Genomic DNA, 55,017 nt, shown 5'->3' on the forward strand with positions numbered 1-55,017 from the left:
GACGCCGGCAATGCGCTGGAGATCGCCAACGCCATTCGTTTCCTCACCGGCCGGGGGCGCGACGCGCGGCTGCAGGCAGTGACGCTGGCGCTGGCCGGCGAGGTCCTCGCGGCCGGCGGGCTCATTGGAACGGCGACGGACGGTGAGGCCATGGCGCGCGCAGCTCTGGAAGACGGGCGGGCGGCGGAGCGCTTCGCCCGGATGGTGGCCTTGCTCGGAGGGCCGTCCGACATCGTCGAGAACCCTTCGCGATCGCTTGCCAAGGCACCTGTCCTACGAGAAGTGCGGGCGACGCGAGCGGGCACAGTCGCCGCGATCGATACGCGTGCCCTCGGCCTGGCCGTGGTGGAACTCGGTGGCGGGCGCACGCGCCCCGGCGATCCGGTCGACCCGTCCGTCGGTCTCGCCGCGCTCGCACCGCTCGGCACGACGCTCGTCCACGGCGATCCGTTGTGCGTCGTCCACGCGCGGGACGAGGCATCGGCCGACAGGGCAGCTGCGCGCGTCGAGGCCGCCGTCAGCCTGGCCGAAACGGGCGCCTCGTCGGCCGCCGTGATCGAGCGCTTCGGCTGACGCCTAGTTCAGGACACGTCGGTCCGCCGGCGCATCCAGTGAAAAGGCGGGGATTTCGACCTCGAACAAGCTGCCGTCGATCGACTGCATCCGGTAGTGCCCGCGCATGATGCCGGACGGGGTCGAGAGAGGGCATCCCGACGTGTAGGTGAAGCTGTCGCCGGGTTCGAGGATCGGCTCCTCGCCGACGACGCCCGGCCCTTCCACCACCTCGACCCGGCCAAGACCGTCTGTGATCTGCCAGCGGCGCGCACGCAGCTGCACCGTCTCCCGCGAGCCGTTCTCGATCTCGACGCGGTAGGCAAAGACCCAGTGTCCCTCCGACGGATCGGACTGGTCGCCGAGGTAGGACGGGGTCACCCTGACGGTGATGTGGCGTGTGGTCGCCTGATACATGGCCTTCGAGTTCGTTGCAGGCGCCGTCAGCGCGAGAAAGGTCCTGCCGCAATCCGCAGACGATTGCGGCAAAACCGGGTCGGTGCAGCCGGAAGGCCGCTCATGGTCAGACGCTGGCGAGCGCCCGCTCGACGTCCTCGACGAGATCGGCGCCGTCCTCGATGCCGGCCGACAGACGCAGAAGTCCCGGTCCGATGCCGAGCTCGGCGCGCGCCTCATCGGTCAGGCTCTTGTGGGTGGTCGTCGCGGGATGCGTGATCAGGCTCTTGGCGTCGCCGAGGTTGTTGGAGATCTTGATGATCTCCAGTGCATTCGAGAAGCGGAACGCCGCCTCCTTGCCGCCCTTCAAGTCCAGCGCCAGAAGCGTCGAGCCGCCCGACATCTGGCGGGCGATGACCTCGGCGTCCGGATGGTCGGCGCGGCCGGGATAGATGACGCGCGAGACCTTCGGCGAGGCGGCCAGCGCAGCGGCGAGGCGAGCGGCGTTGGCCGTCTGCTGAGCGACGCGCAGCGGCAGGGTTTCGAGGCCCTTCAGCAGGCACCAGGCGTTGAACGGCGAGAGCGACGGGCCGGTGTGGCGGAAGAAGTCCTGCAACTCCTCGGCGATCCACTGGGCATCCGACAGGATGACACCGCCGAGGCAGCGGCCCTGGCCGTCGATGTGCTTGGTCGCGGAATAGATCACGACGTCGGCGCCGAGTTCCAGCGGCTTCTGCTGCATCGGCGTGGCGAACACGTTGTCCACGATGAGGCGAGCGCCGGCCTCGTGAGCGATCTCGGCGACGGCCCGGATGTCGATGACCTCCAGCGTCGGATTGGTCGGGCTTTCCAGGAAGAACAGTTTGGTCTCGGGGCGAACCGCCGCCTTCCACTGCGCGAGGTCGCGCCCGTCGACCAGCGTACAAGCGACGCCCGCACGTCCCAGCACCGTCTCGATGATGTAGCGGCAGGAGCCGAAGAGGGCGCGTGCGGCCACGACGTGGTCGCCGGCCTTCACCGAGCACTGCAGCGCGGCCGAGACGGCCGCCATCCCCGACGCCGTGGCCCGTGCGTCCTCGGCGCCCTCCAGCGCCATCATCCGCTCCTCGAACATGCGCGTCGTCGGATTGGCGTAGCGGGAATAGACGAAGCCGGGTTCCTCGCCCTTGAAGCGGGCCTCGGCGGCCTCGGCCGTCGGGTAGACGAACCCTTGCGTCAGGAAGAGGGCTTCCGACGTCTCGCCGAAGCCGGAGCGCATGGTGCCGCCGTGAACCATGGCGGTCGCCGGGCGCAAGGGGCGGGCTGCGTCGTTCTTCTTCAGCATGGACGTCTCCGAGGCCGCCTTGCAAACGGGACAACAGACGCGAAGAAGCCGCTCGGGGGTGAGGCGAAACGGCCTTTAGCGACTTGTTTTACGTGGCTGCAAGCCGGCCGGCAAATCACCACGAACGCGGCGAGCCTTAATCCTGTCCGCAGCCGAAATCAATCCGCCCGTTTCCAAGCCTCGCCGGGCCTGCTAACGCGTGGATCAGCTTGGAGTTGAGTTCATGGCCGGCGGAATCCTTCCCGATCGCGATATCGCGCAACTGTCCGCGGACGGGCGCATCGCATCCGAGCGTCCCTTCGACGCCGATCAGATCCAGCCCGCCAGCCTCGACCTCCGGCTCGGCGCGAAGGCCTATCGCGTTCGCGCGAGCTTCCTGCCGGGCCGTGGCAATCTGGTGGAGGCCAAGCTCAGCCGTCTGTCGATGCACGAGATCGACCTGTCGGGCGGTGCGGTCCTCGAGACGGGCTGCGTCTACATCGTGCCTCTGCAGGAAGCGCTCGATCTTCCGCCCGAGATCCGCGCCGCGACCAATCCAAAGAGTTCCACCGGCCGCCTCGATATCTTCACCCGCGTCCTGTCGGACGGGGCGCAGGAGTTCGACAAGATCCCGGCCGGCTACCGGGGTCCACTCTTCCTCGAGATCAGCCCCCGCACGTTCCCGATCGTGGTGCGCCCGGGCTCGCGGCTCACCCAGATCCGCTTCCGCACCGGCGACGCGCAGCTTCTCGAAGCGGAGCTTTCCGCCCTCCACGAGACCGAGCGACTGACCAGTGCGGCGGATGCCAACATCTCCGGCGGCGGTATCGCGCTGTCGATCGATCTGGCCGGCGACCAGACGGGCCTCGTCGGCTACCGCGGCAAGCGGCACACCGGCGTCGTCGATGTCGACCGCCGCGCCGCGCTCTCGATGCTCGACTACTGGGAGCCGATCCGGCGTGGGGCGGTGGGCGAGCTCGTTCTCGATCCCGACGAATTCTACATTCTCGTCTCGAAGGAGGCGGTGCACGTGCCGCCCGCCTTTGCCGCCGAGATGACGCCCTTCGACCCGCTGGTCGGCGAGTTCCGCGTCCATTACGCGGGCTTCTTCGATCCGGGCTTCGGCCATTCGGGGGCGGGCGGCTCGGGCTCGCGCGCCGTGCTCGAGGTGCGCAGTCACGACGTGCCCTTCATCCTGGAGGACGGCCAGATCGTCGGGCGGCTCGTCTACGAGCGTATGGCGAGCCCGCCGGACCGCCTCTACGGCGCCGATCTGAAGTCCAACTACCAGGCGCAGGGCCTCAAGCTCTCCAAGCATTTCATCTGAGGGACGCTTGACGCCTCGCAACCTTGCGGGCAGTGTCCCACCTCGAGCGCGGGCGTAGTTCAGCGGTAGAACGCCAGCTTCCCAAGCTGGATGTCGTGGGTTCGATCCCCATCGCCCGCTCCAAATTGAAGTCGCTTCTCCGATGCTTTCCGAGGATATGCCGGGCACGCGTCTTGTTGTCGCGTCACGCCTTCCGCTGCGGTCCCTGGACGATCCCGACTCAGTTGCCGGAGTCTGATCGATGATCTGCAGGTGACGTGGGGGAAGGCCGATCCTGCATCCCATACAATTGTAGAGAACGGTCGGCGCGGCAGCGGGATGACCTGCAAACATCTATTCGTTAACGAGCCTATAACATCGTATTGACTTTCTGGTGAGCGCTACGTCATCGTGCCCTAAGCGTTTGGGGAGAAGAGGCGCATGGCTGCGGTCACGTTCAACTACAGGCTCGACGACTTCATCGGCACGGGGCGGGGACCTGCTCTCCTCGGCCCCTTTACCATCGCCAATGTTCCCCAGGTCGCCGACAGCGATGCTGTCGTCACCCTGCGTTACTACGGCGACTTCTCGCCAGGCGAGCAAACGTACGAGTCCTTCAACGTCCAGATTGAAGGGTTCACTAGCCAGTCCTTTGGGGCGATCCCGCCGAACGACGAATACAATGGGGTGAACGTCGTCAGCTTCACGATCCCGCAGTCGGTTCTGGCCGGCATCGTGGCGGACGGCGCTATCGACATCCGCTATGGGATCGGCCGCGATGTGGATGACTTCAAGTCCATCCGCGAGGAGTATATCGATCTCACGATCGACTATCAGGGCACCTACGTGGTGCGTCCGCCAAGCACCTCGATCGATGGAACGTCCGGACCTGACCCCCTGACCGGCACCGATTTCGGTGATACGATCAATGGATACGCCGGGAACGACACGATCACCGGGTATTCTGGCAACGACCTGATCAACGGTAACCAGGGGGCGGACGTCATCTTCGCCAACCAGGGCAACGATACGATCTTCGCGGGCCAAGACGATGACGTCGCCTATGGCGGTCGCGACAACGACGCCGTGTTCGGAAATCTCGGCAACGATGCTTTGTTCGGTGACAAGGGCAACGACACGGTCGGCGGCGGCCAGGGCAACGACTACGTCCGCGGCGGCCAAGGCGACGATCTCGTGTTCGGCGGAGCCGGCAACGATCAGATCTGGGGCGATCTCGGCAACGACACCCTGTCCGGCGGAACGGAAGCGGACGTCTTCTTCTTCGCGGCGGGATCGGGCAACGACGTGATCGTCGACTTCAACCGGGCACAGGGGGACAGCCTCAACTTTCAGGGCCAGACCTACACCGTCTCCGACGTCAATGGATCGGCGGTCATCGCGCTGTCTGGTGGCGGCACGGTGATCTTGACCGGTGTGTCGTCGGCCAGTCTGGACGCCGGCGCTTTCGCCTGACGCGTATCGACCGCTAGACTTGTAGAAGCCCGCCCGGTCTGCCGGAGCGGGCTTTCCCGTGCCTCGGATGCAGGGCGAATGGGAGACCCGCTCGGTCGTGATGCGTCGTTTCGACCGAGCGGGTCGCCGCGGCATCGTCTGCGAGGGCAGGGCGCGGTGCCTGAGAATGTTGCGCTGCGATTTCCCATGTCAACTGCGCTGCAGCATCACATCTGCTCACCGCCGGATTTTGGGATGGTTTTCGCCGGACCAGTCGCATGCCCGTGATCCTGAAGCGTCCGACCGCCAGCTTGGTTGGCCGACATGCCCTTCCCATACCTGCGGCGCAACGGGATGGTCGTGACCAGGGCTCGGTTCAACCGGTCCGGTTCGCGGTTCGGCCAGTGGGAACCATTCGTTGAAGCATGGCCTCCGGGTTTTCTACGTGTCTCTTACGGCAACCGGTCGCTTCGGCGCCGCCTTGGGTCGGCGAGCGGGACACGCCGAAATGCCAAGCTCGCGTCCGCTCCGGCAGCCTTCCCCATTCTTTAAGGAGATGTCGTCAAACTGTTGGATGGCAAAGGAGACGGGGCGGCAGTCCTGGAACTCCCGCTGCGTTCCATCCTCTAGATCGAGGCGCCTTCGTGAGCATCCGGGCTCTTTTCATCGCGTTCAGTCTGGCCACCGCGAGCCTTCTGGCGGCGTTCTTCGCGTCGTTCTATTTATATCAGAAGGCGGGGAGCGACATTGTGCGCACCTATGACCGGCGATACGCGGCCTATCAGCTCGCCGACGGATTTCGGCAGACCTCGTCCGAACTGACGCGCATGGTGCGCACGTTCGTGGCCACCGGCGACCGCATGTACAAGGAGCAGTACTTCAAGGCCCTCGAGATTCGCGACGGCAAGGCGCCGACGCCGATCGACTACTACACGCGGCCCTACTGGGAACTCGTCACCACGCGCGGCGCGCAGCCGCGCCCCGATAGCGATACGATGTCCTTGCGGGACCGGATGGTCCAGGCCGGCATCCAGGGCGACGAATTTCAGCTCCTCGACACGGCCATTGAGCGCTCGAATGCACTCGTCAAGCTCGAGACCGATGCGATGGACACGCTGGCGCGCCCCGGCCTGACGGCCAGCCAGCGCCAGCAGGCAAACGGCAATCTCGTGTCGAAATCGTACCATGCGGCGGTGGCAAGTGCGATGGAGCCGGTGGACGCCTTCTTCGCCAAGCTGAACGAGCGGTCCAGCGCGGAAGTGGCGGCGGCGACGGCGCGCCAGACGACGCAGTTCTGGCTGATGCTTGCAAGCTCCTTCGCACTCCTCGTCGATCTCGGTCTCTTCGGTTGGCTGATGATGACCCGCGTCGTGCGCGGGGTCGGCGGACTCGAAACGGCCATGGGACGGGTCGCGGCCGGCGATCTCGATACGGCGATCGGTGGGCTCGACCGGCGAGACGAGGTCGGCGCGATGGCGAGAGCGCTCGAGGTCTTCCGCAGCGCCGCGACCGAAAAGCTGCGCCTGACGGCCGAGGCCGATGCCGCCCGGCGTTCGCAGGCTGCGAGCGCCGAGCGCCAGCATGCCCTCGACAACGCGAAGGCGGACGATCTTCGCGCCTTCGTGCATGCGGTGGAGGCGGGCTTTGCGCGCCTGTCGGCGGGCGACCTGACGGTGCGCATGGGCGAGGCCGTGGCGCCAGAGTTCGAGCCGATCCGCGCCCAGTTCAACCAGTCGGTGGCCAAGCTCGAGGCCACCATCGGTCAGGTGGTCTCGGCGGTCGGCGCGATGCGCTCGGGCCTGTCGGAGATCACGGTCGCGGCGGGCGACCTCTCCCAGCGCACCGAGCAGCAGGCGGCCAATCTGGAGCAGACGGTCGCGGCGCTTGGTCAGGTGACGCGCGGCGTCGGCGAGACGGCGGCGCGCGCCGACGCCGCCCGCCAGTCGGCCTCCACCGCCTGCCGCGAGGCCGAGCGGGGCGGCGAGATCGTCGGCCGCGCGGTCTCGGCGATGGCTGAGATCGAACAGTCCTCGGCGCGCATCGGCAACATCATCGGCGTCATCGACGAGATCGCCTTCCAGACGAACCTTCTGGCGCTCAACGCGGGCGTCGAGGCCGCGCGCGCCGGGGAGGCCGGCCGGGGCTTTGCCGTCGTCGCACAGGAAGTGCGCGGTCTTGCCCAGCGCTCGGCGGAGGCGGCAAAGGAGATCAAGGCGCTGATCGAGGCGTCCGGCCATCAGGTGGGCTCGGGCGTCGAGCTCGTCTCGGCGTCGGGCCGCTCGCTGGAGGCGATCGTCGCGCAGGTCGGCGGCGTCGCGCAGTCGATCGCGGAGATGGCGGATGCGGCACGCGAGCAGGCGGTGGCGCTTCGCGAGGTGTCGGTCGCGGCCGACCAGATGGACAAGGTCACGCAGCAGAACGCGGCGATGGTGGAGGAGACGACGGCGGCGGCGCAGGCGCTGTCGGGCGAGACGGAGGGTCTGGCGGGCTTGGTGTCGGGGTTTGCGACGGGGGCGGGGCACCGTGTGGCTGCGATGCGCCCGGCGGCGTCGGCGGCCATGAAGCGCGCCGCGATCCAGCCGGCTCGACCGGCGGGGACCCGCGCACACGCTGGTCCCGCTTCGCACGCCGCACACGCGACGTCACGTCCGGTTGCGCAGATGCGCACCGCGGGTCATGGCGGCGCGGCTCCCAAGGCCGCGGCCGTGGAGGAGGGGTGGGAGGAGTTCTAAGGGTTCCCGCCGGAGCGACGATCCGACTGTTCTGAGACCGCCGCACTTCCAGAAGGGACGCGGCGATTTGGTGTCGGCGCTTCAGTGATCTTCGCTGTCGAAGCCAAGACCCGCGTCGACCGCCGGCTGGTGGGTGAAGCCCTCAAGGCCGCCCCGCGGCTGGAGATCGCGCTCGATCTCGAGCGGCGACACCGCATAGGCCGTCAGGAGTTCGGCCAGCGAGCGAAGGGCGTGGATGTGGATGCGCTCCCATCCGTGGGAGGCATCGACGCCGAAGGTAACGAGCGCGGTGCGGACGTCGTGGCCTGCGACCACCGCCGAGGCGGAGTCGGAGCGGTAGTAGCGGAACACGTCCTTCTGGAACCGGATGTCCTCGTCGCGGCAGAGCCGCACGAGCTTGCGGGTGAGGTGATAGTCGAACGGGCCCGTCTGGTCGGCCATCGCGATGGTGACGCCGAACTCGGCCGAGTTCTGGCCGGGCGCCGACGTCCCGTTGTCCACCGCCACCATCGAGGCGACCTCGGGCGTCAGGATCGAGGCGGCCCCGACGCCGACTTCCTCGGCGATGGTGAAGAGCCAGTGCGTATCGACGGGCGTCGCGGATTTCTCTCGCTCCAGTGCCTCGATCGAGGCAAGCATCACGGCGACGCCCGCCTTGTCGTCGAGGTGACGCGAAACGATGAAGCCGTTGTCGAGGAATTCCGGTTGCGGATCGATCGCCACCGTATCGCCGACGTCGATGCCGAGCTTCAGCGTATCGTCGCGGCCACGCGTGTGGTCGTCGATGCGCAACTCGACATGCGGCCAGCCGACCGGTGCCGTGTCCACCTCCTCGTTGAACGTATGGCCCGAGGCCTTGAGCGGCAGGATCGTGCCGCGAAACGTCTTGTCCTCCGCCATGATCGTGGCGCGCGCGCCCTCGGCGAAGCGGGCCGACCAGTGGCCGATCGGCACGAGTTCCAGCCGGCCGTTGTCCTTGACCCGCTTCACCTGCGCGCCGAGCGTGTCGACATGGGAGACGATCGCGCGCGCTGCCGCCCTCCGGCTGCCCTGGCGCACGGCCCGGATCGCGCCGCGCCGCGTCAGTTCGACCTCCAGCCCCAGCCGCTGCAGCTCCTCGCTGACGTGGCGCACGACCGAATCGGTGTAGCCGGTCGGGCTCGGGATGTGCAGCAGCTCATGGAGCTGGGCGAGGAGGTACTCGGTGTCGATCGTGTGCCGGGCCATGGGTCGTCAGCCGGAAATGCGCCGCTTGGCGCGAAGGGTGCGCACCGACGCCGGGATGGAAAGCGGAAACAGGAGATCGACGAAGCGCTCGGCCGTCGGCTGCGGCTCGTGATTGGCAAGGCCGGGCCGCTCGTTCGCCTCGATGAAGACGTAGGCCTCCTCGCGGGCGTCCTTCACCATGAAGTCGATGCCGCAGACCGGAATGTCGATCGCACGGGCCGCCGCGATCGCCGCTTCGACGAGGCGGGGATGGACGATGTCGGTGACGTCATGGATCGTGCCGCCCGTGTGGAGATTGGCCGTCCGCCGGACGGTGACGGTCTCGCCTTCCGGGATCACGTCGTCCCAACCGTAGCCAGCACCCGCCAAGGTGCGCTCGGTCTCGGCATCCATCGGCACCTTGGACTCGCCGCCGGTCGCCGCGGCCCGGCGTCGCGACAGCCGCTCGATCAGCTCGCGCGCCGTCGAGCGCCCGTCGCCGACGACGCAGGGCGGGCGACGGATCGCGGCGGCGACCAGCCGAAAGTCGATTACCACGAGGCGCAGGTCCTCGCCGGTGAAGCAGGCCTCGATCAGGACCCGCTCGCACTCGCGCTTCGCCACGTCGATCGCGGCGCGCACCGCCTCGATCGTCTCTAGCCCCACCGCGATCCCGCGCCCCTGCTCGCCGCGCGCCGGCTTGACGACGACCGAGCCGTGGCGCGTGAGAAAGTCGGCGATCGTCGCCTCGTCCTCCCCGGCCACGATCTGCTCGGGGACCGCGACGCCGGCGTCCTCGACAAGGCGACGGGTCACGCTCTTGTCGTCGCAAATCGACAGCGCCACGGCGGAGGTCAGCTCCGACAGACTCTCGCGGCAGCGCAGCGTGCGGCCGCCATAGGTCAGCCGGAAGAAGCCGCCCTTGGCATCGAGGATCTCCACATGGATGCCACGTCGGCGCGCCTCGTCGATGATGATGCGGGCATAGGGGTTGAGGTCCTCCTCGACCGCCGCGGAGCCCGTGAACAGGCGCTCGTTGATCGAGTTGCGCCGCTTCACCGCGAACATTGGCAAGCGCTCGAACCCGAGCCGCTCGTAGAGCGAGATCGCCAGCTCGTTGTCGTGCATGACCGAGAGGTCCATCGTGGCGCAGCCGGCGGCGCGGTGATGCTCGGCGAGCGCGCGCACGAGAGCCTCGCCGATGCCGGGCGGCGCCGCCTGTGGGTCGATCGCGAGGCACCAGAGCGAGGATCCCCGTTCCGGATCGCCGAACGCCTCGCCGTGATGGACGCCCGTCACGGTTCCGAGGATCGCACCCGTCGCCTCGTTCTCGGCCACGAGATAGGTCAGCACCGCATCCTGCCGGTGGCGCCAGAGGAAGTCCGGATCGATCGGCACCATGTTGCGCGAACGGTAGATGCGGTTGACGGCGCTCGTCTCCGCGGCTGCGGCGAGCGGGCGGACGGAGAAGCCGTGCGGCTCGCGCTCGGCCGGGGGCAGACGCGACAGGTCGAGGCGGTAGGTGTGCGAGGGATCGAGGAAGAGATCCTGCGGGGCCTGCGCCAGAAGAACATGCGGGTCGCAGACATAGAAGGCGATGTCGCGCCGGTCGGGCCCTTCCTCCTCGAGGTTGCGTGCGAGATCACCGGCTTCCGCGAAAGTCTGCGCGAAGACGATGCGGCCCCAGCCGCAGTCGACGACGGCGTTGGCGTCCGGAGCGCTCACAGGCCCTGCTCCTGCAGCCACAGCTCGAGAAGCGCCGCCTGCCAGAGTTCGGACCCCTGGAGCGGCGTGATATGGCCGGCGGGGTCGGCGAACAGCGTGTCGAGCCAAGCCGGCTCGAACAGGCCGCGCTCGCGGGCGCGCTGCGAGCCCATCGCGTCCCGGACCATGTCGAGGGTTGGTCCGGCGAGGTATTTCAGCTGCGGAACCGGGAAGTAGCCCTTCCGCCGGTCGATCACCTCGTGCGGGATGATGAGCCGAGCGACGTCCTTGAGAATGCCCTTGCCGCCGCCCTTCAGCTTCTCGGCGGACGGCACGCGCGCGGCCAGTTCCGCCAGTTCATGGTCGAGGAAGGGCACGCGCGCCTCGAGGCCCCAGGCCATGGTCATGTTGTCGACGCGCTTGACCGGGTCGTCCACCAGCATGACCTGGCTGTCGATGCGCAGCGCCTTGGCGACGGGGTCGCCCGCGCCGGGCAGCGCGAAGTGGTCGCGCACGAACGCGCCGCTCGCATCATAGCCCGCATGCCACTGCGGCCGGAGCTGGCCCGACAATGTCTCGTGGCTGCGATCGAAGAAGGCTTGTCGGTAGGTCGCGACCGGATCGGCAGCGTCCGCCATCGGCGGATACCAGTGGTAGCCCGCGAAGATCTCGTCGGCGCCCTGACCCGACTGCACCACCTTGATGTGCTTCGAGACCTCGCGCGACAGGAGGTAGAAACCGATATTGTCGTAGGAGACCATCGGTTCCGACATGGCGCGGATCGCGCCCGGCAGTTCGGTCAGGAGTTCATGGCCGGGCACGAAGATCTGGTGGTGCCGCGTGCAGTAGTGCCTGGCGATGAGATCGGAATACTCGAACTCGTTGCCGACCTCGCCGTTGGCGTCCTCGAAACCGATCGAGAAGGTGGCGAGGCCGGTCTGTCCGGCTTCCGCCAGAAGACCGACGATGAGCGAGGAATCGACGCCACCGGACAGGAGGACGCCCACCGGCACGTCCGACACCATGCGTCGCTCGACGGCGCGGCGCAGGGCATCGAGTACCATGTCGCGCCATTCCTCGGACGATCGTCCTTCGTCGCCCGCGGCCGGTCCGAAGGGCGGTGCCCAGAAGGTCTCGTCGTCGAAGCGCCCGTCCGGTTCGATCATTCGCGTCGTCGCCGGCGGCAGCTTCCTGACACCTTTGAGGATCGTGAGCGGGGCCGGCACCACGGCGTGAAAGGTCATGTAGTGGTGGAGCGCGACCGGATCGATCGCGGTGTCGACCTCGCCCGTCGCGACCAGGGCCGGCAGCGAGGAGGCGAGGAGCAGGCGTTCGGGCGTCTGCGAGAGATACATCGGCTTGATGCCGAACCGGTCGCGCGCCAGCATGACACGGCCGCTCTCGCGCTCATGGATGGCGAAGGCGAACATGCCGTGGAAGCGCTTCACGCAGTCCCGTCCCCAGGCATGGTACGCCTTGAGAATGACCTCCGTGTCGCCGTGCGAGAAGAAGCGGTAGCCGAGCCCCTGCAATTCCTCGCGCAGTTCGGGATAGTTGTAGATGCAGCCGTTGAAGGCGAGGGTGAGCCCGAGATCCGGGTCCTCCATCGGCTGCGCGGCCTTCTCCGACAGATCGATGATCTTGAGGCGCCGATGGCCGAAGCCGACGCGGCCGCGCAGCACCATTCCCGAGCCATCGGGGCCGCGCGGCGAAAGGCACGCGCCCATGGCCGCGATGCGCTCTGGAGAGGCGAAACCGCCGTCGAAGCGGATTTCACCGCAGATGCCGCACATGGGCTCTATCCTCGCTGGATCGGATGGTTCGTCCGTCTGGAGATAGGCCACGCTGCGATGCGGCAACCCCGGAACGCCCCTTGGCGGTTCGTGGCCGGGCGACTAAGACCAGCCGTAAATGGGATTTGGGGTGCGCGACAGGTGAGCCGGGACGACGAAAACGCGCTGCGGCAGCGGCTGGTGCCGATGGACGTCTACCGCACCTATCTTGGTGGCGACCCCTTCGTGTCCGGCTGGCTCACCGTCGATCAAAGCATGATCGACCGCTTCGCCGACGCCACCAACGACCACCAGTTCATTCACGTCGATCCCGCGCGCGCCAAGGCCGAAACGCCTTTCGGCGGCACCATCGCCCACGGCTTCCTATCGCTCTCGCTTCTGTCGACGCTCGCCTACGATGCCATGCCCGGCGTCGACCGCACGCGCATGGGCGTCAACTACGGCTTCGACGAGGTGCGCTTCCTGACACCGGTCAAGAGCGGCGCGCGCGTGCGCGGCAGCTTCCAACTCGTGGCAGTGAAGGAGCGGGCTGTCAGCCTGCAATCCACCTGGAACGCCAGCATCGAGATCGAGGGTGCGCCCAAACCTGCGCTCGTTGCCCGCTGGATCACGCTGGCGGTGCTCGAGCCGCCGGCCGACGACGAAGGGACATAAAGCATGAGCGAAGCGCCCGCCTGGCCCCGTGCCGTCCTGTTCGATCTCGACGGGACGCTGGTCGATTCCCTGCCGGACATCCACGCCGCCCTCAACGAGACGCTCGAGAGCCTCGGCGAGCCGCCGTTCACGATCGAGGCCGTCGGGCGCATGGTGGGGCAGGGCGTCCAGATCCTGATCGGCCGCGCCTACGAAGCGCTCGACAAGGAGATCGATCCGGCGACGCGCGACAAGATCGCCGAGCGCTACCTCGCGATCTACGCCGCGCGCTCGACGGAGCTGACAACGCTGAACGCCGGGGCGACGGACTGCGTGCGGATTCTTGCCGAGCGCTGCATTCCGCTCGGCGTCGTGACCAACAAGCCGGGCGCCGAGACCGCCGACATCCTCGCCCATTTCGGCCTTGCCGACCGCATGGCGGTGGTGGTCGGCGGCGATGCCGGCCCGCGCAAGAAGCCGGCGCCCGACCTCGTCGTCTTCGCCTGCCGCCAGCTCGGGATCGAGCCGGGCGAGGCGCTCTTCGTCGGTGATTCCGAGAACGACGTCGAAGCCGCGCAGGCCGCGGGGATGGCGGTGGTCGCGATGCGCGGTGGCTATACCGCCATCGACGTCGAGACGATGGGCGCCGACCTCGTGCTGGATCGTCTCGACGACATCCCCAACCGCCTCCCAGAGATCGCCGCGCGCCGCGCCTGATTTCTGCCGCAATTTCGTCGGCCCGTGGTCGCCATCGCGCAATCCGAGGTTATCTATCCTCGTCCCGGACAGTGTGTTTGCGAGAGGGCGGGACGGCGGCATGGCGAAGGAACGAGCGGACGAACCGGGACTGAAGCGCTCGGTCGGGTTGTTTCAGGTGACCCTGCTCGGGCTCGGCTCGATGCTTGGGGCCGGCGTCTACGGTCTCATCGGCGAGGCGGCCAGCGAACTCGGCAGCGCGGTCTGGGGCGCCTTCATGGTCTCGATGGCGGCCGCGCTCCTGACCGGCCTGTCCTATGCCTCGATCGCCTCGCGCTACCCGCGCGCCGGCGGCGCTGCCTATGTCACGCAGCGCGCCTACCGCTATCCGCTCCTGTCCTACACGGTGGGGCTCGCGGTCGTCTGCTCGGGGCTGACGTCGATCGCCACGCAGAGCAACGTCGTGGCGCGGAACTTTGCGAGCGTCACCGGCATCGACGCGCCGCAGAGTGTTCTGGCCATCGGCTTCCTCGTCATCCTCGCCGGCATCCTGTTTCGTGGGATCACCGAATCGCTCTGGCTCAATGCCGTCTGCACGATCGTCGAGGCGTTCGGCCTGATCCTCGTCATCGCGGTCGGCATTTCGTGGTGGGGCAGCGCCGATCTTCTGGAGTTTCCGCCGCCCGGCGAAGGCGCTGTCGAGGGCTCGGTGATGCTTCTCGTGGCGCAAGGCGCGGTGCTGACCTTCTTCTCCTTCATCGGCTTCGAGGATATGCTGAACGTCTCCGAGGAGGTGAAGAACCCGGAACGCACCATGCCGATCGCGATGATCTCGGCGATGCTCATGGCAACGGTCATCTACATCTGCATCGCGATCACGGCGGTCTCGGTCGTCCCGTGGCGGGAACTTGCCGAAGCCGCGGGCCCCCTGACGCTCGTGGTCGAGCGTGCCGCGCCGTGGTTCCCGACCGGCATCTATGCCGGCATCACGATCTTCGCCGTCGCCAACACGGCGCTCGTCAACTACGTGATGGCCTCGCGTCTGCTCTACGGCATGTCGCGACAGGGACTGATGCCGGCAGCGCTCGGCCGCGTCCACACTACCCGCCGCACCCCTTACGTCGCAATCGCGGCGCTGCTGGCGATCGTCGTCCTGCTCTCGCTCGTCGGCGACATCGGCGCGCTGGCTGCCTCGACCGTCCTCCTGCTCCTCATCGTCTTTACGGTCGTCAACGTCGCGCTCCTCATCCTGCAGCGTCGTCCGGGAGAGGCGAAGGGCCAGTTCGAGGTGCCCTCGATCGTGCCGCTCCTGGGGGCGATCATCTGCTCGGTGCTGATCGTGGTGCGCATCGGGCAGGGCGAATGGACGGCCCCGATCATCGCGATCGGGCTGATCGTGGCGATCGTCGTGCTGTACTACCTGACGGGCGTCGGCCGCTCGGGCGGCATCGACCGGTTCATCGAGAGCGAGGCGGGAAGCTGAGGGCGCATCGCGCCGTCAAAACACGATCTTGCGCGGCACGTAGCCCCCGCGCTGGACAATCGAGGCGATGGCAAGCTGTTCGCGGATCGGCTTGGACAGGATCGGCAGGACGCGGCGCTCGAACGTGTCGCGTTCCACCGCAGTCAAAGCGCCCAGTCCCTCGGCGGCCACGTGCTCGGCCACCCGCTTTTCCTCGGAACCGGCTTTGAGAAGTTTGGCGTCGATCACCTCTCCGATCAGGGCACTCAATTCGGGGTCTACGGTACTGCTCATTCTCGACGTCCTGCACGTGTCGAGGCTCGAAGTAGGCGGACAGTGAGGCCGTGTCGAGACGCGCCGCGCGATGGATCGCAGTCCTGTGAAACAGTGCCGCAACAGGGAGCCGAACCGCGCTTCGCGTGTTGACGCCAGTATCGTGAATGCCACCAAGGAGTTCCCCGTGAGCCAGACCACCATGTCCGATGGCGCCCTCTCCATCCTCGTCTTCGCCGCCTACCATTCGCTCGTCAGTGGCGAGGCCGTGACCCGCGTCGTGCTCGACGACGGCAAGGGCCACAAGGCGGATGCCGAGGGCGTGCGGGAGATGGAACAGGCGGGTCTGCTCGAGCCCGAAGGCGAGCGCGGCGTCCTGACGGAGGCCGGCCGCGACCGTCTCGCCAAGCTCCTCGAGACGCTGCGCCACTCCGCCTGAGGGCGAAGCGGCGTGTTCTGCCGGCATGCTTCGTCGGGGCTTCAGCCCTCGGCGAAGTCCCGCCGGCTGATGCCGTGACGCTGCAGCTTGTCGTAGAACGTCTTGCGGGGGATGCCGAGCGCCTCCACCGTGCTCTTCACGTCTCCGCCATGGTCGGCCAGCGTCTGGCGGATGGTGTCGGCCTCGAACCGATCGACGCGCTCTGGCAGCGTCAGCGGCGTGTCTGGGCTCTCGTCCCCGTCCATCTCCGGATCGAGTCCGAGCGCTACCCGTTCGGCGAAGTGCGTGAGTTCGCGCACGTTCCCTGGCCAGGGATGCGACGCCAGCCGTTGCAGGAGCCGGGGCGACACGTCGGGCGCCTCGCGGCGGAAGCGCTCCGCCGCCCGCCGCAGGAAGTGCGAGAAGAGAAGCGGAATGTCGGAACCGCGCTCGCGCAGGGGCGGGATGCGGACCGTCACGACGTTGAGTCGGTAGAAGAGGTCCTCGCGGAAGTAGGCCCGCGCCTCGGCTGAACCGAGATCGATCTTGGCCGCCGCGACGACGCGAAGGTCCAGCGCCCGGCGCTCGTTGGTGCCGAGCGGCTCCACCTCGCGCGTCTCCAGGACGCGCAGAAGCTTCACCTGCAGGGCGGCCGGCATCGATTCGATTTCATCGAGGAACAGCGTGCCGCCGCTCGAATATTCGATGCGGCCGACCCGGCGCTTCGCGGCCCCCGTGAAGGCGCCGGCCTCGTGGCCGAAGAGCTCGCTTTCGATCACGGTCTCGGGCAGCGCGCCGCAGTTGAGCGCCACGAAGGGCTTGGCCGCACGGCGGCTCCAGCGGTGAAGCGCGCTGGCGACGACCTCCTTGCCCGACCCCGTCTCGCCTTCCACCAGCACGTCGACGTCCGCATCCGCGATCTGCCGGAGCGTCCGGCGCAAGCGCTCCATCGCGGGGCTCTCGCCGATGAGCGACAGGTCGTCGCCGCCTTTCTCGGCCAGCGCCCGCAGCCGCCGGTTCTCGAGCACCAGCCGCCGCTTCTCGGCCGCCCGCGCGACGCTCTGCACCAGGCGGTCGGTGGCATAGGGTTTGGCGATGAAGTCGTAGGCGCCCTCCCGCAGGGCGTCGACGGCCATCGCGATGTCGCCATGGCCGGTCACGAGGATCACCGGGAGGTCCTGGTCCATCGCCTGCACGGCCCGGAAGAGGTCGAGCCCGTCCATGCCCGGCATGCGGATGTCGGTGACGAGGACGCCCGGAAACTCCGGCGACAGCAACTTCAGCGCCGAGCGGGCGTCGGCGAAGGGGAGGGGCGTCCACCCGGCAAGCGCCAGCGCCTGCGCCCCGGCGTCGCGAAGGTCCGGGTCGTCGTCGACGAAGGCGATGGTACGGCCGGGCTCGGTCATGGGCGGGCGCTCCTCAAGACGGCGGTGAAGGTGGCGCCCTCGCCGGGCCAGCTGGCGGCCTCCAGCGTCCCGCCCCATTCCGACAGGATGTCCTTGACGATCACGAGGCCGAGGCCGAGACCGCGCGGCTTCGATGTGGAAAAGGGCGTGAACAGCGTCGCAAGCCGCTCGGGCGGGATGCCGGGGCCGTTGTCGCGCACGGTCAGTTCCACGATGTCGTCTCGCGCATGCGCCTCGATGGCGATCCGCCCGTCCTCCTGGCCCTCCATCGCGTCGAGGGCATTTTGGAGGAGATTGACGAGCACCTGCTCCAGACGCACGCGCTCGCCCACGACATCGTGGTCCCCGAGGTTCGCGCCGCATTCGATCGGCACGCCGGCGGCGTCCAGCCGGCCTTGCAGCACCATGATCGCGCCATCCACGGCTTCGGCGAGGTTGACGACGCCCGGTCCTGACGAGCCGCGCCGCGCGTGACCCTTGAGCGTGTCGGTGATCCGCCCGATTCGTTCGGTCAGGCCGACGACGTTGCGAAGGTTGCGCTGCGTCGTGTCGAGGTCGCCGCGCTCCAGAAAGCGCTCGGCATTTTCGGCATAGGTGCGGATCGCCGCGACGGGTTGATTGATCTCGTGGGCGACGCCGGCCGTGATCTGGCCGAGCGAGGCCAGGCGGTTGGCCTGGTCGAGGCTGCGTCGAAGGGTTTCGGCGCGCTCCTCGGCGGCCTGCCGCGTCCGGCTTTCCTCGACCAGCTGGCGGTTCGCCTCGCGCAGTTCCCCCGTGCGGGCCTCGACGCGGCGTTCGAGCTCTTCGGCTGCGAGGCGCAAGGCTTCCTGTCGGCGTCTCAGGTAGCGACGACGGCGCGCCACGAGGAACCCGGCGGTGGTGGCGATGGCGAGGCCAGCCAGAGACTGGAGGCGATAGGACAGGCGGGTCTGTGCCATCGCCTCGTCGGTAGGAACCCAGAGATGTAGCGTCCAGTCGAGGATCGGGTCGGGCAGGCGGTCCTCGGCCGAGACGAAGTGCCGGCGATCGGCGGTCGCCGTCGCTTGGATGGTCCCGCGACGCGCCTCGAGGCCGAGGGGCGTCAGCGGCGCTTCGCCGAACTGCAGGCTGTCGCGGATCCGCGCCGCGAGGTCCGGCGGCACCGGAGCGAGCGCCCGGTAGTGCCAGTCGACCTCGGTGGTCGCGAGGACGATGCCATTGCCGTCGGTCACGAAGACGACGTTGCCGCCGGCGGCCCAGTCGCGCTCGATCGCGTCGAACTCCACCTTCAGGACCACGACGCCGAGCGGCTGTCCGCCGACATCGACGCGGCGCGTGATGTAAAGACCCGACCGTCGGCTCTTGGTGCCGAGCGCGAACTGCGCCGCCGCCCCGGTGCGCATCGCCCGCGCGAAGTACGGGCGGAACGAGTAGTCGCTCCCGACGAAGCTGTCGGGCTCGGCGAAGTTGCTGGCGGCGATCGTCAGGCCGGTGGTGTCGAGGAGGTAGAGGACGGTCGCCCCTGTCGTGCGGCGCAGTTCCTCGAGGCGCCGGTTCACTCGATCGACGCCGGCGGGCGACGGGGCGGCCAGAATATCGCGAATGTCCGGATCCTCGGACAGGATCGCCGGAACGGATCGCTGTTTGTCGACCTCGCTGCGCAGCACCGCCATGGCGAGCGGCAGGGACGCGCCGGCTTGCGCGTTCAACCGCGCGAGCATCGCGCGGTCGGCCAGCGCGCCCGCTGCCAGCCACGCCATGACGACGAGCATCGCAAGGCCGGTCGCGACGGCAAGCGCGAACAGGCGACGTCGGGACAACGCGGAGAGGGGAACGTCCATGCTGTGCGGATTATCGCACACTGACGACCAAAGGCGAGCGGAAAACCGCACGTGAGTTTGGGCTGCGGGCTTTAATGACCGTTCGGACCAGCCTTGCGCTGGCGGAATGCCACCCCTGCAACCAACTGGCACGCTCTTTGCTGAGGAGTCACCGAGGCTCCTGTTCGCCGGTCACGGATCGACGGGGGAGGACACGAACACGACAAGGGAGGCAGACATGGCAGCCATGCCGATCGCGCACGTCGAACCTGGGCAGAAGAAGCCCATCTACGCCCAGCTCTATTTCCAGGTGGTGGTGGCGATCATCGCCGGCATCACGCTCGGGCATTTCTATCCGGAATTCGGCGCGAGCCTGAAGCCGCTTGGCGACGCCTTCATCAAGCTTGTGAAGATGATCATCGCCCCGGTGATCTTCCTGACCGTCGTCACCGGCATCGCCGGGATGACCGATCTCGCCAAGGTCGGCCGCGTCGTCGGCAAGGCGATGATCTACTTCCTGACCTTCTCGACGCTCGCCCTCGTCATCGGCATGGTCGTCGCCAACGTCACCCATCCCGGCCACGGCCTGAACATCGATCCGGCCTCGCTCGATGCGGGCGCCGTCGCGACCTACACGCAGAAGGCGCACGATTCGTCGATCGTCGGCTTCCTGATGAACATCATCCCGTCGACGCTGGTCGGTGCCTTCGCCGACGGCGACATTCTCCAGGTCCTGTTCATCGCGGTCCTGTTCGGTATCGCGCTCGCCATGATCGGCGAGGCCGGCCGCCCGGTCACCGACTTCTTCAACGCGCTGACCGCGCCGATCTTCAAGCTCGTGGCGATCCTGATGAAGGCCGCCCCGATCGGTGCCTTCGGCGCCATGGCCTTCACCATCGGCAAGTACGGCATCGGTTCTGTCGCCAACCTCGCCTATCTCATCGGCGTCTTCTACTTCACCTCGTTCCTCTTCGTGGTCGTGGTCCTCGGCGCGGTTGCCCGCTACAACGGCTTCTCGATCTTCGCCCTCCTTCGCTACATCAAGGAAGAACTCCTCCTCGTCCTCGGCACTTCGTCCTCCGAGGCGGCCCTGCCGTCGCTGATGAAGAAGATGGAGAACGCGGGCGCCAAAAAGTCGGTCGTCGGCCTCGTGATCCCGACCGGCTACTCGTTCAACCTCGACGGCACCAACATCTACATGACGCTGGCGGCGCTGTTCATCGCCCAGGCGACCAACATCGACCTGTCCTGGGGCGACCAGATCCTGCTCCTGCTCGTCGCCATGCTGTCGTCGAAGGGCGCGGCCGGCATCACCGGCGCCGGGTTCATCACGCTGGCCGCCACGCTCTCGGTGGTGCCCTCCGTGCCAGTCGCCGGCATGGCGCTGATCCTCGGCGTCGACCGCTTCATGTCGGAGTGCCGCGCGATCACCAATTTCATCGGCAACGCCGTTGCGACGCTGGTCGTCGCTCGCTGGGAAGGTGAGCTCGACGAGGAGCGCCTGCGCGCGGTCCTTGCCGGCGAAAAGGTCGCCGCGCTCGAGGACGACCGCGTGCCGCTGAACGCTGTGCCGGCCGAGTAACTCCGAAGCCCTCCGAATGCGAGAAGGCCCGCCCCGAGGTTTCGGGGCGGGCCTTCTCGTTTGCAACTGTCCGTCGCGCCGGTTCAGACGGCGTAGAACAGGCCTGCGATCTTGTGGCGTTCGGCATCGGAAACGGTCTGCCCGCCGGCCTCGATCGCAAGGCCCATCTCGGCCCCGCGGGCCCAGACGATCCGCGCCGTCCAGCGCCGGGTCTCGACCTCGTCGTAAAGCGTGAGGACTTCCGGCAGCACGCGGTCCACCGGGGCGAAGGCCCGGATGCGCGCACCGCGCGGCGAGCGTTCCACCACGGCACAGTCGCACAGAAAGCCGTCGCGAGCGCCCAGCAGCTTGCCCGGCCGCAGCCGCGTCGTCCGTCTTTGTCCCTGTCGCCGCTCGTTCCGCATGACCGCCTCGTCCGCTTTTACGCTTCCCTAACCCTAGCGGAAGGTCGGCGCGCGGGGAGTCGCGGTCTCATTTCTTCGTTAACGCGAGAGGCGCAAGCTGCAAGCTCCACACAAGGAGTCCTGCGATGTCCGAGGTCGCATCCACGCCGCCCGAGTTTTCATCCGTCCGCCTTCCTTTCACGGGTTCCGGCTTTCGGAATCCCGACCGCGACTGGTCGGTCGTCGACTGGGCGATCGCCTTGTCGTCGGTGACGCTGGCGATCTCGTCGGCCGGGTTCTTCTCCTGGTCCTACGTCGTCTCGACGAAGTCGCCGGACTACTTCCAGCAGGCGGCAATCGCCCGCATGTCCCCCAAGCTCGACCAGATCGAGACCGGATCGGTCGGCGAGGCCGTCCAGACCGATGCCATGCCGGCGCCGACCATCGTGCGGGATCGGGAGCCGACGCCGTCTGACTACCAGATCGTGATGATCTTCCAGGACGAGGCGCTGCTCGCGACGCGCGAGGAACTGATGCGCGTCAAGGTGGGCTCTGTGGTGCCGGGTCTCGGCACGGTTCAGGCGATCGAAGGCGGCTCGCTCGGCGGCACGGTCACGGCCGACAAGGCGACGCTGCGCAGCGTCAGCGCGCCCGACCCCTGAGGGCCGGGAGCCCGGGCGGACTCAGGCCGACTTGTTCTCGAGAAGAATGCGGCCTTCCTTCTGGATCTTGCCCGTCAGCTTGCCGGCAATCGAGGCGAGGAAGCCCGGTAGGTCGAGCTCGACGTGGATGTGGTCGTCCAGGATATCGAGGCGGCCGACAACGGACTGACCCATCATCCGGGCGCGGAAGTCGAGCCGGTCGCCGGTCCATTGGTCCTCGAACTTCAGCATGCCGCCGGTCGCCTCGGAGCGGATGCGCCCGAACCCCTCGGTGACGCGCTGGCGGGCGGCCTCGCGCGTCAGTTTGTGGGGAATGTCGACCTTCACGGTCTCGGCCATGCGTTTTGTCCTCGTCACGAGTTGGGCGTCTGCCGGCATATGGCGAGGAGGACGGCAGCAAGCAACCGCCGGATACGAAAAGGGCGCCCGGTGGGGCGCCCTTCCTTCGTTCATGGATCAGGCCGTGGCCGAGCGCGGCGCACCGCCGCCGCCGCCGCGACGCGGACGCCGGCGCTGCTGGCCGTTCGGCCGGGCGGCGCGATCCTCACCGTTGCGGTTCGCACCACCCGCCGGCGCACCGCCGGGCTGGCCGCGGCGCTCGCCCGGCTTGGCGCCGCGCGGCTGATGACGCGGCGCGCCTTCGGCGCGCGGCTTGTTGCCGCCGGGGCGACCGCCGCGGGGCTGGCGCGGACCACGACTCTCGCGCGGCTCGTCGGCAAAGGCCGACGCGTCGGAGAACTCCGAGGTCTGCACGTCGAAGCGCATGCCGGTCAGCTTCTCGACCTGACGCAACTTGGCGCGCTCGGACGGATCGCACAGCGTCACCGCCATGCCGGACTTGCCGGCGCGGGCCGTGCGGCCGATGCGGTGGACGTAGCTTTCCGGCTCTTCCGGCAGGTCGAAGTTCACGACATGGGTGATGTCGTCGACATGGATGCCGCGCGCCACGATGTCGGTCGCCACCAGCACCTTCAGTTCGCCCGCATGGAACTGGCCGAGCGCCTTCTGGCGCGCGCCCTGGCTCTTGTTGCCGTGGATCGCGAGCGCGGCGATGCCGGCCTTGTCGAGATCCTCGGACAGGCGGTTCGCGCCGTGCTTGGTGCGGGTGAAGATGACGGTCTTGTCGAAGCCCGGCAGGTTCTTGATGAGCCAGTGCTTCTTGGCCTTCTGCGGAACCAGGAAGAAGCTCTGGTCGATCTTCTCGACCGTGACCACCTCGGGCGTCACCTCGACGCGGACGGGATCCTTCAGGATCTTTCCGGCGAGCGAGGCGATGTTCTGCGGCATGGTGGCCGAGAACAGGAGCGACTGACGCTTCTCCGGCACCAGCTTCACGATGCGGTTGATGTCGCGGATGAAGCCCATGTCGAGCATGCGGTCGGCCTCGTCGAGCACGAGGTGCTCGATCGCCGACAGCGTCATCGCCTTCTGGTCGATGAGGTCGAGGAGGCGCCCCGGCGTCGCCACGACGATGTCGACGCCCTTGCGGGCCGTCTCGATCTGCGGGCGGATCGATACGCCGCCGAACACGGTCATGTGGCGGATCGGCGTGCCGGCGGTGAAGCCCTTCACGTTCTCGGCGATCTGGAGCGCCAGCTCGCGCGTCGGCGCCAGCACGAGAACGCGCGGAGCGCCGGGCTTCGCCTTGGCGGGCTTGCCGAGGAGGGCGTCGAGGATCGGCAGCGAGAAGGCGGCCGTCTTGCCGGTGCCCGTCTGCGCGATGCCGAGGACGTCGCGACCCTTCAGGACCGCCGGGATGGCCTGCGCCTGGATCGGGGTCGGGGTGGTGATGTCCATGGCTGCGAGAGCGGACAGAAGCGCGTCGGCAAGGCCGAGCGCCTGGAAATTCGTCTGGGTCAAGGAATGCCTTTGACAGTGGACCGGAACGCCTGGCGTCCCGGAGATCGGTCGGACGCTCCTGCGCGGGAGCGGAACGACACGGACCGCGGCCGGACCCTTGAAAAGGCTCCAGCGGTTGGCGCTCGGCTCAGTGTCCCGATGCGGGATCAAGGCGGGCGCAGCGCAAGCGCGGCATGACGGCTCCTATATCCGCCCTCTTGTGCGCTGCGTCAAGGCGTCTCGCCGGCTGATGTCCTCGATGCCCGGCTATGCATGGTCGGGCACGGAAACAGCGAGGAACGCGGCCGGGCGGAGAAGGTTCACACCGGACCGATCCACCGCGGGGAGTCCCCTTTATGTTCATGCGCGTCGACCAGCTGCAGGCCAACCTGCCAGCGCCCAAGAGGGCCGATCCCAATGCGGCCGCCGCCCTGCAGGAGCTTCTCGGCGGCAAGTACGGCGAGATGTCCACGCTCGGAAACTACATGTTCCAGAGCTTCAACTTCCGCTCCAAGCCGAAGCTTCGGCCCTTCTACAGCCTCGTCGCCGCGATCACCGCCGAGGAGCTCGGCCACGTCGAGCTCGTGTCGAACGGCGTCGCCATGCTCGCCAACGGCCCGGACACCAAGGACGGCGATGCCGGCGACGGAGGCGACATCTCGGGCGCGCCCTTCGAGGACATGAAGGACATGCGCAACGCCGCAGCCTTCCTGTCGGCCGGCGGCGGGTCGATGCCGGTGAACTCCAACGGGGTGTCCTGGAACAACGACTTCATCACCACGACCGGCAACATCGTGGTGGACCTCCTTCATAATTTCCACCTCGAATGCGGCGCGCGCCTCCACAAGCTGCGCGTCTACGAGACCTTGAGCGATCCGACGGGGCGCGAGGTCTGCGGCTACCTTCTGGTGCGCGGCTCGGTGCACGCGCATGCCTATGCGCTGGCGCTGAAGAAGATCACGGGCGTCGAGCTCGACAAATTCCTGCCGACGCCGAACATCCCGCTCTCCAAGATCCCCGAGTGCCAGAAGTACCTCGACGAGGGCTCGCACCGGCGCCTCTACACGTTCAGCCCCAACGACTACAAGGAGATGGCCGGTATCTGGGGCAACGGCGAGGTCGCGCTGCCCGACGATCCTCCGGGTGAGCTCGAGGTCGTCGACGGAATGCCCGAGGGCGGCAAGATCCATCAGCTGACGGGCATCCCGTCCGCCTTCACGCCGGACTACGCGCCGGAAGAAATGTTCGAGATCGCGCAGAAGCTCTACAAGGCTTCGCGCTGACCAGCGAGGCGGGCCGACCTGCTTCGCAGATGGCCCGTCTCCCATCCCACCTGCCAGACAGAGACCGGAGACAGCGACCCATGGTCACCACCGTCGGAACCGAAACCACCTTCGAGAAGCTTGTTCAGAATCTCCTGATCCTTGAGCACGACGCGATCGCCGCCTACCAGTCGACGATCGAGCGCCTCGACGACCCGGCGGCGAAGGCGAAGATCGCCCAGTTCAAGGGAGACCACGAGGCCCATGTGGCCGAACTCACCCGCATGGCCGGGCAACTCGGCGTCGCCGCCCCGCAGGAGGGCGACCTGAAGGAGTACCTGACGACCGGCAAGGTCGCTCTGGCCTCGATCATCGGCGACCGGTCGATCCTGAAGGCGATGTCGACCAACGAGATCGAGACCAAGATGGCCTACGATCATGCCTCGAAGAACACAGCGGCCAGCCCGGAGGCGCAGGCCTACTTCGCCAAGGCCTATGCCGACGAGGATCGGCACAAGACCTGGATGGACGCCGCCGCGGCGGCCTGACGGGCCTTACTGGAAGTAGCTCATCACCTGTTCCTGGACGCGCTGGAGCAATCCGGCGCGTTCGACGTTGGTGGCGGCATAAAGCGGCTCCTCGCGCACCACCTGACCGTCGCGCGTGATGCGCATCTGCGCCACGCGGCGGCCTTCGGGCACCGGGGCCTCGATCGGGCCGACCGGCACGATCTCGGTCTGGTAGGGCGAGCCCGTGCCGCGGGGCTCGATGAAGCGGATCTCGCCCGCCGCCTTGACGGGAACGCTCTTTGCGATGCCGCCCGTCACCGGCACCTCGCCGGCCGTCTCGTCGCCCTTCAGGATCACCACATTCTCGAAACCGCGGAGGCCAAGCGTCATCATGGCGCGCGCCTCGGTGGCGCGCTCGTTGACGCTCTTCATGCCGGTCATCGCGAACACGATGCGGCGCCCCGCGTCGTCCTTGGCCGAAGCTACCAGCCCGTAGCCCGCTTCCGCCGTGTGGCCGGTCTTCAGACCGTCCGCGCCCAGGCTGAGGAGCGGGTTGCGCGAGCGCTGCGTGATGCCGTTGAAAGTGAACTCCTCCTCCGAGAACAGCGGATACTGGTCGGGGTAGGTGCGGATGATGTGGGTGGCGAGCGTCACGAGATCGCGCGCCGAGACGCGCTGGCCGGGATCGGGCAGGCCGTGCGGATTGACGAAGTGGGAATGCGTCAGGCCGAGTTCCTGCGCCTTCTTGTTCATCAGTTCGGCAAAGGCCGGCACCGAGCCGGCGATGCCCTCGGCCGCGACGATCGTCGCGTCGTTGCCGGACTGAATGGCGATGCCCTTGATGAGGTCGCCCACGCTGACCTCGGAATTCAGAGGCAGGAACATCGTCGACCCGCCCGACGCCGCGCCGCCGGTGCGCCAGGCGTTCTCGGATACGGGGAAGGTTTCGTCGAGCCGGATCGCGCCGCGCTTCAACTCGTCGAAGATGATGAGCAGCGTCATCAGCTTCGACAGCGAGGCCGGCGGAATCTCGTCGTCCGGGTTCTTCTCGAACAGCACCGTGTTGGTGTCGAAGTCGAGCAGCACCGCCGAGCGCGCGGCCGTCTCGAACGCATGGGCAGAAGTCGACAGGCTCAGCACAACCAGAAGGGCGGCCAGCGGGCGCTGAAGGGTTCGGACGTTGAGCGCCATCGTTGTCATGCCGTGAAATCCTCATGCCGTGGGCGCGCGCCGGAGGCCGTGCCACATCCTCACCCGGGAGGTTAATGAAATCACAGCAGAACTTGGTGAACGGCGGGTGAACGGCAACCGGGAAGGCCGCGAGCCCCGGTGAAAAGCCTGGGGCTGTGACAAGATCGCATGAGGAGTCGCGGGGGCCCGCGGACCGCCGCGAGCGCCGCCTCGCGCGTTCGGTCAGCCCTCGAGTTCGGCCTTCAGCATTTCCAGTTCCAGCCACTCGTCCTCGGCCTTGGCAAGCGCGGCGCGGTTCGCCTCGCTTTCCTTCGCGAGCCTGGAGAAGCGGTCCGGGTTCTTGGCGAAGAGGGCGGGGTCGGCCATCTCGGCCTCCGCCTTGGCGATCGCCGCTTCCAGCTTGGCGATTTCCTTCGGCAGGTTCTCCAGCGCGAACTTCTGCTTGAACGAGAGCTTGGTGCTCGGCTGTCCGGCGGGTCGTGAGGCGGGAGCCGCTGCGGCGGGCTTGCCGGCGGACTTCTCGGCTTTCCGGGCTTCCGTCTGCGCGCCGCGCTTCTGCGCCGCCATGTCGGTGTAGCCGCCGGCATATTCCAGCCAGCGACCGTTGCCCTCCGGCGAGATGACGCTCGTCACCGTGCGGTCGAGGAAGTCGCGGTCGTGGCTGACGAGGAGCACCGTGCCGGGATAGTTGGCGATGAGCTCCTGCAGAAGGTCCAGCGTCTCCATGTCGAGGTCGTTGGTCGGCTCGTCCAGCACCAGGACGTTGGCGGGCGTCGCCAAGGTCTTCGCCAACAAGAGCCGTGCCCGCTCACCGCCCGACAGGTTGCCGACCGGCGTGCGGATCTGCTCCGGCTGGAACAGGAAGTCCTTGAGATACCCGGCGACGTGCCGCGGCTCGCCGTTCACCATCACCTGATCGCCGCGCCCGTCGGTCAGCGCCTCGGATACGGGCAGATCGTCGCGAAGGCTCGCGCGCTTCTGGTCGAGGAAGGCGAGGTCGAGATTGGTGCCGAGGCGAACCGTGCCCGCGTCGGGCTCCGCCTCGCCGATCAGCATCTTCAGGAGCGTCGTCTTGCCGGCGCCGTTGGGGCCGACGAAGCCGACCCGGTCGCCGCGCTGGATGCGCGTCGAGAAGTTCTCGACGAGAACCCGCTCGTCGTAGGCTTTCGAGATCGCCTTCGCCTCGATGACGAGCTTGCCGCTCTCGCGCGTGTCGCCGACCTGCATCTCGACGACGCCGGTCGCGCGGCGGGCGTTCTTGCGATCGGCACGAAGCTGGTGGAGTCCGGCGAGGCGTCGCTCGTTGCGCGTACGCCGGGCGGTCACGCCATAGCGCAGCCAGTGCTCCTCGCGCACGATCTTGCGGTCGAGCTTCTGGAGATCGCGCTCTTCCTCCTCCAGCACCTTGTCGCGCCACGCCTCGAAGCTGCCGAAGCCCTCCTCGATGCGGCGCACGTGGCTGCGGTCGAGCCAGACGGTAGCCCGCGTCGTCTTCTCCAAGAAGCGGCGGTCGTGGCTGATGATGACGATGGCCGAGCGGATCGAGGCGATCTCGTCCTCGAGCCATTCGATCGTCGGCAGGTCGAGATGGTTGGTCGGCTCGTCGAGAAGCACGATGTCGGGCTCCGGCGCCAGCACCCGCGCGAGCGCCGCGCGGCGGGCTTCGCCGCCCGAAAGATCGCCCGGCCGCGCATCGGGGCGAAGGCCGAGGCCTTCGATCAGGCGCGTGACGCGGTAGGGATCGTCCGCCGGGCCGAGCCCCGCCGCGACATAGGCCTCGACGCTCAGTGCATCGCCGAAATCGGGCTCCTGCGCGAGATAGCGGATCGTCGCGCCCGGCTGGCGGAACACCTCGCCGCCGTCCGGCTCGACGGTGCCCGCCGCGATCTTGAGAAGGGTCGACTTGCCGGAGCCGTTGCGCCCGACCAGCGCGATCCGGTCGCCGGGCGAGACACCGAGCTCGACGTCGGCGAGAAGGGGCGTGCCGCCGAAGGTGAGGCGCACGCCGTCGAGGCGAAGAAGCGGGGGAGGGGCCATGGCCGGCTTCTAGCCGATCAGGCCTTGGCTAGGGAAGATGCCGAAAAATGCGGGAGGATCCAATTCCGGAATGCGCGGATCTTCGGCACGTTCCGCCGCGCCGTGGGATAGACGAGATAGTAGCCGCGTCCGATCGGATAGAGTGGCGCGAAGGGCTGGACGAGGCGGCCGGCCGCGACCTCGTCCCGGTAAAAGAAGGGTGTCAGCAACGAGACGCCCTGACCCGCAATGGCTGCCATCGCCTCGAGGTCCTGGCTGCCGAGCGTCGGGCCGGTGCGCCGATCGCAGCCGGCCTGCGAGACGCTCATCATCGAAAACCAGAGGTCCCACCATTCGTGCGTCGTGTTGACGAGCGGGAAGCGCAGGAGGTCCGACGCGGTTACTGGCATCCCGCCGAGCTTTTCCGCCAACAGTGGGCTCAGCATCGGCGTGTAGTCGACCGCGACGAGAAGATGCGCCGTCAAGCCTGTCCACTGCCCCGCGCCCGCACGGATGGCGAGATCAACGGGCTCACGCTCGAAATCGGTTATGCGTCGGGTGCTCGTCAGTTGGACGGCTGTTTCGGGATGTTCAAGCTGGAAGGAGCCGAGGTTTCGGGCCAGCCAGTAGCTCGCGAAGGTCGGAACGGAACTGATGGACAAAACCCCGGCCGACGAACCGCAGAGATCTGCATAGGCGGCCGACAGGCGCTCGAACGAGGCGGTGCATTCGGCCGAGAAGCGGGCGCCGTCCGCGGTCAAGCTGACCTGCCGCCGCCCACGCAAAAAAAAGCGGCGCACCGACGCGCTCCTCCAAAAGCTTGATCTGATAGCTGATGGCCGCTTGCGTGATCCCGAGCTCTTCCGCCGCGCGGGTGAAGCTGAGGTGGCGGGCCGCCGCCTCGAAGGCGCGCAGGGCGGATAGGGGAGGGAGTGAACGGGCCATGATGCATAAATTTTCCTTATGCATCATGCGCCAGCTTCGATTGGATCGGCAAGGCCAGCCGGGCGCATCCTCGCGGCCAACATCCGAATTGGAGCCCGGCGATGAAACACGCTGCCCCCGAAAACTTTGAGAACTACCGGAGCCTCGGCCCCGCATCGACCGCGGCGCCCACATGGCGGCAGCGCCTGTCCGCCTGGTGGCAAAGGATCGGCTGGGATCAGCCCGCCTTACCGGCGACGCTCCAAGCCGACGTGCAGCCGGATCATCCGTCCGCCCGCCCCGTCCGGGGCCGCGCGGATTGGGAACGTCGGCTCTAGCCGCTACTCCGCCGGGGTCGGCGCGCCCCCTTTGCCGAGCGCTTCGGCGGCCGCGAGGTCGCGCCGCAGCTGCTCCTCGCCCTCAGCTTGCGGTTTGGTAAGGCGGGCCAGCGCGAGGTAGGCAACGGGCGTCAGGAAGAGCGTCGCGATCGTCGCCAGCCCGAGGCCGCCGACGATGACGTAGCCGAGCGAGACGCGCGCCTCGGCGCCGGCGCCCGCCGAGAAGATCAGCGGCACGCCGCCGACGATCGTCGCGATCATCGTCATCATCACCGGGCGCAGGCGGATGATCGAGGCCTCCTCGATCGCCTCGCGCACGGAGCGGCCCTCCTCCCGAAGCTGGTTGGCGAACTCGACGATCAGGATGCCGTTCTTCGCCATGATGCCGACGAGAAGCACCAAGCCGATCTGGGAGTAGAGGTTCAGCGTCTCGCCGAAGAAGTCCATGGCGTAGACCGCGCAGGCGACGCCGAAGGGCACGGTGGCGATGATGATGAGCGCCGACACGAAGCTCTCGAACTGCGCCGCCAGCACCAGGAACACGACGACGATCGCAAAGCCGAAGACGACGGTAAGGCCGCTCGACGTCTCCTCCAGGGTCGCGGCTTCGGCCAAAGGCACGAGACGAACGCTGTCTTGCAGCTTGCCGACCGCGAACGCCTGCGCCTGGTCCCACGCCTGCTGGATCGAGAAGCCGGCCGGCAGGTCGGCCGACATGGCGACCGAGCGCGACTGGTCCTCGCGCGCCAGCGTCGGCGCGACGGCCTCCTCTTTGATGGTCGCGATGGAGGAGAGAGGGACGAAGCGGCCGTCACCGGTCTTCATGAAAATGTTGGCGAGGTCGCCTGGGTCGTTGATCGGCTGCGAGGTCGAGACGACGTGGATGTCCACGGCGCGATCGTCGACATAGGTCGTGCCGATCTCGCGTCCGTCGAGAAGCGACTGGATGGCGGAGGCGAGCCCGTCGATGTCGATGTCGAGATCGGAGGCGCGCGTGCGGTCGATCTCGACCGAGAGCTGCGGCTGCGTCGTGTCGAAGGCGAGCTGGACACGGCCCCACCGACCGTCGGCATTCATCGCCTCCTCCAGCGAGGTCGCCGCGTCCGACAGCATCTGGTAGGTCGGCCCCGCCAGCGCGAACTGGAGACCGCGACCGCCGCCGCGGATGCCCAGCGAATTCGGCTGGATCGCGCGCGCCTGAACACCTGGAATGTCGGCGAAGGCGCGGTTGAGCTCGGCGGCGATCTCCTGCTGCGAGCGCTCACGAGCCTCCCAGGGCGCCAGCGTCAGCACCATGAAGGCGCCGTTGCCTGTGCCCATCCCGATGCGCGCGAGGACGCCGGTCGCCTCGCCGCTCTCGACGTAGGGCAGCACGATCTCCTCAATCCGTCGCATCTGCGTGTCGGTGTAGTCGAGACTGGCGCTTTGCGGCGCCGAGATGCTCATGAGAACGCTGCCGCGGTCCTCGTTTGGGGTCAGCTGCTGCGGCAGGTTCTGGAAGGTGATGATCGCTGCACCGGCGAAGATCGCCGAGACGACAATCACCGCCAGCGGATAGGCCAGGGCCTTTCGCAGCGCAACGGCATAGAGCCTCGCCAACCACTCCCCGGCTCGTCCCGTCGCACGCTTCAGCGCTCCCGGCTGGCGTTCGGTTTCCGCCTCGCCGAGAAGATGGGCGGCCAGCATCGGGCACAGCGTCAGGGCAATGAAGGCCGAGAGCGTGACGGAGATCGCCAGCACAAAGCCGAACTCGCGGAACAGCCCGCCCGCGACACCCGGCAGGAACGAGATCGGAATGAACACGGCCGCCAGCGTCGCGGTGGTCGAGATCACCGCGAAGAACACTTCGCGCGTGCCGACGACGCTCGCGGCGCGGACCGTCAGGCCCATGTTGCGCCAGCGGATGATGTTCTCGAGCACGATGATCGCGTCGTCGACCACCATGCCGGTGGCGAGAACCAGGGCCAGGAGCGTGATGATATTGACGGAGAAGCCGACGAGATAGATGCCCGCCACCACGCCGATCAGCGCGATGGGGATGGTGAGCGTCGGGATCAGGGTCGCGCGGAAGTTCATCAAGAACGCGTAGATCACGGCGACGACGATCACGATGGCGAGCGCCAGCGTCAGCTCGACCTCATGGATCGAGCCGTTGATGAAGGTCGCCTCGTCGGACGTGACGATGACGCGCGTCCCCTCCGGCAGGGATGCGTTGAGTTCGGCGACGGCGGCGTGCACGCCTTCCGAGATCGCCAGCGTGGACGAGCCGGCCTGCCGGATGACGCCGAGGCCGATGCCGGTCTCGCCGTTGACGCGCGTCTTGGAGGCTGCCTCGTCCGGGCCGAAGCGCACGCTCGCGACATCGCGCAGACGGGTCTGTGCGTTCAGGAGAACCGCGCCGAAGGCTTCCGGCGTCGATAGACCGGCATCGGCGCGCACCACGAGGTTCTGCGTTGGTGATTCCAGCTGGCCGGCAGGCTGGTCGAACGAGGCGTTGGCGAGTGCGCTCGACACGTCGCCGAGCGTCAGCCCGCGCGTCGCCAGTTCGTCGGGGCGCACATCGATATAGACGAGGCGCTCGCGCTCGCCGGACAGATCGACGTCGGCCACACCCTCGACGGCCGCGACGCGATCCGCGATGCGGTCGTCGACCAGCGTGGTCAGATCCTCGATCGGCAGCGAGTTCGACAGGACCGCCAGACGCATGATCGCGTCAGCGTCAGCATCGGCTTTGACGATGCGGGACTCGTCGGCGTCGTCCGGCAACTGGTTGGCAATACCCGCAACGGCGTCGCGCACGTCGCTCGCCGCAACGTTGAGGTCGGTGGAGTCGGTGAACTCCACGGTGACGCGGCTCATGCCGAAGCGCGACGACGAGGAGATCGAGGCGATGCCGGCGACGCGCGCCACCGCGCTTTCGATCGTACTCGTCAACTGTCGGTCCACCACCTCGGCCGAGGCACCTTGGAAGCTGGTGGTGACCGTGATGACGGGGCGGTCGACGTTCGGCAGCTCGCGGATTTCGACCGCATTGAAGGCGGCAAGGCCCGCGACGATGATCAGGAGGTTGACGACGATCGTGAAGACCGGTCGGCGAATGAAGAGCGAGGTGAGGGCCGTCAGGCCGTCCGGCTTGGCTGCGCCGCCGCTCATCGGGCGCTCGTTCCGGCCGTCGGCGCGATCGCCGCGCCGGCATCCGCGCGGCGTCCCGGCGCCAGCGTTTCGGCCGTCGGCGAATCCTGGTTCGACGGCAGCGTGTCGATCCCGGTCGTCGGACGCACGCGAACGGTACCGCCATCGCGCAGGAGCTGGACGCCTTCGGTCACCACGGTATCGCCGGCCCTCAGCGTGTCCGAGGCGACGAGGACGGTGTCGACGTTGCGTTCGATGATGGCGATCGGGACCTTGGTGGTCTTGTCGTCCGCCACCATCCAGACGAAGGGGCCGGTGCGCTCCCATTGCACGGCCAGCGGATTGACCGCGAGGTAGGTCTGTCCTTCGAAGCCGATCTCGATCGAGAAGGACAGTCCTGGTCGCAGCCGGTCGCCCGCATTGTCGATCGTGGCCTCGGCGCGCAGGGTGCGGCTTGCCTGATCGAGGCGGCTGTCGAGCGCGGTGATGATGCCTTGGTAGGTATCGCCCGATCGGGTCGCGGGGACCGCCGAGACGGGATGGCCGACCGCGAGCTGTGAGGCGAAGGCTTCCGGCGCGTCGAACAGGATGCGCAGTTCGGATCGATCGTCGACGGTCGCAATCAGGGTTGAGCCGTCGACCAGCGCGCCGACCTCGAGATTGAGGAGGCCGACATGCCCGCCGATCGGCGCCCGGATGCTGCGTTTGGCCAGCGCCACCTCGGCGGCCTGCAGGTCGAGCGCTGCGGCGTCGCGCGCCCGGCGCACCTCTTCCAGCTGGACGGAGGTAATGGAGGCGCCGGTGGTCGACAGGGTCTCGTAGCGACGAAGCTGATCCTCCGCGGTCGCCACCGCAATGCGCGCCCGGTCGACCGCGATGCGTTCGGCATCGTCCTGCAGTTCCGCAAGCACGGCGCCCGCCTCCACTGCATCGCCCGAGCGGAACGACAAAGACTTGATGATACCGGTCACGTCAGGCCGCACGGCCACGGTGCGCAGCGCTTCGCCGGTTCCGATGGCGCGCAGCCGGTCGCGCGTCACCAGCGGCTGCGCCTGTGCCACGGCAACGAGCGGCGCCTGGCGGCCCGCTCCCTGTCGGGCCGGCGTCGCGCCGACCTTGGGCTCGTCGTCAGCAGACGAAATCGCGCTGACGAGCGGTCGCAACGTCTCCGGCAACCTTCCGTCGCTGAGAAGAAAGCGGCCGGGAGCCGGGGACAGATAAAGCCACGCGCAGCCAGCGGCCGCGATCATGAGAAGCGTGACGACGATCTGTCGAAGAACGGCCATGAAAACCCTTGGTTGTCGCGAGGGCGGGATGCCCGAGCGGCTAGATCTTGACTGATCCGCCGGCTTCGCGGCGCGTGCGGGGCATGGAAGATGGTCACGGTCAGCGCCAAAGCGTCGGCGACCGGTCAGCCTTCCGACAAGGAACGATAGACGATCAGGGCGGAGGGGCTCCCATAAATTTTGGTAAGGATGCAGAACGAAAACGTGAGCGGCAACGAAACAAGGCCCGCCATATGGCGGGCCTTGCTGGTCGTGTCGTCAGGTCGGGCGCGGCGGGCTTACTGCGCCGCCGGGGCCGCCGGGATGTCGCCCGGATTGTTCACGCGCATCTGATCGCGGTTCTCGGCATAGGTGTCACGGTTGAACTCGGGCGCGTTGCGCAGCTGGTCCTGCGTGAACTGCGTCGTCAGCGTCAGCGAACCGCCGGAGTCCCGCATGAACTGGAGGTTGTCCATGGCGACCGCCACCGGCTTGGCGCCGATGCCGAGGAAGCCGCCGACATCCACGATCACGGCGTCGACCTGACCGTCCGGCGTCAGCGCGATGTCGCCGATCGAGCCGATCGTCTGGTTGTCCGGACCGTAGACCGAGGTGCCGATCAGGTTGTCGGCCGTAAGGTCAGCGCCCGTCACCGGCGTACCGACGTTGGTGGCCGGCGTGTTGCCGCTGGTCGAGGCAGTGGACTCCATTCCCGACGAAGCCATGCCGCTGGCGGCGGGCGTCGCGGTGTTGGCGGCCGTGTCGGTCGTGCCGGACGCCATGCCCGAAGCCATACCGGCGGTGCCTGCCGCCATACCGGTCGCGGCAGCGCCAGCAGCGCCCATCGTGTTGGCGGCCGTATCGGCAGCCGTGTTCGACGCCATGCGGTCTTCGCCCTTCTGGAACGCCGGAGCGTTGGTCAACTGCTCCTTGCTGGCGGCCAGGACCGCACGCGGCTCGCCCGACGGATCGGCATTCATCGAGATGTTGTCGAACGGAACGCCGACATCCTTCTCGCCGATGCCGAGGAAGCCGCCGACACCCACGATCACGGCCTGCACGCGGCCATCGGAGGCGAGCACCAGATCGTTGATCTCGCCGATGTTGTCGGCGTCAGCCGCCGGGCCCGAATAGACGTTGTCGCCGACGATGTCGTCGGAGAGGAACTGACCGTTGGCGAGCGTGGCGACATACTCGCCCGACGCACCGGACGTCGTGGTGTTGGCGGCCATGTTCGAGGTCGAGGACGGCGCCATGGTCTCGGCTGCCATGCCGCCCGACGCCATCGTGCCGCCCGCCATGTTGCCGTTCAGCGTGTTGGTCGCGCCCGCATTGCCGGCGGCGGTGCTGTTGGCCGCCATGTTGCCCTGGCCGCTCATGTTGGTCGAGCCGGAGTCGTCCGTGGTGTTGCTGGCGACCGTGGAGACCGGCTGGTTGTTGACCGTGAAGGCCGGTGCCGCAGCGAGCTCGTCGCGGGTTGCGGTCAGAACGGCGCGCGGCTGGTTGTTCTCGCCCGTGGTCCATTCGATCTTGTCGTAGGGGACGGCAACGGTCTTCGACTGGTCGCCGAGGAACGAGCCCATGTCGACGACGGCCGCGACCACGGTGCCGTCGGCGCTCACGATGAAGTTCTCGATCTCGCCGGCCGACTCCGCGTCCGCGGCGTTCGAGGCGTAGACAGTCTGGCCGTCGAGATCGGTTACGAGGTGCTGGTCGGCGCCAAGCGACTGGACGTAGGCGATGTCAGCGGTGGCGTTGGCCGTGCCGGATTGCATGCCCGAAGCGGAATTGGCGTTCATTCCGCCCGCGGCCGGAGCCATGGTGCCGGCGGGTGCGGCGTTCATCGCGGGCTGCTCGCCCGTTGTCGTGGTGGTCTGTGCCAGTGCGCCGGTCGCGAGGACGGCGGCCATGGCCGTGGTGGCCAGAAGTGTGCGGACCATCGAAGACTCCCCTTTATCGAATTGATGCGCCCGGTCGTCGGTGGCGATCGGGCTTCGGATGATGGGCGTTCAACCTGTGGCCGTTGCTAAGGTTCCCGGCTCACGAAAAGGAAAACCGGGCGTGAACTTAGGCAAAAGCGATCACGCCGAAGAACAAGAGAAGCAGGAAACCGACGAGAACGATCAGGATCAGCACCTTCGCGATGCCGGCCGAAACGCCCGCGACGCCCCGGAAGCCGAGAAGGCTGGCGATCGCCGCCACCACGAGAAGTATGACGATCCACTCGATCATTGCGAAACTCCACAGACTGAACTTGCTGCGGCGGAGAACGGGAAGCGGTTCTTCGAAGTTCCCAACGCAGGGGCGGTCGGCAGGCATTTTCGGATCGCCGCTCCGCACCATATGGCCGGCGAGCATCGCAACGGAGTTTTGCGCAGGTCATGAAAGTCCACGCCATCCTCAACCGGCACGGCGGCACCCTGCGCACCACGGACCTCGAGCTCCTCAGCTCGGCGATCCGAGGCGAGTTCCAGCTCCACGGCCACGAGGCCGAGGTCGAACTCGTGGACGGACCCGAAGTCGGCGAAAGCATCGAACGGCAGGCCCGACGCGACGACCTCGACGTCCTGATGGTCGGCGGCGGGGATGGGACGGTGTCGTCCGCCGCGGCGGCCGTTGCCGGAACGCAGATCGCACTCGGCATCCTGCCGGCGGGCACGATGAACCTCTTTGCTCGCTCGCTGCAGATTCCGATGGGTCTCGACCCGGCGGTGAAGGCGCTGGCAAACGGACGGATTACGGACGTCGACATCGCCAGCGTGAACGGACGTTACTTCGTCCACCAGTTCGCCGTCGGCATGCATGCGCGCATGGTCAGAACGCGCGAGAAGCTGGACTACAGCTCGCGCATCGGCAAGATGTGGGCGAGTGCACGGGCCGTCGTGACGGCGGCCAGCGCCTTGCCGATGGTCGATCTGCGCTTCGAGATCGACGGCAAGGCACAGGTGGTCCGCACACCAGCCGTCGCCATTTCCAACAACATCTACGGCGACGGGCATCTGCCATATGCGGACGATCCGCAAGGCGGAAAGCTCGGCATCTATATCATGCGGGCGACGAGCCGGCTCGCTGTCCTGAAGACGACGGTGGACATGATGCGCGGCGCCTGGAAGGACACGGACAACCTTACCGTCATCACGGCAGACGAGATCGTCATCGAGCACCGGCGTTCCAAGAGCCGGAACCGTTCCGTGATGGACGGCGAGTTGCGCGCTCTCGATCGGCGGTCCGAGGTCAAGATCCACCCGCGCGGCCTGAAGGTCCTGGTGCCGGAGGAAGCGGCGTTCTGAGTGCGCCGCGCACGACATTCGCGTGCGCTATGTGAGACGGATAGCAGCGATCGGCAATGCGATACGCTTGCCCACAGTCATTCCGACTGCGCTAAACCCCTTGCCTCACCGGCGAAGATCGTTCGTGTCCATGAAAGCATCGGCCGGTTACGGCTTGTCCGGGCGCGAGGATTCTTCGTAGTCGTGCCCGCCCTCGGCAAGGAGGGACAAGGCATCGAAGAAACGTTGTTCCAGAGTTTCGTAGGCCGCTGCGAGCTCGTCGCCACGCTCGCGCTGTAGTTCGTTCAGCGCCTCCTGGATCGCCTGACGCTTGTCACGATCCGGCAGGGCGGGGTCGGCCAGAATGTCGCGGAGCCGGTCGTCATGCCCGGCGAGGTTCGCAGCAATCTCGTCGGGGCTCGAAAGCCTGTCATCGAAGGTGCTGCTCATGACGTTTGGCTCCGCGGATGCTGGTCAGTTCGCGCTGTTGGTCGTTCCGGACACAGGTGCGCTCGGTGAGACGACGCCGGTCTGCGTGCTGGTCGGTGTTGCTGGCGCTGCCGTGGTGTCCGACGCCTCGACGCCGTTGATGTTCTGGTCGGGCTGGCTCGCGTTGTAGAACTGCAGCCCGATGAAGACGACGAGGCAGAGGGCGAGGCCGGCGATCAGCACGTAAAGCACCGGGCGGCCGGTTCGACCCTGGCGGGCTTTGTCGGTTCTGAGTTCAGCCATGAAGACACTCCGTTGCTCGCGCCTGCGCGCCGTCGATGAAATAACTTTGCAGCGGTGGAAACGATCCCGGGACAGGCGAGAATCGCCGAGGATCATGCGCTCGTGATATGACAGCGGCGCGCTCGGCTCGGGCGCGCCGCTGGGATCGGTCCTCGCGGTTCAGCGGCGGTAGCCGCCGTCCCGCCAGTTCTGGAACACACGGAATACGCCCCAGACCGAAGCTGCGGCGACCGGTACGATCAGCAGCGACTTCCTCCGCCGAAGGCTCCGGAACAGGAGCGGCAGATTGGATACCGCCGCAACCGAGGCGATCGAGGCCACATCGCTCTGCATCCGCTCGCGAGCCCTGCGCCGAGGCGGACGCCGGGCGATCGTGAGGAAGATGTAGACGCCGATCAGGATGACGAGGCAGGCAGCGGCGAAGATCAGGGCCGTCGCGACGACGCCGATGCTATGTGCGATCCAGGCAAACAGAGCCAGGAATAGGAAGAACAGCATCGCCAGGGCGAAGATGCCCATCACCACGTAGATCGTGGCGATCGTTCGCAGCCTCGCGAAATAGATCGACGCCTCGCCCGTCAGGAGTCGCGAGATGAGTTGGAACACCATCGCGCGAACGGCTTAGCGGAAGAGGCGGGCGTAGACGTAGCCGACGGCAGCGGCGATCAGGATGCTCTTGATCGGCTCGGCGCGAACGCGCTCGCTGACCTCTTCCTCGAATTCGCTGACGGTCTCCTGCGCCTGACGGAAGTAGCGCTCGCCCTCGTCGCGCAACTGGTAGGCCTGCTGCTTCGCGTTCTCGGCACGGTTTGTCGCCATCGACTTGAGCGTCTCGGTGACGCCGGCCACATCCTCCCGCAGCTTGGAGATCTGCGCCTCGAGTTCGGCGCGATCGGCACCGGTGCTCGCGCCGGTCGAGAACTCGTTGGACGTGGTGTTCGACATGGGTACTGGTCCTCTTACGTTGACGGGTTGGCCGCGGCCGTCCCTGTTTGCGGAAATCGTTTGCCTGCCAAGGAAGTTCCCTGTCAGGCGGCCGGAGCGACCCCAATTATTTGCGACGAGATCGAATCGGGCCCGAACTCTCCGTCGCCCTCGATGCCGAGGAGGTCGGCCATGCGGGTGCGGGCCCGCGAGACGCGGCTCTTGATCGTGCCGACGGCGCATTTGCAGATCTCGGCGGCTTCCTCGTAGGAGGAACCGGACGCGCCGATCAGGATCAGCGCCTCGCGCTGGTCGTCGGGCAGTTGTTCCAACGCCTTGCGGAAGTCCTGAAGGTCGAGATGGCCTTGCTGCTCCGGATGGCCCGCGAGCTGCATGGCGTGGATACCGTCCACGTCCTGGACCTCGCGGCCCTTCTTGCGCATCTGCGTGTAGAACTCGTTGCGCAGGATCGTGAACAGCCAGGCCTTGAGGTTGGTGCCGGGCTGGAACGTGTGCTGCTTGTCCCACGCTTTCACGAGGGTCTCCTGCACGAGATCGTCGGCGCGGTCGAAAGAGCCCGCCAGCGACGCGGCGAAGGCGCGAAGGTTCGGGATGATCGCGATCAGTTCTTTACGGAAGTCGGTGTCCTGCGCCATCTGGCTCAGTTTCCTTCCTTCAACGACTTCGACCGGGCTTCCGCCGCATCGAGAGCGTCGAGCAGCGACATGAAGCGATCGGGCACAGGCTCGCTCGCCACGTCGTCGTAATAAGCCTTCAGACGCCTGCCGATCGCGGAACTCGAACCGAGGTCCGTCGGTTGGCTGTTCGCGGCATCCGAATCCGTCGAGGTGTTCGTGTCCTGGGTCTCGGGCATGACGGTGCCTTTGTTCCTGCGGTCTTCCATTCCACCTCTCGCCCTGCCGGCCTTCGCGTCCGGCTGTCACAATGCATGCTGCGCTAGATGTAGGAGCGCCGTCGGTTCGCAAGTGTCTCGACGGCCCGAGGGAAATGTTGTGCTCGAAGGTCTAGCGTTTCGCGCCTGTTGCCTTAACTAGGGCCGGGTGCGCGAAGTCCACTGGCGGCCGACGTTTCCGTCGCCGCTCCGGCCGGGGCCGACTTTCGTCGCCGCATAGACAAGGTCAGATCCGGGCGCGGAGCCCGGTCAAGCTACGAGGGAATGTTCATGTCGATGTCCTCGCGCATTGCGCCGCACATCCCGTATCTCCGGCGGTATGCTCGCGCATTGAGCGGTTCGCAGTCCTCCGGCGACGCGTATGTGGCGGCGGTCCTCGAGGCTCTGATCGCGGAACCGAGCCTCTTCGACACGCAGGAAAGCCCCCGGATCTCGCTCTACAAGCTGTTCTCCTCGCTGTGGCAGTCGGTGGAAGTGAACGTGCGCGAGGACGCGCCGGTCTCGGCTTGGGAAGAGAAGGCTTCGCGCAACCTGCGCGGCATCTCCCCGCTGCCGCGTCAGGCTTTTCTTCTGGTGGCCGTCGAGGGCTTCACCACCGAGGAGGCCGCCCACATCCTCGGCGTCGGCGAGAGCGACTTCTCCGATCTTATCGGCCAGGCAAGCGCCGATATCGGCCGTCAGGTCTCGACCAACATCATGATCATCGAGGACGAGCCTCTGATCGCGATGGACATCGAGCAGATGGTGGAGAGCCTCGGCCACGGTGTGACCGGCATCGCGCGCACGCACAAGGAGGCCATCGCGCTCTTCGAGCAGCAGAAGCCCGGCATGGTCCTCGCCGACATCCAGCTCGCCGACGGCTCCTCGGGCATCGATGCGGTGAACGACATCCTCGCGAAGGTGTCGGTGCCGGTGATCTTCATCACTGCCTTCCCTGAGCGCCTGCTGACCGGCGAGCGGCCGGAGCCGACCTTCCTCGTCACCAAGCCGTTCAATCCGGACATGGTGAAGGCCCTGATCAGCCAGGCGCTGTTCTTCGAGACCGAGCGCGAAGCGGCCTGACGACGCTTCGACGTCGGCAGGGACCCACCCGGTATCATGCCGGTCCCTGCAGGGCGGGAACCCGTCGCGGTCCCGCTCCGTTGGCGCATATTGACGTGTAAGAGCCTGTGGGAGAGGTCCTCTGGCTTTTGGAAAGGTTCGTCCGACATGACCGCAAGGCTGAACGGTAGACGCTCAGGCGCCCGTTTCGACCGTGCCCTGTCGTTCGAATCGCAGGCAGGCTCGCCGCCGAGGCGATCACACGGCGGCGCGAGCGCTGTGTCATGGTAGCCTACAAGGCTCTCAAAGCGGTCGCCAATACCGAGATGACCCTCTTCGCGCAGGACATGGACCTGCGCTACCTCTGGCTGTTCAACGCGCAAGGGTCGTGGCTCGCCGAAGCCCGCAACGGCGACTGCGACCAGGACTTCCTTCCGGCCCCCGCAGCCGACAAGGCGAAGGCGATCAAGGTCGAGACGCTGAAGACCGGCGCTCCCGTCCGCTTCGAACTGCCGGTGGCGAGCGGCGACACGGTGCGCTGGTTCGACGTCCGCGTCGATGTCGACCGGAACGACGAGGGTGAGGTGATCGGCCTGATCGGCACATCGGTCGAGATCACCGACCAGAAGCGGCGCGAGGACACTTTGAAGACCCTCCTTCGCGAGGTGTCCCACCGTTCCAAGAACCTTCTGGCCATCATCCAGAGCCTGGCGAGCCAGACCGCCCGTCACTCCGTGACCGTGCCGGAATTCCTTGTCCGCTTCCGCGGCCGCATCCAGTCGCTGGCGTCGTCGCAAGACATCGTGACCGACACCGACTGGCGGGGTGCCGACCTCTTCAGCCTCGTGACGCTCCAGGTGGAGCGGTACGCCCCCGACGGCATGGAGCAGATCCGCTTCGAGGGCGTCGACGTCTATCTGACTCCGACCGCGGCACTCCATGTTGGGCTCGCGCTTCACGAACTGGCCGTCAACGCCGCCTCCTATGGCGCGCTCTCGGTGCCCGGCGGACGGATCGAGATCGTCTCGCGCATCGAAACGCGCGAGGGGCAGACCTCGCTGATGCTGCGCTGGCGCGAATCGAACGGCCCGAGGGTGCGGGTCGACTACGACCCTCGCTTCGGCACCTCGACGCTGGAGCGCATCGTGCCGAATTCCGTGGGCGGCGAGGCGGCTCTCGAGTACCGCCCCGACGGCATCCAGTACTGGCTTCGCGTCCCGCGCAACCAGTTCGAGTTGGTCGACAGCTGAGATCGGTCGCGCGGGCCGCTGGCCACGCGCAGGGCTTTTCAAGATCCTGCATCTACCCAGCACGCGAGTGCCACCCCACCGGGCCGCTTCGCACCCCCACCGGGAACCCCTGACGGTGCAATGGGTTAATGCGGCGAAAGGATCGCTGCCATGGAACACGTCGCCGCTCTTCTACTGCTCGTCGGCTGCTCGCCGGACGCCTCCGTCTGCTCGGAAATCCCGGTTCCCCAACCGATTTATCGCTCGCTCGAAGAGTGCGAGGCCGCCAAGCCTCTGGAGGTGCGTCTGTCGGGCACCTACGACCGCCGCGTGATGGCGACCTGCTCCGGCCTGACGCAGGCCGAGGTCGACGGATCGGCGTCCGTCGAGTGGGCGGTGAACCGCTCCGGTCAACTCACGGTGGAACTGGTGGACGCGCCACAACTCGTTGCCGCGCGATAGAATCCGGCTGGACGCTGCCTGTCCCCTCTCTATCTAGCGTGGTCGGGACACTCCGTTAGTTGGGAAAGCATCTGATGAAATCGATGATCTTGGCCGCCGTGGCGGCCAGCACGCTCGCTCTTGCCGGCTGCCAGTCGGTCGACAGCAATGTGGCCGTGCCGGCGGGCATCGGCGCTCTCGGCGGCGCTGCCATCGGTGCGGGCATCTCGGGCAACGCCCGGGGCGCCCTGATCGGCGCGGCGGTCGGCGGCGCGGGCGGCGCGCTTCTGGGTGCGGCAACCAACCGTCCGGGCCAGTGCGTCTATCGCGACGGTCGCGGCCAGCGCTACTACGCCGATTGCCCCGCCGGCTACTAAGGTCAGCGCAGTCGCATCGCCCGCCGGTTCATCCCGAACCGGCGGGTTTTTGCAAGTGAAGCGGACGAGGGCGAAATTGATGTGTGGCCAGCGCAACGTTTTGAGGCGAACGACACCGGCCGTCCTGCTCGCTGCCGGTTGTGCCGTTCTCTCCGGCTGCCAATCCGATGTCCTGCCCGCCGTGTTCGGCCTCGGTTCAGGTGGCGTTTCCGCCTATGCGCCCGGCAGGCTGCCGGAGATCGTGGCCCGGCCGGGCGATCGTCTGATCGGTCAATCGGGTACGGATCGCGGTCGCTGCATCTTCGAGAATGCGGTCGGAAACCGATTTCGGGCCGATTGCCCCGACGGTTTCAAGCTCTGAGCCGGACGTCTTTCAGCCTGTTCATTCGTCAAGGGCGCGGGCGAGGGCCACGAAGGCCGATCGGAAATCCGCAGCCGACGCGACGGCCTCTTCGAATTCGACGCGTTCGACGCGGCTAGCGAGGACGAGCTCGAAGCCCCGCCGATCCATTGTCGCGATGCGCCAGCCTGCGTCCGCCGACCCGCGCCGAGCCATGATCCCGTCGAGGACGTCGGCATGATCCTCGTTCATGTGGTTCACGACGCGCGTTTCCGCAGCCAGAATGTCGGCGTCCGCCGCGTCCAAGAAGTCGTCCCGCCCGAGCGGATAGGCGCGCGCGAACCCGCCATTGAGGAAGGCTGAGCCGATCTCGACCCGCCAGCAGGAAAAGTCAGAAAACGTGCCGTAGAGCCGGGCCGAGGGGTGATGTGCCGTGAAGCGTCGCATGAGCCGCTCGTAAGCGTCCGCATCGCCGGCGATCGGCCCCATCGCCGAGCCCGCCAGCGACAGGCGGGGCTGGTTCAAGGCATCGCCTTCGTTGGTTTCGCCGACGAGAAGGGAAATACGGGGATCGGCACCGAGCGCGCGGGTGTGGACCGAGAGTTGCGACAGGAGAAGGATGGGGCTGCCATCGACGTCGGTGGCGAGCGCCACGCGGCTTGTCATCGGCGCGTGAGTCTCGGGATCGAGCCAGGCGAGCGCTGCGTGACGCGCGGTTCGCAAGAGGCGGCGAGCGAGCGCCAAGGCCTCGTCGTCGGCGCGAAGATAGGGGGAGGGCGCAAGGGGCGGGGTCGGCGTCATCGGATCGGGGCACTCCCATCGCTGAACCAAATCCCCTATCTGCGGGTCACATGGCGTGCAAGCCGCGCGCCGCAGCCGGTACAGGAGCCCCGATGTCCGAGGACCAGAAGACCAAGATCCTTGAGGTGCTCAGCGCGCTGCCGGCGCCCGGCGGCGGCGACGTCGTCTCGCGCGGCATGGTCTCGGACATCTTCATCGCCGACGGCAAGGCGTTCTTCTCCATCAGCGTCCCGGCCGCCGAGGCCCAGCGTTTTGAAGGGCTGCGGCAGGAGGCCGAGCGCCGGGCGGCTGCGGTTCCCGGCCTCTCGAGCGCCATGGTCGCCCTGACCGCCGAGCGGCGCGGCGGCGGCATGGAGGCCCGCCCGCCTGCGCCCCGTCCTGCCGCCAGAAGTGCGCCGCCGGCGGCATCGCGGCCCACGCAACCACCGCAGCCGCCGCGCGCTGCCCGACAGGGTGTCGAAGGTGTTGGCCGGATCGTCGCCGTCGCCAGTGGCAAGGGCGGCGTCGGCAAGTCCACGACCGCCGTCAACATCGCGCTCGGGTTCCAAGCGCTCGGCCTGCGTGTCGGCCTTCTCGATGCCGACATCTACGGCCCCTCGGTGCCGCGTCTACTGGGGCTGCGGGGGCGGCCGGAGCTGGAGAACGGCCGGGTGATGCGTCCGATGGAGGCCTACGGCCTGAAGGCCATGTCGATGGGCTTCCTCGTCGAGGAGGACACGCCGATGATCTGGCGCGGCCCGATGGTGATGTCGGCGCTGAACCAGATGCTCCGGGAGGTGGCCTGGGCGCCGCTCGACATTCTCGTGGTCGACATGCCGCCGGGCACCGGCGACGCGCAACTGACCATGGCCCAGCAGGTGCCGCTGGCCGGCGCCGTGATCGTGTCGACGCCGCAGGACCTCGCGCTGATCGATGCGCGCAAGGGGCTGGCGATGTTCCGCAAGGTCGAGGTGCCGGTGCTCGGCATCGTCGAGAACATGAGTTACTTCGTGGCGCCGGACACCGGGCGGCGCTACGACATCTTCGGTCACGGCGGGGCGCGGGCCGAGGCCGAGCGCCTCGGAGTCCCTTTCCTCGGGGAGGTGCCGCTGGAGATGGCGATTCGTGAGGGCTCGGATGCCGGTGCCCCCGTCATGGCCGTCCAGCCCGACGGGCCTCATGCACGCGCCTACGCGGCCATCGCCGAGCGCACGCTTGCGTCAATCGAGGCATCGGGCGCGTCGGTGGGCAAGGCACCCAAGATCGTTTTTGAGTGAGAAAACAAAAAAGCGGCTTGCGTGAGGACCGTCTCGTGGTCGAAATGTGCCCTTCCGGCGGCAATGCAGCCGTCTTAGGCACGTTCATGGGAGAACGCGTTTCATGGGTCTGACCAAGAAGCTTCTGGCGGCGACGGCGATCGTCCTCGCGCTCGGCTCGGCCGCTTCGGCCAAAACCTTCGTCTTCTGCTCCGAAGGCTCGCCCGAGGGCTTCGACCCCGGCCTCTACACCGCGGGCACCACGTTCGACGCCTCGGCGCACCCGGTCTACAACCGTCTCGCCGAGTTCAAGAAGGGCACGACCGAGACCGAGCCGGGCCTCGCCGAGAGCTGGGAGGTCTCGCCCGACGGCCTGCAGTACACGTTCAAGCTGCGCCCGGGCGTCAAGTTCCACTCGAACGCCAACTTCACGCCGACGCGCGACATGAACGCGGACGACGTCGTGTTCTCGTTCGACCGTCAGGGCAACGCGCAGAACCCGTGGCACCAGTACGTCTCGGGCGCGTCGTGGGAATACTACGCCTCGATGTCGATGCCCGAGGTCGTGAAGTCGATCGAGAAGGTCGACGACATGACGGTGCGCTTCACGCTGAACACGCCCTATGCGCCGTTCATCGCCAACGTCGCGATGCCCTTCGCCTCGATCGTCTCGAAGGAATACGCCGACAAGCTCGCCGAGTCCGGCAGCCAAGCGCAGTTCAACCAGGCGCCGATCGGCACCGGTCCGTTCCAGTTCGTGGCCTACCAGCCCGACGCCGTGATCCGCTATCAGGCGTTCGCCGACTACTGGGGTGGCAAGCAGCCGATCGACGATCTCGTCTTCGCCATCACCAAGGAGGCCTCGGTCCGCCAGCAGCGCCTCGCCGCCGGCGAGTGCCACCTGATGGCCTACCCGAACCCGGCCGACGTGCCCTCGCTGCAGCAGAACGCCGACCTCAAGGTCGACGAGCAGGAAGGCCTCAACATCGGCTTCCTCGCCTACAACACCAAGCAGGCGCCGTTCGACAAGCCGGAGGTCCGCAAGGCCCTCAACATGGCGATCGACAAGGACGCGATCATCTCGGCGGTCTACCAGGGCGCCGGCACCAAGGCCGTGGCCCCGATCCCGCCGACCATGTGGAGCTACAACGCGCAGCTGAAGGACGACGCCTACGATCCGGAAGCCGCCAAGAAGGCACTGGAAGCGGCCGGCGTCAAAGACCTGTCGATGAAGATCTGGGCGATGCCGGTCTCGCGCCCCTACAACCCGAACGCCGCGCGCATGGCCGAGCTGATCCAGTCGGACTTCGCCAAGGTCGGCGTGAAGGCCGAGATCGTCACCTACGAGTGGGGTGAGTATCTGGAGCGCTCGAAGGCCGAGGATCGCGATGGCGCGGTGCTGCTCGGCTGGACCGGCGACAACGGCGATCCGGACAACTTCCTCGCCGTGCTTCTTGGCTGCGACGCCGTGGGCGGTGCGAACCGCGCGCAGTGGTGCAACCAGGACTTCAACAAGCTCATCCAGGACGCCAAGGCCAAGCCGACGCAGGACGAGCGCGCCAAGCTCTACGAGCAGGCTCAGGTGATCTTCAAGGATCAGGCCCCCTGGGCCACGATCGCCCACTCGGTCGTCTACGTGCCGATGCGCAAGAACGTGACCGGCTTCGTCCAGAGCCCGCTCGGCGACTACACGTTCGACGGCGTCGACATCACCGAGTAAGACGACCGCATCATCGCCGGAAAGGGGAGCGGCCCTGCGCCGTTCCCCTTTTCGTTTGGCCGAACCTCCGGTTTCCGCTAGAGAAATCGGCTTCAGCCGCAGGATGCGGCTCAAGGACCTCCAAGGGCCTCACCCATGTTCCGCTTCATCGTAGCGCGCCTCGGCGTCCTCGTGCCGACCTTCGTCGGCGTGGCGATCGTCGCCTTTTCCTTCATCCGCCTCCTGCCCGGCGACCCCGTCACGCTGATGGCCGGCGAGCGCGGCATCAGCCCCGAGCGCCACGCCCAGCTCACCGCGCTCCTCGGCTACGACCAGCCGCTGCCGATCCAGTTCTGGCACTATCTCACGGGCCTTTTCGCCGGCGACTTCGGCACCTCGATCGTCACGCGTCGCCCGGTCCTTACCGAGTTCATGACGCTGTTTCCGGCGACCGTCGAACTGTCGCTCTTCGCGATCCTGATCGCGGTCGCGATCGGCGTCCCGGCCGGCGTCTTCGCCGCCGTTAAGCGCGGATCGTGGCTTGACCAGACCATCATGGGCACGGCCCTCGTCGGCTATTCCATGCCGATCTTCTGGTGGGGCCTCCTTCTCATCATCTTCTTCTCCGGCACGCTCGGCTGGACGCCGGTCTCCGGCCGCATCTCGCTCCTCTACTTCTTTCCGCCCGTGACCGGCTTCATGTTGATCGACAGCCTCCTGTCTGGGCAGGCCGGCGCGTTCAAGTCGGCGATCAGCCACCTCATCCTGCCGGGCGTCGTCCTCGCCACGATCCCGCTCGCGGTCATCGCGCGCCAGACGCGATCGGCCATGCTCGAGGTCCTCAGCGAGGACTATGTGCGCACCGCCCGCGCCAAGGGCCTGAAGTCCACCCGCGTCGTCGGCATCCATGCCTTACGCAACGCGCTGATCCCGGTCGTCACCACGATCGGCCTGCAGATCGGCGTGATGATGGCCGGCGCGATCCTCACCGAGACGATCTTCTCCTGGCCGGGCATCGGCAAGTGGATGGTCGATTCGGTCTTCCGCCGCGACTATCCGGTCGTCCAGGGCGGCCTTCTCCTCATCGCCATCGTCGTGATGGTCGTGAACCTCGTGGTCGATCTTCTCTACGGCCTCATCAATCCCCGCGTCCGGGCCCGATAGGAGAGCCACGATGTCCCATATCGAAGCCCAGGAAGCGGAAGCCGGCGTCGGTTCGCTGATCCCCGACCGCAAGCCCGAGACCGGCCAGCGCCGCCGGATGCTGAAGGAATTCTGGTACTACTTCTCGGTCAATCGCGGGGCCGTCGCCGGCCTTGCGGTGTTCGCGCTCGTCGTCTTGGTGGCGTTCCTCGCGCCGTTCATCGCCCCGCACGATCCCGTGGCGCAGAACCGCGCCGCACTCCTGGTCCCGCCCGCCTTCATGCAGGGCGGGCAGTGGTCCTACCTCCTCGGCACCGACGCCGTCGGCCGCGACATCCTCTCGCGCCTCATCTACGGCGCGCAGTATTCGCTGTTCATCGGCACGTTCGTCGTCATCCTCGCGGTGTCGACGGGCATCGTGATCGGCCTGATCGCGGGCTATTTCCGCGGCTGGGTCGACACGGTGATCATGCGCGTGATGGACGTGATCCTGGCCTTCCCCTCGCTGCTTCTCGCGCTGGTGCTGGTCGCCATCCTCGGGCCCGGCTTGGTCAACGCGATGATCGCGATCGCGCTCGTCCTCCAGCCGCATTTCGTGCGCCTGACCCGCGCCTCGGTGATGGCCGAGAAGGAGCGCGAATACGTCACCGCCGCCCGCGTCGTCGGCGCCGGACCGATCCGGCTGATGTTCAAGACGATCCTGCCGAACTGCCTCGGACCCCTCATCGTGCAGGCGACCTTGTCCTTCTCGAACGCCATCCTCGACGCCGCAGCCCTCGGCTTCCTCGGGCTCGGCGCCCAGCCGCCGACGCCGGAATGGGGCACGATGCTCGCCGAGGCGCGCGAGTTCGTGCTGCGCGCGTGGTGGGTCGTGACCTTCCCGGGTCTTGCGATCCTCGTCACGGTGCTTGCCATCAATCTCATCGGCGACGGTCTGCGCGATGCGCTCGACCCGAAGATGCGCCGGAGCTGACGTCCATGAGCCTTCTCGAAATCCGCAACCTCACCGTCAGCTTCGACACGGCCGCAGGGCCGTTCAAGGCGGTCGACGGCATCGACCTGCATGTCGACCAGCGCGAAGTCCTCGCGATCGTCGGCGAGTCCGGCTCGGGCAAGTCGGTCGGCATGCTGGCCACCATGGGCCTCCTGCCGAAGACGGCGACCGTCACCGCCGACCGCCTCACCTTCGAGGGCCGCGATCTCCTGGCGCTCTCGTCGCGCGAGCGCCGCCAGATCGTCGGGCGTGACATCGCGATGATCTTCCAGGAACCGATGGCGAGCCTCAACCCGTGCTTCACGGTCGGCTTCCAGCTGACCGAGACGCTGCGCTTCCATCTCGGCCTCGGCCGGGCGGAGCGCAAGCGCCGCGCGATCGAACTCCTCCAGTCGGTCGGCATCCCCGATCCCGAAGGTCGCATGTCGAGCTTCCCGCACCAGATGTCGGGCGGCCAGTGCCAGCGCGTGATGATCGCGATGGCGATCGCGTGCAATCCGAAGCTCCTGATCGCCGACGAGCCGACGACGGCGCTCGACGTGACGATCCAGAAGCAGATCCTCGATCTCCTCGTCGGGCTGCAGCGCGAGCACGGCATGGGCCTCATCATGATCACCCACGACATGGGCGTCGTCGCCGAGACGGCGCACCGCGTCGTCGTCCAGTACAAGGGGCGCAAGATGGAGGAGGCGGGCGTGCTCGAACTCTTCGAGAACCCGAAGAACCCCTACACGCGCGCGCTCCTCTCGGCCCTGCCGGAGAACGCGACGGGCGACCGGCTGCCGACCGTCGCCGACGCCCTGGCGCTGGAGGCCGTCCGATGAGCCCCGTCCTCGAAGCGCGCGGGATCAAGCGCGACTATCTCGTGCCGCAGGGCCTCTTCTCTTCGCCGAAGGCCGTGCATGCGGTGAAGGGTGTGTCCTTCTCGGTCGAGAAGGGCAAGACGCTGGCGATCGTCGGCGAATCGGGCTGCGGCAAGTCCACGCTCGCGCGCATCCTGACCCTGATCGACGAGCCGACGGCGGGCGAGCTCTTCATCGACGGCCAGCCGATGCGCATCGAGAAGGGCGTGACGCGCGAGATGCGCCGCAAGGTGCAGATGGTGTTCCAGAACCCCTACGGCTCGCTCAACCCGCGCCAGAAGGTCGGCGACGTCCTGACCGAGCCGCTGCTTCTCAACACCGACATGCCGGCGGCCGAGCGGCGCAGCCAGGCGATGGCGATGCTGGTCAAGGTCGGCCTCGGCCCGGAGCACTACAACCGCTATCCGCACATGTTCTCGGGCGGCCAGCGCCAGCGCATCGCGATCGCCCGCGCCCTGATGCTCAATCCGAGCCTCCTCGTGCTCGACGAGCCGGTCTCGGCGCTCGACCTTTCGGTGCAGGCGCAGATCCTGAACCTTCTCGCCGATCTCCAGGACGAGCTCGGTCTCACCTACGTCTTCATCAGCCACGACCTGTCGGTGGTGCGCTACATCGCCGACACGGTGATGGTGATGTACTACGGCGAGGTGGTGGAATACGGCACGCGCGACGAGGTCTTCGACGCGCCGAGCCACGAGTACACGCAGAAGCTCTTCGCCTCCACGCCGCGCGCCGACGTGGGCAGCATCCGCCGCCGCATGGCCGAACGCGCCTGAGGCTTGGCGTCTCGTCCGGCGCGCCGTCGTGCGCCGGATATGGCGCTTCCAGGGGCGCGTGACCCGCTGAGCCCTAGACGAAGAGGCTCCAGAGCCGGTGGGCGTCGATCTTGCCGAGGAGACGCCCCCGTTCGGCCACCATCACGTCGCCGCGCCGCAGCGTCGGTAGGACATCCGCGAGCCGCGTGCCGGTCTGGACGAGGCCCGCAAAGCCAGCCGCCTCGTCGGCGGGCGTGATCGGCGCCATCACGTCCTCGGCTAGCAGGAACCCCACCGGGTTGAGCTCCGACAGAAGCGCGGCGACATGATCGGTTGCCGGCTGCAGCACCAGCTCGCGCGGCGGCCCCGCCTGCACCAGCCGCCCGTTGTCGAGGACCGCGATCCGATCGCCGACGCGCATCGCCTCGGCGGGATCGCAGGTCGTCAGGATCACCGTCTTGCCGGTCCGCTCGCGCATGCGCCGCAGCGATGCGACGAGCGCAGGATCGCGCCAGGCGTCGGGCGTATCGATCGCGCCGTCCATGAGAAGGATCGGTTCCGCCCCCAGCGAGGCGACGAGAAGCTGGACATGGGCGCGAAAGCCGGGACCGAGGTCCGCGACCGTCGTGCCCGCGAGATCGCGCAGCCCCGCATTGGCAAGTTCGAGAACCGCGCGCGGGGCGCGGTCGCGGCGCGGCGTGCCGTGGTCCACAAGCGCCGCTTCCACGACGGCGGAGACGGTCCGGCGCTCGCCGAGGCGCACCGGCGCGCGCCAGCTGGAGACGGTCGCCTCCGCGTGGCGCTTCAGGTGGTTCTTCGTCGCGGTCGCGAGTTCGAACGCCCCGTGCGCGGTCATGAACGAGGCCGACCCGCGTGCGATGGGCGCCGCCCCGGCAAGCGCCGCCACGAGGCTCGACTTGCCCGAGCCCGAACCGCCGAGCACCACGAGGATCTCGCCGGGATAGACGTCGAGATCGACGTCGATCAGCGCCACCGTGCCATCGCCGGAGACGCGGATCGCATGGTGGTTTTCGCCGGCGTCGGCCCGGCGAAGGGCGGTGCCCGGCTGGCGGCCGTGAACGACGGCGAGGCGGCGGATGCTGATCTGCGGGGTCATGCGGCGGGCTTATGCGCCAGCGCCCGAACGCACGCAAGCGTTGGGGGACGGACCATCGGCACCCTGAACGCCCTTCATGAATTCGATGTCATGAACCCGTTGTAACTCGACGCTTTGGGGTTGCGGGCGCACTCTCTTCCACAGGCGCACCAAGCCACGGACCCCCGGGTGATTCAGCCCGACCCTCAGGCGACTTGGGATTCGATGACGCCGATCGAACCAGGAGCAAAGCCATGAAGTCCACCCTATCCGCCGCCCTCGTCCTCCTCGGCACGCTGGGCGCCGCCTCGGCCGCGATGGCCGCAACCCCGATGCCCCGGCATCACGTCCAGCACACCATGGCGACGACCGCCGCGCCGTCGAAGACCTCGCCTGTGAAGGTGATGAGCGAGACGCCGGTGAAGGATCCTGGCCTGTTGGGCGTCTTCCAGGCCTCGGACGGCCAGATCTATTCCGCGACGGTGAACGACCCGCGCATTCATGGTCTGCCGCAGTACTGATGCTCCCCCAAACCGCCAGATCGAAAGCCGCGCGATCCGTCGCGCGGCTTTCGCGTTTTGGGGCTAGGATCGCGGCGACCTATGCTGCGGAGGAAGCCCGATGACCGACGATCTCGTTCTCTACACCAATCCCATGTCGCGCGGCCGCATCGCGCGCTGGATGCTGGAGGAGGTGGGCGAGCCCTACCGGGTCGAGGTGCTCGACTACGCCACCACCATGAAGGCGGCCGAGTATCTCGCGGTCAACCCGATGGGCAAGGTGCCGGCACTCTCGCATCGGGGCGCTGTCGTCACCGAGGTCGCCGCGATCTGCGCCTATCTGGCGGACGCCTTTCCTGAGGCCGGGCTCGTGCCGGAACCGGGCGCGGCGCGGGCGGCCTACTTCCGCTGGATGTTCTTCGCCGCCGGTCCGCTCGAGGCGGCCGTCACCAACCGCACCCTGCAGGTGGAGATGACGCCGGAGCGCTCGGTCTTCGTCGGCTATGGCTCCTACGAGCGGGTAATGGACGCGCTGGAAGCTGCCGTTTCGCGCACCGAGTACGTCGCGGGCGACCGCTTCAGCGCGGCCGACGTCTATATCGGCTCCCATATCGGCTACGGGCTCCATTTCGGTGGCATCGAGCGTCGGCCGGCCTTCGAGGCCTACCATGCGCGGCTCGCCGGGCGGCCGGCGTTTCGCCGGGCATCCGAGGCCGACGACGCGCTCCTGGCAGCGGCCAAGGGGCAGGGCGGCTGAGGTGCGACCCGCACGTGCAAACCATTGGCAAATAGGGGACGGAAGCACTTTTCCGTTGCGACGCCTTGGGGCTTCGGTTACCCATTCCGCCATGAACACCGCACGCAAGCTCACGAATTGGTGGCAGGCCCGCTTCTAGCGGCTTTGCGAACCCGTGCGCGTTCGATCGACAAAGGCCGCTCCGGACCCCCGGCGGCCTTTTCCTTTTGAGGGGCCTCGGGGCCGGCGCTCAAGATGGAGTGGATGGCATGACCCTCGAACCTCAGGCCGACGGCGCGCACGTCTATGTGACGGAGGGCGGCGTGACCGTCACTCGCCGGCGGCGCGACGTCGCCTATGCCGGCGCGATCGAGCCCTATGTCGATCGGCTGGATACCCGCCGCGGCGCGGTCTTTTCGTCGAACTACGAGTATCCCGGCCGCTACACGCGCTGGGACACGGCGATCGTCGATCCGCCGCTGGTCGTGACCTCCTCGGGGCGCTCGGTCGTGATCGAGGCGCTGAACGCGCGGGGCCAAGTGCTGCTCAGCTTCGTCGCGGAGGCGCTCGAGGGGCACGAGGACATCGCGTCCGCCGCTAGAGCGGGCGACCGGCTCGACCTGACGATCGCCCTGCCGTCGCGCGCCTTCACCGAGGAGGAGCGCTCGCGCATGCCGACCGTCTTCTCGGTGCTGCGCGCGATCGTCGCCCTGTTCAAGTCCGACGAGGATTCGGACCTCGGCCTCTACGGCGCCTTCGGTTACGACCTCGCCTTCCAGTTCGATCCGGTCGAGGAGACGCTCCAGCGCGCGCCCGACCGCCGCGATCTCGTGCTCTACCTGCCGGACGAGATCCTGATGGTGGATCACTACTCGGCCAAAGCCTATGTCGAGGAGTACCAGTTCGAGAAGGGCGGCCGCTCGACCGCCGGTCTTGCCGGCGGCGGGCCCGAGGCGCCCTTCGCGCGCTCCGAGAGCGTGCCGCCGCGCGGCGACCACAAGCCCGGCGAATACGCCGCGCTCGTGCGCCGCGCCAAGGAGAAGTTCATGCGCGGCGACCTTTTCGAGGTCGTGCCGGGCCAGACCTTCTACGAGCGCGTCGAGCATCGGCCGTCCGAGGTCTCGCGGCGGCTGAAGGGCATCAACCCGTCGCCCTACTCGTTCTTCATCAATCTCGGGGCCAACGAGTTCCTGATCGGCGCGAGCCCCGAGATGTTCATCCGCGTGTCGGGACGGCGCGTCGAGACCTGCCCGATCTCCGGCACGATCCGTCGCGGCGAGGACGCGATCTCGGATTCAGAGCAGATCCTGAAGCTCCTGAACTCCAAGAAGGACGAGTCCGAGCTCACCATGTGCTCGGACGTCGACCGCAACGACAAGAGCCGCGTCTGCGAGCCGGGCTCGGTGCGCGTCATCGGCCGGCGCCAGATCGAGATGTACTCGCGCCTGATCCACACGGTCGACCACATCGAGGGACGCCTGCGCGAGGGCATGGACGCGATGGACGCGTTCCTGTCCCACGCCTGGGCGGTGACGGTGACCGGCGCGCCCAAGCTCTGGGCGATGCGCTTCATCGAAAAGAACGAGAAGAGCCCGCGCGCCTGGTACGGCGGTGCCGTCGGCATGATGCATTTCAACGGCGACATGAATACCGGCCTGACGCTGCGCACCATCCGCCTCAAGGACGGCGTCGCCG

52 protein-coding genes, 1 tRNA gene, 1 pseudogene and 1 riboswitch (2 of these 55 cut by a window edge) are annotated in these 55,017 nt (G+C 67.4%); of the genes and pseudogenes, 28 read left to right on the top strand and 26 right to left on the bottom strand.

The window, feature by feature from the left end:
- On the top strand, nt 1–573 hold the 3' end of the coding sequence (gene deoA / locus ACLNGM_RS10285) for a thymidine phosphorylase (RefSeq protein WP_416358260.1). The gene continues 735 nt to the left of window position 1, outside the view; the window shows 573 of its 1,308 coding nt (coding positions 736–1,308); the start codon falls outside the window, past its left edge; it ends in the stop codon at nt 571–573.
- A 3-nt stretch (nt 574–576) separates the two neighbouring features.
- On the opposite strand, the gene apaG is transcribed toward deoA, so the two are convergent.
- Together apaG and ACLNGM_RS10295 are read right to left on the bottom strand one after the other, a co-directional pair.
- Nucleotides 577–969 (bottom strand): Co2+/Mg2+ efflux protein ApaG, encoded by a 393-nt coding sequence (gene apaG, locus ACLNGM_RS10290; RefSeq protein ID WP_090966560.1) that lies wholly within the window; start codon nt 967–969, stop codon nt 577–579.
- A 106-nt stretch (nt 970–1,075) separates the two neighbouring features.
- Nucleotides 1,076–2,272, bottom strand: a complete 1,197-nt coding sequence (locus ACLNGM_RS10295) for an O-succinylhomoserine sulfhydrylase (protein WP_416358261.1) — start codon at nt 2,270–2,272, stop codon at nt 1,076–1,078.
- Between the two features lie 56 nt (nt 2,273–2,328).
- Nucleotides 2,329–2,404, bottom strand: a riboswitch (SAM riboswitch).
- A 91-nt stretch (nt 2,405–2,495) separates the two neighbouring features.
- Here ACLNGM_RS10295 and ACLNGM_RS10300 point away from each other — a divergent pair.
- From ACLNGM_RS10300 to ACLNGM_RS10315, 4 genes are all read left to right on the top strand, one after another.
- Nucleotides 2,496–3,578: a 2'-deoxycytidine 5'-triphosphate deaminase gene (locus ACLNGM_RS10300; protein ID WP_416358262.1), complete on the top strand. Its 1,083-nt coding sequence runs from the start codon at nt 2,496–2,498 to the stop codon at nt 3,576–3,578.
- A gap of 48 nt (nt 3,579–3,626) precedes the next feature.
- Nucleotides 3,627–3,701, top strand: a tRNA-Gly gene (locus tag ACLNGM_RS10305).
- 297 nt (nt 3,702–3,998) lie between these two features.
- Complete coding sequence (locus tag ACLNGM_RS10310) at nt 3,999–5,030, top strand: calcium-binding protein (protein ID WP_416358263.1); 1,032 nt, start codon at nt 3,999–4,001, stop codon at nt 5,028–5,030.
- A gap of 623 nt (nt 5,031–5,653) precedes the next feature.
- Nucleotides 5,654–7,741, top strand: coding sequence for a methyl-accepting chemotaxis protein (locus ACLNGM_RS10315; protein ID WP_416358264.1), 2,088 nt, complete (start codon nt 5,654–5,656; stop codon nt 7,739–7,741).
- Nucleotides 7,742–7,822: 81 nt separating this feature from the next.
- On the opposite strand, the gene ACLNGM_RS10320 is transcribed toward ACLNGM_RS10315, so the two are convergent.
- Genes ACLNGM_RS10320 through ACLNGM_RS10330 form a run of 3 tightly spaced genes read right to left on the bottom strand, consistent with a single transcriptional unit; the run spans nt 7,823 to nt 12,444 of the window.
- Complete coding sequence (locus ACLNGM_RS10320) at nt 7,823–8,968, bottom strand: osmoprotectant NAGGN system M42 family peptidase (RefSeq protein WP_416358265.1); 1,146 nt, start codon at nt 8,966–8,968, stop codon at nt 7,823–7,825.
- 6 nt (nt 8,969–8,974) lie between these two features.
- Nucleotides 8,975–10,672, bottom strand: a complete 1,698-nt coding sequence (ngg, locus tag ACLNGM_RS10325) for an N-acetylglutaminylglutamine synthetase (protein ID WP_416358266.1) — start codon at nt 10,670–10,672, stop codon at nt 8,975–8,977.
- Nucleotides 10,669–12,444: an N-acetylglutaminylglutamine amidotransferase gene (locus ACLNGM_RS10330; RefSeq protein WP_416358267.1), complete on the bottom strand. Its 1,776-nt coding sequence runs from the start codon at nt 12,442–12,444 to the stop codon at nt 10,669–10,671. Before ACLNGM_RS10330 ends, ngg begins: the two co-directional genes overlap by 4 nt.
- A 186-nt stretch (nt 12,445–12,630) precedes the next feature.
- Here ACLNGM_RS10330 and ACLNGM_RS10335 point away from each other — a divergent pair, with 186 nt between their 5' ends.
- The 3 genes from ACLNGM_RS10335 (at nt 12,631) to ACLNGM_RS10345 (ending at nt 15,256) form a co-directional block, all read left to right on the top strand.
- Nucleotides 12,631–13,098, top strand: coding sequence for a MaoC family dehydratase (locus ACLNGM_RS10335; protein ID WP_090961218.1), 468 nt, complete (start codon nt 12,631–12,633; stop codon nt 13,096–13,098).
- A gap of 3 nt (nt 13,099–13,101) precedes the next feature.
- Nucleotides 13,102–13,794 carry a phosphoglycolate phosphatase gene (gph, locus tag ACLNGM_RS10340; RefSeq protein WP_416358268.1) on the top strand — a complete coding sequence of 231 codons (693 nt, stop codon included), beginning with the start codon at nt 13,102–13,104 and terminating at the stop codon, nt 13,792–13,794.
- A 100-nt stretch (nt 13,795–13,894) separates the two neighbouring features.
- Complete coding sequence (locus ACLNGM_RS10345) at nt 13,895–15,256, top strand: APC family permease (RefSeq protein WP_416358269.1); 1,362 nt, start codon at nt 13,895–13,897, stop codon at nt 15,254–15,256.
- Between the two features lie 15 nt (nt 15,257–15,271).
- On the opposite strand, the gene ACLNGM_RS10350 is transcribed toward ACLNGM_RS10345, so the two are convergent.
- Nucleotides 15,272–15,529 (bottom strand): hypothetical protein, encoded by a 258-nt coding sequence (locus ACLNGM_RS10350; protein WP_139224581.1) that lies wholly within the window; start codon nt 15,527–15,529, stop codon nt 15,272–15,274.
- 166 nt (nt 15,530–15,695) lie between these two features.
- Between ACLNGM_RS10350 and ACLNGM_RS10355 the strand changes: the two genes are divergently transcribed.
- A complete protein-coding gene (locus tag ACLNGM_RS10355; protein WP_416358270.1) occupies nt 15,696–15,947 on the top strand; it encodes a hypothetical protein in 252 nt (83 codons plus the stop codon).
- Between the two features lie 41 nt (nt 15,948–15,988).
- On the opposite strand, the gene ACLNGM_RS10360 is transcribed toward ACLNGM_RS10355, so the two are convergent.
- Together ACLNGM_RS10360 and ACLNGM_RS10365 are read right to left on the bottom strand one after the other, a co-directional pair.
- Complete coding sequence (locus ACLNGM_RS10360) at nt 15,989–17,332, bottom strand: sigma-54-dependent transcriptional regulator (protein ID WP_416358271.1); 1,344 nt, start codon at nt 17,330–17,332, stop codon at nt 15,989–15,991.
- Nucleotides 17,329–19,152 carry a sensor histidine kinase gene (locus tag ACLNGM_RS10365; protein ID WP_416358272.1) on the bottom strand — a complete coding sequence of 608 codons (1,824 nt, stop codon included), beginning with the start codon at nt 19,150–19,152 and terminating at the stop codon, nt 17,329–17,331. The genes ACLNGM_RS10360 and ACLNGM_RS10365 overlap by 4 nt, the downstream gene beginning before the upstream one ends.
- A 217-nt stretch (nt 19,153–19,369) precedes the next feature.
- On the opposite strand from ACLNGM_RS10365, the gene ACLNGM_RS10370 reads away from it, so the two are divergent.
- A complete protein-coding gene (locus ACLNGM_RS10370) occupies nt 19,370–20,713 on the top strand; it encodes a dicarboxylate/amino acid:cation symporter (protein WP_416358273.1) in 1,344 nt (447 codons plus the stop codon).
- Nucleotides 20,714–20,796: 83 nt separating this feature from the next.
- Here ACLNGM_RS10370 and ACLNGM_RS10375 read toward each other — a convergent pair whose 3' ends face one another.
- Nucleotides 20,797–21,117 (bottom strand): hypothetical protein, encoded by a 321-nt coding sequence (locus ACLNGM_RS10375; protein WP_416358274.1) that lies wholly within the window; start codon nt 21,115–21,117, stop codon nt 20,797–20,799.
- Between the two features lie 125 nt (nt 21,118–21,242).
- Between ACLNGM_RS10375 and ACLNGM_RS10380 the strand changes: the two genes are divergently transcribed.
- Nucleotides 21,243–21,758 (top strand): hypothetical protein, encoded by a 516-nt coding sequence (locus tag ACLNGM_RS10380; RefSeq protein ID WP_416358275.1) that lies wholly within the window; start codon nt 21,243–21,245, stop codon nt 21,756–21,758.
- A 21-nt stretch (nt 21,759–21,779) separates the two neighbouring features.
- On the opposite strand, the gene ACLNGM_RS10385 is transcribed toward ACLNGM_RS10380, so the two are convergent.
- Both ACLNGM_RS10385 and ACLNGM_RS10390 read right to left on the bottom strand, forming a co-directional pair.
- Nucleotides 21,780–22,097 (bottom strand): polyhydroxyalkanoic acid system family protein, encoded by a 318-nt coding sequence (locus tag ACLNGM_RS10385; RefSeq protein WP_416358276.1) that lies wholly within the window; start codon nt 22,095–22,097, stop codon nt 21,780–21,782.
- A 117-nt stretch (nt 22,098–22,214) separates the two neighbouring features.
- Nucleotides 22,215–23,618 carry a DEAD/DEAH box helicase gene (locus tag ACLNGM_RS10390; protein ID WP_416358277.1) on the bottom strand — a complete coding sequence of 468 codons (1,404 nt, stop codon included), beginning with the start codon at nt 23,616–23,618 and terminating at the stop codon, nt 22,215–22,217.
- Nucleotides 23,619–23,953: 335 nt separating this feature from the next.
- On the opposite strand from ACLNGM_RS10390, the gene ACLNGM_RS10395 reads away from it, so the two are divergent.
- Both ACLNGM_RS10395 and ACLNGM_RS10400 read left to right on the top strand, forming a co-directional pair.
- Nucleotides 23,954–24,880, top strand: coding sequence for a manganese catalase family protein (locus ACLNGM_RS10395; RefSeq protein ID WP_090961188.1), 927 nt, complete (start codon nt 23,954–23,956; stop codon nt 24,878–24,880).
- Nucleotides 24,881–24,960: 80 nt separating this feature from the next.
- Nucleotides 24,961–25,407: a DUF2383 domain-containing protein gene (locus ACLNGM_RS10400; protein WP_090961185.1), complete on the top strand. Its 447-nt coding sequence runs from the start codon at nt 24,961–24,963 to the stop codon at nt 25,405–25,407.
- A 6-nt stretch (nt 25,408–25,413) separates the two neighbouring features.
- On the opposite strand, the gene ACLNGM_RS10405 is transcribed toward ACLNGM_RS10400, so the two are convergent.
- The 7 genes and pseudogenes from ACLNGM_RS10405 to ACLNGM_RS10435 form a co-directional block, all read right to left on the bottom strand.
- Nucleotides 25,414–26,568 carry a D-alanyl-D-alanine carboxypeptidase family protein gene (locus ACLNGM_RS10405; RefSeq protein ID WP_416358278.1) on the bottom strand — a complete coding sequence of 385 codons (1,155 nt, stop codon included), beginning with the start codon at nt 26,566–26,568 and terminating at the stop codon, nt 25,414–25,416.
- A gap of 213 nt (nt 26,569–26,781) precedes the next feature.
- Nucleotides 26,782–28,596, bottom strand: coding sequence for an ABC-F family ATP-binding cassette domain-containing protein (locus tag ACLNGM_RS10410; protein WP_416358279.1), 1,815 nt, complete (start codon nt 28,594–28,596; stop codon nt 26,782–26,784).
- A gap of 17 nt (nt 28,597–28,613) precedes the next feature.
- Nucleotides 28,614–29,520 (bottom strand): annotated as a pseudogene (locus ACLNGM_RS10415) (LysR substrate-binding domain-containing protein).
- Nucleotides 29,521–29,840: 320 nt separating this feature from the next.
- Entirely contained in the window at nt 29,841–32,990 is a 3,150-nt protein-coding gene (locus tag ACLNGM_RS10420; RefSeq protein ID WP_416358280.1) for an efflux RND transporter permease subunit, read from the bottom strand.
- A complete protein-coding gene (locus ACLNGM_RS10425; RefSeq protein ID WP_416358281.1) occupies nt 32,987–34,255 on the bottom strand; it encodes an efflux RND transporter periplasmic adaptor subunit in 1,269 nt (422 codons plus the stop codon). The genes ACLNGM_RS10420 and ACLNGM_RS10425 overlap by 4 nt, the downstream gene beginning before the upstream one ends.
- A gap of 278 nt (nt 34,256–34,533) precedes the next feature.
- Nucleotides 34,534–36,174 (bottom strand): PRC-barrel domain-containing protein, encoded by a 1,641-nt coding sequence (locus ACLNGM_RS10430; RefSeq protein WP_416358282.1) that lies wholly within the window; start codon nt 36,172–36,174, stop codon nt 34,534–34,536.
- A gap of 127 nt (nt 36,175–36,301) precedes the next feature.
- Entirely contained in the window at nt 36,302–36,466 is a 165-nt protein-coding gene (locus ACLNGM_RS10435; RefSeq protein WP_082505607.1) for a DUF1328 domain-containing protein, read from the bottom strand.
- Nucleotides 36,467–36,615: 149 nt separating this feature from the next.
- Between ACLNGM_RS10435 and ACLNGM_RS10440 the strand changes: the two genes are divergently transcribed.
- Entirely contained in the window at nt 36,616–37,524 is a 909-nt protein-coding gene (locus ACLNGM_RS10440; RefSeq protein WP_416358283.1) for a diacylglycerol/lipid kinase family protein, read from the top strand.
- Nucleotides 37,525–37,671: 147 nt separating this feature from the next.
- Here ACLNGM_RS10440 and ACLNGM_RS10445 read toward each other — a convergent pair whose 3' ends face one another.
- From ACLNGM_RS10445 to ACLNGM_RS10470, 6 genes are all read right to left on the bottom strand, one after another.
- On the bottom strand, nt 37,672–37,953 hold the full coding sequence (locus ACLNGM_RS10445; RefSeq protein WP_416358284.1) for a hypothetical protein: 282 nt from the start codon (nt 37,951–37,953) through the stop codon (nt 37,672–37,674).
- A 24-nt stretch (nt 37,954–37,977) separates the two neighbouring features.
- Nucleotides 37,978–38,235, bottom strand: a complete 258-nt coding sequence (locus ACLNGM_RS10450; RefSeq protein WP_416358285.1) for a hypothetical protein — start codon at nt 38,233–38,235, stop codon at nt 37,978–37,980.
- A 159-nt stretch (nt 38,236–38,394) separates the two neighbouring features.
- Nucleotides 38,395–38,844, bottom strand: coding sequence for a hypothetical protein (locus tag ACLNGM_RS10455; protein WP_416358286.1), 450 nt, complete (start codon nt 38,842–38,844; stop codon nt 38,395–38,397).
- A 12-nt stretch (nt 38,845–38,856) separates the two neighbouring features.
- Nucleotides 38,857–39,180 (bottom strand): hypothetical protein, encoded by a 324-nt coding sequence (locus ACLNGM_RS10460; protein WP_090961158.1) that lies wholly within the window; start codon nt 39,178–39,180, stop codon nt 38,857–38,859.
- An 83-nt stretch (nt 39,181–39,263) separates the two neighbouring features.
- The gene (locus ACLNGM_RS10465; RefSeq protein WP_416358287.1) at nt 39,264–39,815 is read right to left on the bottom strand and encodes a sigma-70 family RNA polymerase sigma factor; all 552 of its coding nucleotides are present in this window, start codon (nt 39,813–39,815) and stop codon (nt 39,264–39,266) included.
- A gap of 5 nt (nt 39,816–39,820) precedes the next feature.
- Entirely contained in the window at nt 39,821–40,033 is a 213-nt protein-coding gene (locus ACLNGM_RS10470) for a NepR family anti-sigma factor (protein WP_416358288.1), read from the bottom strand.
- 309 nt (nt 40,034–40,342) lie between these two features.
- Here ACLNGM_RS10470 and ACLNGM_RS10475 point away from each other — a divergent pair, with 309 nt between their 5' ends.
- The 5 genes from ACLNGM_RS10475 to ACLNGM_RS10495 all read left to right on the top strand — a co-directional run bounded on the left by ACLNGM_RS10475 (nt 40,343) and on the right by ACLNGM_RS10495 (nt 43,521).
- A complete protein-coding gene (locus tag ACLNGM_RS10475) occupies nt 40,343–41,134 on the top strand; it encodes a response regulator (protein ID WP_055890324.1) in 792 nt (263 codons plus the stop codon).
- Between the two features lie 263 nt (nt 41,135–41,397).
- Nucleotides 41,398–42,363: a sensor histidine kinase gene (locus ACLNGM_RS10480; RefSeq protein WP_416358289.1), complete on the top strand. Its 966-nt coding sequence runs from the start codon at nt 41,398–41,400 to the stop codon at nt 42,361–42,363.
- 150 nt (nt 42,364–42,513) lie between these two features.
- A complete protein-coding gene (locus ACLNGM_RS10485) occupies nt 42,514–42,804 on the top strand; it encodes a hypothetical protein (protein WP_416358290.1) in 291 nt (96 codons plus the stop codon).
- Nucleotides 42,805–42,878: 74 nt separating this feature from the next.
- A complete protein-coding gene (locus ACLNGM_RS10490) occupies nt 42,879–43,160 on the top strand; it encodes a glycine zipper domain-containing protein (protein ID WP_244486666.1) in 282 nt (93 codons plus the stop codon).
- Nucleotides 43,161–43,239: 79 nt separating this feature from the next.
- On the top strand, nt 43,240–43,521 hold the full coding sequence (locus tag ACLNGM_RS10495; RefSeq protein WP_416358291.1) for a hypothetical protein: 282 nt from the start codon (nt 43,240–43,242) through the stop codon (nt 43,519–43,521).
- 21 nt (nt 43,522–43,542) lie between these two features.
- Here the strand turns inward: ACLNGM_RS10495 and ACLNGM_RS10500 are convergent, their stop codons facing one another.
- Complete coding sequence (locus tag ACLNGM_RS10500) at nt 43,543–44,301, bottom strand: HugZ family protein (RefSeq protein WP_416358292.1); 759 nt, start codon at nt 44,299–44,301, stop codon at nt 43,543–43,545.
- A gap of 92 nt (nt 44,302–44,393) precedes the next feature.
- On the opposite strand from ACLNGM_RS10500, the gene ACLNGM_RS10505 reads away from it, so the two are divergent.
- From ACLNGM_RS10505 to ACLNGM_RS10530, 6 genes are all read left to right on the top strand, one after another.
- A complete protein-coding gene (locus ACLNGM_RS10505) occupies nt 44,394–45,557 on the top strand; it encodes an Mrp/NBP35 family ATP-binding protein (protein ID WP_416358293.1) in 1,164 nt (387 codons plus the stop codon).
- A 103-nt stretch (nt 45,558–45,660) separates the two neighbouring features.
- A complete protein-coding gene (locus ACLNGM_RS10510) occupies nt 45,661–47,256 on the top strand; it encodes an ABC transporter substrate-binding protein (RefSeq protein ID WP_416358294.1) in 1,596 nt (531 codons plus the stop codon).
- 135 nt (nt 47,257–47,391) lie between these two features.
- A complete protein-coding gene (locus ACLNGM_RS10515; RefSeq protein WP_055890215.1) occupies nt 47,392–48,399 on the top strand; it encodes an ABC transporter permease subunit in 1,008 nt (335 codons plus the stop codon).
- A gap of 97 nt (nt 48,400–48,496) precedes the next feature.
- On the top strand, nt 48,497–49,351 hold the full coding sequence (locus ACLNGM_RS10520; RefSeq protein ID WP_244545917.1) for an ABC transporter permease subunit: 855 nt from the start codon (nt 48,497–48,499) through the stop codon (nt 49,349–49,351).
- A 5-nt stretch (nt 49,352–49,356) separates the two neighbouring features.
- Nucleotides 49,357–50,196 carry an ABC transporter ATP-binding protein gene (locus ACLNGM_RS10525; protein WP_416358295.1) on the top strand — a complete coding sequence of 280 codons (840 nt, stop codon included), beginning with the start codon at nt 49,357–49,359 and terminating at the stop codon, nt 50,194–50,196.
- Nucleotides 50,193–51,011 carry a dipeptide ABC transporter ATP-binding protein gene (locus ACLNGM_RS10530; RefSeq protein ID WP_416358296.1) on the top strand — a complete coding sequence of 273 codons (819 nt, stop codon included), beginning with the start codon at nt 50,193–50,195 and terminating at the stop codon, nt 51,009–51,011. The genes ACLNGM_RS10525 and ACLNGM_RS10530 overlap by 4 nt, the downstream gene beginning before the upstream one ends.
- 73 nt (nt 51,012–51,084) lie before the next feature.
- Here the strand turns inward: ACLNGM_RS10530 and ACLNGM_RS10535 are convergent, their stop codons facing one another.
- Nucleotides 51,085–52,107 (bottom strand): ATP-binding cassette domain-containing protein, encoded by a 1,023-nt coding sequence (locus ACLNGM_RS10535; RefSeq protein WP_416358297.1) that lies wholly within the window; start codon nt 52,105–52,107, stop codon nt 51,085–51,087.
- A gap of 233 nt (nt 52,108–52,340) precedes the next feature.
- Here ACLNGM_RS10535 and ACLNGM_RS10540 point away from each other — a divergent pair, with 233 nt between their 5' ends.
- The 3 genes from ACLNGM_RS10540 to ACLNGM_RS10550 form a co-directional block, all read left to right on the top strand.
- A complete protein-coding gene (locus ACLNGM_RS10540; protein WP_416358298.1) occupies nt 52,341–52,607 on the top strand; it encodes a hypothetical protein in 267 nt (88 codons plus the stop codon).
- Nucleotides 52,608–52,707: 100 nt separating this feature from the next.
- Complete coding sequence (locus ACLNGM_RS10545) at nt 52,708–53,343, top strand: glutathione S-transferase family protein (protein WP_416358299.1); 636 nt, start codon at nt 52,708–52,710, stop codon at nt 53,341–53,343.
- A 248-nt stretch (nt 53,344–53,591) separates the two neighbouring features.
- Nucleotides 53,592–55,017, top strand: the 5' portion of a protein-coding gene (locus ACLNGM_RS10550) for an anthranilate synthase (RefSeq protein ID WP_416358300.1). 764 nt of this gene lie beyond the right edge of the window; the window shows 1,426 of its 2,190 coding nt (coding positions 1–1,426); the start codon lies at nt 53,592–53,594; its stop codon lies beyond the right edge, outside the window.

This window comes from Aureimonas phyllosphaerae (assembly GCF_047943035.1).
Lineage (GTDB): Bacteria > Pseudomonadota > Alphaproteobacteria > Rhizobiales > Rhizobiaceae > Aureimonas > Aureimonas phyllosphaerae.

What these genes read in the sequence shown, in the direction of transcription:
- apaG (WP_090966560.1), bottom strand. Translation starts at nt 969, where the DNA reads ATGTATCAGGCGACCACACGCCACATCACCGTCAGGGTGACCCCGTCC.
- ACLNGM_RS10295 (WP_416358261.1), bottom strand. Translation starts at nt 2,272, where the DNA reads ATGCTGAAGAAGAACGACGCAGCCCGCCCCTTGCGCCCGGCGACCGCC.
- ACLNGM_RS10300 (WP_416358262.1), top strand. Translation starts at nt 2,496, where the DNA reads ATGGCCGGCGGAATCCTTCCCGATCGCGATATCGCGCAACTGTCCGCG.
- ACLNGM_RS10310 (WP_416358263.1), top strand. Translation starts at nt 3,999, where the DNA reads ATGGCTGCGGTCACGTTCAACTACAGGCTCGACGACTTCATCGGCACG.
- ACLNGM_RS10320 (WP_416358265.1), bottom strand. Translation starts at nt 8,968, where the DNA reads ATGGCCCGGCACACGATCGACACCGAGTACCTCCTCGCCCAGCTCCAT.
- ACLNGM_RS10330 (WP_416358267.1), bottom strand. Translation starts at nt 12,444, where the DNA reads ATGTGCGGCATCTGCGGTGAAATCCGCTTCGACGGCGGTTTCGCCTCT.
- ACLNGM_RS10335 (WP_090961218.1), top strand. Translation starts at nt 12,631, where the DNA reads ATGGACGTCTACCGCACCTATCTTGGTGGCGACCCCTTCGTGTCCGGC.
- gph (WP_416358268.1), top strand. Translation starts at nt 13,102, where the DNA reads ATGAGCGAAGCGCCCGCCTGGCCCCGTGCCGTCCTGTTCGATCTCGAC.
- ACLNGM_RS10345 (WP_416358269.1), top strand. Translation starts at nt 13,895, where the DNA reads ATGGCGAAGGAACGAGCGGACGAACCGGGACTGAAGCGCTCGGTCGGG.
- ACLNGM_RS10350 (WP_139224581.1), bottom strand. Translation starts at nt 15,529, where the DNA reads ATGAGCAGTACCGTAGACCCCGAATTGAGTGCCCTGATCGGAGAGGTG.
- ACLNGM_RS10360 (WP_416358271.1), bottom strand. Translation starts at nt 17,332, where the DNA reads ATGACCGAGCCCGGCCGTACCATCGCCTTCGTCGACGACGACCCGGAC.
- ACLNGM_RS10365 (WP_416358272.1), bottom strand. Translation starts at nt 19,152, where the DNA reads ATGGACGTTCCCCTCTCCGCGTTGTCCCGACGTCGCCTGTTCGCGCTT.
- ACLNGM_RS10370 (WP_416358273.1), top strand. Translation starts at nt 19,370, where the DNA reads ATGGCAGCCATGCCGATCGCGCACGTCGAACCTGGGCAGAAGAAGCCC.
- ACLNGM_RS10375 (WP_416358274.1), bottom strand. Translation starts at nt 21,117, where the DNA reads ATGCGGAACGAGCGGCGACAGGGACAAAGACGGACGACGCGGCTGCGG.
- ACLNGM_RS10380 (WP_416358275.1), top strand. Translation starts at nt 21,243, where the DNA reads ATGTCCGAGGTCGCATCCACGCCGCCCGAGTTTTCATCCGTCCGCCTT.
- ACLNGM_RS10385 (WP_416358276.1), bottom strand. Translation starts at nt 22,097, where the DNA reads ATGGCCGAGACCGTGAAGGTCGACATTCCCCACAAACTGACGCGCGAG.
- ACLNGM_RS10395 (WP_090961188.1), top strand. Translation starts at nt 23,954, where the DNA reads ATGTTCATGCGCGTCGACCAGCTGCAGGCCAACCTGCCAGCGCCCAAG.
- ACLNGM_RS10400 (WP_090961185.1), top strand. Translation starts at nt 24,961, where the DNA reads ATGGTCACCACCGTCGGAACCGAAACCACCTTCGAGAAGCTTGTTCAG.
- ACLNGM_RS10405 (WP_416358278.1), bottom strand. Translation starts at nt 26,568, where the DNA reads ATGACAACGATGGCGCTCAACGTCCGAACCCTTCAGCGCCCGCTGGCC.
- ACLNGM_RS10410 (WP_416358279.1), bottom strand. Translation starts at nt 28,596, where the DNA reads ATGGCCCCTCCCCCGCTTCTTCGCCTCGACGGCGTGCGCCTCACCTTC.
- ACLNGM_RS10420 (WP_416358280.1), bottom strand. Translation starts at nt 32,990, where the DNA reads ATGAGCGGCGGCGCAGCCAAGCCGGACGGCCTGACGGCCCTCACCTCG.
- ACLNGM_RS10425 (WP_416358281.1), bottom strand. Translation starts at nt 34,255, where the DNA reads ATGGCCGTTCTTCGACAGATCGTCGTCACGCTTCTCATGATCGCGGCC.
- ACLNGM_RS10430 (WP_416358282.1), bottom strand. Translation starts at nt 36,174, where the DNA reads ATGGTCCGCACACTTCTGGCCACCACGGCCATGGCCGCCGTCCTCGCG.
- ACLNGM_RS10435 (WP_082505607.1), bottom strand. Translation starts at nt 36,466, where the DNA reads ATGATCGAGTGGATCGTCATACTTCTCGTGGTGGCGGCGATCGCCAGC.
- ACLNGM_RS10440 (WP_416358283.1), top strand. Translation starts at nt 36,616, where the DNA reads ATGAAAGTCCACGCCATCCTCAACCGGCACGGCGGCACCCTGCGCACC.
- ACLNGM_RS10445 (WP_416358284.1), bottom strand. Translation starts at nt 37,953, where the DNA reads ATGAGCAGCACCTTCGATGACAGGCTTTCGAGCCCCGACGAGATTGCT.
- ACLNGM_RS10450 (WP_416358285.1), bottom strand. Translation starts at nt 38,235, where the DNA reads ATGGCTGAACTCAGAACCGACAAAGCCCGCCAGGGTCGAACCGGCCGC.
- ACLNGM_RS10455 (WP_416358286.1), bottom strand. Translation starts at nt 38,844, where the DNA reads ATGGTGTTCCAACTCATCTCGCGACTCCTGACGGGCGAGGCGTCGATC.
- ACLNGM_RS10460 (WP_090961158.1), bottom strand. Translation starts at nt 39,180, where the DNA reads ATGTCGAACACCACGTCCAACGAGTTCTCGACCGGCGCGAGCACCGGT.
- ACLNGM_RS10465 (WP_416358287.1), bottom strand. Translation starts at nt 39,815, where the DNA reads ATGGCGCAGGACACCGACTTCCGTAAAGAACTGATCGCGATCATCCCG.
- ACLNGM_RS10470 (WP_416358288.1), bottom strand. Translation starts at nt 40,033, where the DNA reads ATGCCCGAGACCCAGGACACGAACACCTCGACGGATTCGGATGCCGCG.
- ACLNGM_RS10475 (WP_055890324.1), top strand. Translation starts at nt 40,343, where the DNA reads ATGTCGATGTCCTCGCGCATTGCGCCGCACATCCCGTATCTCCGGCGG.
- ACLNGM_RS10480 (WP_416358289.1), top strand. Translation starts at nt 41,398, where the DNA reads ATGGTAGCCTACAAGGCTCTCAAAGCGGTCGCCAATACCGAGATGACC.
- ACLNGM_RS10485 (WP_416358290.1), top strand. Translation starts at nt 42,514, where the DNA reads ATGGAACACGTCGCCGCTCTTCTACTGCTCGTCGGCTGCTCGCCGGAC.
- ACLNGM_RS10490 (WP_244486666.1), top strand. Translation starts at nt 42,879, where the DNA reads ATGAAATCGATGATCTTGGCCGCCGTGGCGGCCAGCACGCTCGCTCTT.
- ACLNGM_RS10495 (WP_416358291.1), top strand. Translation starts at nt 43,240, where the DNA reads ATGTGTGGCCAGCGCAACGTTTTGAGGCGAACGACACCGGCCGTCCTG.
- ACLNGM_RS10500 (WP_416358292.1), bottom strand. Translation starts at nt 44,301, where the DNA reads ATGACGCCGACCCCGCCCCTTGCGCCCTCCCCCTATCTTCGCGCCGAC.
- ACLNGM_RS10505 (WP_416358293.1), top strand. Translation starts at nt 44,394, where the DNA reads ATGTCCGAGGACCAGAAGACCAAGATCCTTGAGGTGCTCAGCGCGCTG.
- ACLNGM_RS10510 (WP_416358294.1), top strand. Translation starts at nt 45,661, where the DNA reads ATGGGTCTGACCAAGAAGCTTCTGGCGGCGACGGCGATCGTCCTCGCG.
- ACLNGM_RS10515 (WP_055890215.1), top strand. Translation starts at nt 47,392, where the DNA reads ATGTTCCGCTTCATCGTAGCGCGCCTCGGCGTCCTCGTGCCGACCTTC.
- ACLNGM_RS10520 (WP_244545917.1), top strand. Translation starts at nt 48,497, where the DNA reads ATGCTGAAGGAATTCTGGTACTACTTCTCGGTCAATCGCGGGGCCGTC.
- ACLNGM_RS10525 (WP_416358295.1), top strand. Translation starts at nt 49,357, where the DNA reads ATGAGCCTTCTCGAAATCCGCAACCTCACCGTCAGCTTCGACACGGCC.
- ACLNGM_RS10530 (WP_416358296.1), top strand. Translation starts at nt 50,193, where the DNA reads ATGAGCCCCGTCCTCGAAGCGCGCGGGATCAAGCGCGACTATCTCGTG.
- ACLNGM_RS10535 (WP_416358297.1), bottom strand. Translation starts at nt 52,107, where the DNA reads ATGACCCCGCAGATCAGCATCCGCCGCCTCGCCGTCGTTCACGGCCGC.
- ACLNGM_RS10540 (WP_416358298.1), top strand. Translation starts at nt 52,341, where the DNA reads ATGAAGTCCACCCTATCCGCCGCCCTCGTCCTCCTCGGCACGCTGGGC.
- ACLNGM_RS10545 (WP_416358299.1), top strand. Translation starts at nt 52,708, where the DNA reads ATGACCGACGATCTCGTTCTCTACACCAATCCCATGTCGCGCGGCCGC.